The organism is Blautia sp. HCP3S3_C12 (assembly GCF_052064155.1).
Lineage (GTDB): Bacteria > Bacillota > Clostridia > Lachnospirales > Lachnospiraceae > Blautia_A.
Genome location: NZ_JBQHWC010000026.1, coordinates 1 through 46,900, shown reverse-complemented (window position 1 = coordinate 46,900; position 46,900 = coordinate 1). Strand labels below are relative to the sequence as shown.

The 46,900-nt window shown below is 42.5% G+C and carries 42 protein-coding genes, 8 tRNA genes, 1 rRNA gene and 2 pseudogenes; 48 read left to right on the top strand and 5 right to left on the bottom strand.

The features are described from left to right. The 12 genes from ACTNDS_RS15540 to ACTNDS_RS15485 all read left to right on the top strand — a co-directional run. Window positions 1-91: ribosomal RNA gene (locus ACTNDS_RS15540) — 23S ribosomal RNA — on the top strand; the annotation flags it as partial. Between the two features lie 69 nt (window positions 92-160). After that, window positions 161-234, top strand: a tRNA-Asp gene (locus ACTNDS_RS15535). Between the two features lie 39 nt (window positions 235-273). Then, a tRNA-Val gene (locus tag ACTNDS_RS15530) sits at window positions 274-346 on the top strand. A 7-nt stretch (window positions 347-353) separates the two neighbouring features. Then, window positions 354-435 (top strand) — tRNA-Tyr (locus ACTNDS_RS15525). A gap of 17 nt (window positions 436-452) precedes the next feature. Then, a tRNA-Thr gene (locus ACTNDS_RS15520) sits at window positions 453-525 on the top strand. A gap of 17 nt (window positions 526-542) precedes the next feature. Further along, window positions 543-616: transfer RNA gene (locus tag ACTNDS_RS15515), tRNA-Met, on the top strand. 4 nt (window positions 617-620) lie between these two features. Then, window positions 621-693, top strand: a tRNA-Phe gene (locus ACTNDS_RS15510). Window positions 694-722: 29 nt separating this feature from the next. Then, window positions 723-795, top strand: a tRNA-Lys gene (locus ACTNDS_RS15505). 291 nt (window positions 796-1,086) lie between these two features. Next, on the top strand, window positions 1,087-1,917 hold the full coding sequence (locus ACTNDS_RS15500) for a SpoIID/LytB domain-containing protein (RefSeq protein ID WP_202018835.1): 831 nt from the start codon (window positions 1,087-1,089) through the stop codon (window positions 1,915-1,917). A gap of 86 nt (window positions 1,918-2,003) precedes the next feature. After that, window positions 2,004-2,837 carry a peptidoglycan DD-metalloendopeptidase family protein gene (locus ACTNDS_RS15495; RefSeq protein ID WP_441036711.1) on the top strand — a complete coding sequence of 278 codons (834 nt, stop codon included), beginning with the start codon at window positions 2,004-2,006 and terminating at the stop codon, window positions 2,835-2,837. Window positions 2,838-3,276: 439 nt separating this feature from the next. Next, window positions 3,277-3,519: a GIY-YIG nuclease family protein gene (locus ACTNDS_RS15490; RefSeq protein WP_441036710.1), complete on the top strand. Its 243-nt coding sequence runs from the start codon at window positions 3,277-3,279 to the stop codon at window positions 3,517-3,519. Between the two features lie 14 nt (window positions 3,520-3,533). Further along, a complete protein-coding gene (locus ACTNDS_RS15485) occupies window positions 3,534-4,517 on the top strand; it encodes a transglutaminase domain-containing protein (RefSeq protein WP_441036709.1) in 984 nt (327 codons plus the stop codon). Between the two features lie 54 nt (window positions 4,518-4,571). Here the strand turns inward: ACTNDS_RS15485 and trhA are convergent, their stop codons facing one another. Next, window positions 4,572-5,234, bottom strand: coding sequence for a PAQR family membrane homeostasis protein TrhA (trhA, locus tag ACTNDS_RS15480; RefSeq protein ID WP_019160306.1), 663 nt, complete (start codon window positions 5,232-5,234; stop codon window positions 4,572-4,574). Window positions 5,235-5,492: 258 nt separating this feature from the next. On the opposite strand from trhA, the gene ACTNDS_RS15475 reads away from it, so the two are divergent. The 7 genes and pseudogenes from ACTNDS_RS15475 to ACTNDS_RS15445 all read left to right on the top strand — a co-directional run bounded on the left by ACTNDS_RS15475 (window position 5,493) and on the right by ACTNDS_RS15445 (window position 8,924). After that, window positions 5,493-6,281 carry a ParA family protein gene (locus tag ACTNDS_RS15475; protein ID WP_433844718.1) on the top strand — a complete coding sequence of 263 codons (789 nt, stop codon included), beginning with the start codon at window positions 5,493-5,495 and terminating at the stop codon, window positions 6,279-6,281. After that, a complete protein-coding gene (locus ACTNDS_RS15470) occupies window positions 6,272-6,457 on the top strand; it encodes a hypothetical protein (RefSeq protein ID WP_019160308.1) in 186 nt (61 codons plus the stop codon). The genes ACTNDS_RS15475 and ACTNDS_RS15470 overlap by 10 nt, the downstream gene beginning before the upstream one ends. A 3-nt stretch (window positions 6,458-6,460) precedes the next feature. Beyond that, window positions 6,461-6,604 (top strand): annotated as a pseudogene (locus tag ACTNDS_RS15465) (LacI family DNA-binding transcriptional regulator); the annotation flags it as partial. A 9-nt stretch (window positions 6,605-6,613) separates the two neighbouring features. Further along, a pseudogene (locus tag ACTNDS_RS15460) lies at window positions 6,614-6,694 on the top strand (hypothetical protein); the annotation flags it as partial. Further along, a complete protein-coding gene (locus tag ACTNDS_RS15455) occupies window positions 6,675-6,833 on the top strand; it encodes a hypothetical protein (protein WP_441036708.1) in 159 nt (52 codons plus the stop codon). The pseudogene ACTNDS_RS15460 and the gene ACTNDS_RS15455, both read left to right, overlap by 20 nt. A gap of 185 nt (window positions 6,834-7,018) precedes the next feature. Continuing rightward, window positions 7,019-7,567 (top strand): stage V sporulation protein T, encoded by a 549-nt coding sequence (spoVT, locus tag ACTNDS_RS15450; protein WP_441036707.1) that lies wholly within the window; start codon window positions 7,019-7,021, stop codon window positions 7,565-7,567. A 154-nt stretch (window positions 7,568-7,721) separates the two neighbouring features. After that, window positions 7,722-8,924, top strand: a complete 1,203-nt coding sequence (locus tag ACTNDS_RS15445) for a metallophosphoesterase (RefSeq protein ID WP_441036706.1) — start codon at window positions 7,722-7,724, stop codon at window positions 8,922-8,924. Window positions 8,925-9,016: 92 nt separating this feature from the next. On the opposite strand, the gene ACTNDS_RS15440 is transcribed toward ACTNDS_RS15445, so the two are convergent. Next, a complete protein-coding gene (locus tag ACTNDS_RS15440) occupies window positions 9,017-10,480 on the bottom strand; it encodes a nicotinate phosphoribosyltransferase (protein ID WP_441036705.1) in 1,464 nt (487 codons plus the stop codon). A 322-nt stretch (window positions 10,481-10,802) separates the two neighbouring features. Here ACTNDS_RS15440 and ACTNDS_RS15435 point away from each other — a divergent pair. From ACTNDS_RS15435 to ptsP, 7 genes are all read left to right on the top strand, one after another. After that, window positions 10,803-10,874, top strand: a tRNA-Gln gene (locus ACTNDS_RS15435). A gap of 128 nt (window positions 10,875-11,002) precedes the next feature. Next, complete coding sequence (proC, locus tag ACTNDS_RS15430) at window positions 11,003-11,797, top strand: pyrroline-5-carboxylate reductase (protein ID WP_441036704.1); 795 nt, start codon at window positions 11,003-11,005, stop codon at window positions 11,795-11,797. Between the two features lie 246 nt (window positions 11,798-12,043). After that, a complete protein-coding gene (locus tag ACTNDS_RS15425; protein WP_441036703.1) occupies window positions 12,044-14,212 on the top strand; it encodes a glucose PTS transporter subunit IIA in 2,169 nt (722 codons plus the stop codon). A gap of 11 nt (window positions 14,213-14,223) precedes the next feature. Continuing rightward, the gene (locus ACTNDS_RS15420; RefSeq protein WP_441036702.1) at window positions 14,224-14,547 is read left to right on the top strand and encodes a CAT RNA binding domain-containing protein; all 324 of its coding nucleotides are present in this window, start codon (window positions 14,224-14,226) and stop codon (window positions 14,545-14,547) included. After that, the gene (locus tag ACTNDS_RS15415; protein ID WP_441036713.1) at window positions 14,481-15,023 is read left to right on the top strand and encodes a BglG family transcription antiterminator; all 543 of its coding nucleotides are present in this window, start codon (window positions 14,481-14,483) and stop codon (window positions 15,021-15,023) included. The genes ACTNDS_RS15420 and ACTNDS_RS15415 overlap by 67 nt, the downstream gene beginning before the upstream one ends. A 21-nt stretch (window positions 15,024-15,044) precedes the next feature. Further along, window positions 15,045-15,302: an HPr family phosphocarrier protein gene (locus tag ACTNDS_RS15410; protein ID WP_019160322.1), complete on the top strand. Its 258-nt coding sequence runs from the start codon at window positions 15,045-15,047 to the stop codon at window positions 15,300-15,302. A gap of 57 nt (window positions 15,303-15,359) precedes the next feature. Continuing rightward, window positions 15,360-16,988 (top strand): phosphoenolpyruvate--protein phosphotransferase, encoded by a 1,629-nt coding sequence (ptsP, locus tag ACTNDS_RS15405; protein ID WP_441036701.1) that lies wholly within the window; start codon window positions 15,360-15,362, stop codon window positions 16,986-16,988. A 120-nt stretch (window positions 16,989-17,108) separates the two neighbouring features. Here the strand turns inward: ptsP and ACTNDS_RS15400 are convergent, their stop codons facing one another. The 3 genes from ACTNDS_RS15400 to ACTNDS_RS15390 all read right to left on the bottom strand — a co-directional run bounded on the left by ACTNDS_RS15400 (window position 17,109) and on the right by ACTNDS_RS15390 (window position 20,159). Further along, the gene (locus ACTNDS_RS15400) at window positions 17,109-17,558 is read right to left on the bottom strand and encodes a DUF5684 domain-containing protein (RefSeq protein ID WP_441036700.1); all 450 of its coding nucleotides are present in this window, start codon (window positions 17,556-17,558) and stop codon (window positions 17,109-17,111) included. 118 nt (window positions 17,559-17,676) lie between these two features. Next, window positions 17,677-18,636: a bile acid:sodium symporter family protein gene (locus ACTNDS_RS15395; protein ID WP_441036699.1), complete on the bottom strand. Its 960-nt coding sequence runs from the start codon at window positions 18,634-18,636 to the stop codon at window positions 17,677-17,679. A 134-nt stretch (window positions 18,637-18,770) separates the two neighbouring features. Beyond that, a complete protein-coding gene (locus ACTNDS_RS15390; RefSeq protein WP_441036698.1) occupies window positions 18,771-20,159 on the bottom strand; it encodes an alanine/glycine:cation symporter family protein in 1,389 nt (462 codons plus the stop codon). Between the two features lie 450 nt (window positions 20,160-20,609). Here ACTNDS_RS15390 and ACTNDS_RS15385 point away from each other — a divergent pair, with 450 nt between their 5' ends. The 22 genes from ACTNDS_RS15385 to ACTNDS_RS15280 all read left to right on the top strand — a co-directional run bounded on the left by ACTNDS_RS15385 (window position 20,610) and on the right by ACTNDS_RS15280 (window position 46,338). Beyond that, window positions 20,610-21,305, top strand: a complete 696-nt coding sequence (locus ACTNDS_RS15385; RefSeq protein WP_173699381.1) for a response regulator transcription factor — start codon at window positions 20,610-20,612, stop codon at window positions 21,303-21,305. Between the two features lie 198 nt (window positions 21,306-21,503). Beyond that, on the top strand, window positions 21,504-24,152 hold the full coding sequence (locus tag ACTNDS_RS15380; RefSeq protein WP_441036697.1) for a sensor histidine kinase: 2,649 nt from the start codon (window positions 21,504-21,506) through the stop codon (window positions 24,150-24,152). Between the two features lie 155 nt (window positions 24,153-24,307). Then, window positions 24,308-25,201 carry a ribokinase gene (locus ACTNDS_RS15375; protein WP_441036696.1) on the top strand — a complete coding sequence of 298 codons (894 nt, stop codon included), beginning with the start codon at window positions 24,308-24,310 and terminating at the stop codon, window positions 25,199-25,201. 61 nt (window positions 25,202-25,262) lie between these two features. After that, window positions 25,263-25,988, top strand: a complete 726-nt coding sequence (locus ACTNDS_RS15370; protein ID WP_441036695.1) for an acyl-[acyl-carrier-protein] thioesterase — start codon at window positions 25,263-25,265, stop codon at window positions 25,986-25,988. Window positions 25,989-26,145: 157 nt separating this feature from the next. After that, on the top strand, window positions 26,146-26,838 hold the full coding sequence (locus ACTNDS_RS15365) for an L-ribulose-5-phosphate 4-epimerase (protein WP_279325832.1): 693 nt from the start codon (window positions 26,146-26,148) through the stop codon (window positions 26,836-26,838). A gap of 113 nt (window positions 26,839-26,951) precedes the next feature. Further along, window positions 26,952-27,770 (top strand): alpha/beta hydrolase, encoded by an 819-nt coding sequence (locus ACTNDS_RS15360; protein ID WP_173683338.1) that lies wholly within the window; start codon window positions 26,952-26,954, stop codon window positions 27,768-27,770. A gap of 235 nt (window positions 27,771-28,005) precedes the next feature. After that, window positions 28,006-28,845, top strand: a complete 840-nt coding sequence (locus ACTNDS_RS15355; protein ID WP_441036694.1) for a CvfB family protein — start codon at window positions 28,006-28,008, stop codon at window positions 28,843-28,845. A gap of 80 nt (window positions 28,846-28,925) precedes the next feature. Beyond that, the gene (locus ACTNDS_RS15350) at window positions 28,926-32,393 is read left to right on the top strand and encodes a DNA polymerase III subunit alpha (RefSeq protein WP_441036693.1); all 3,468 of its coding nucleotides are present in this window, start codon (window positions 28,926-28,928) and stop codon (window positions 32,391-32,393) included. Window positions 32,394-32,468: 75 nt separating this feature from the next. Beyond that, a complete protein-coding gene (gene pfkA / locus ACTNDS_RS15345) occupies window positions 32,469-33,467 on the top strand; it encodes a 6-phosphofructokinase (RefSeq protein WP_186995094.1) in 999 nt (332 codons plus the stop codon). A gap of 81 nt (window positions 33,468-33,548) precedes the next feature. Continuing rightward, window positions 33,549-34,865 carry a TrkH family potassium uptake protein gene (locus tag ACTNDS_RS15340; RefSeq protein ID WP_441036712.1) on the top strand — a complete coding sequence of 439 codons (1,317 nt, stop codon included), beginning with the start codon at window positions 33,549-33,551 and terminating at the stop codon, window positions 34,863-34,865. A gap of 28 nt (window positions 34,866-34,893) precedes the next feature. After that, window positions 34,894-35,547: a potassium channel family protein gene (locus ACTNDS_RS15335; protein ID WP_441036692.1), complete on the top strand. Its 654-nt coding sequence runs from the start codon at window positions 34,894-34,896 to the stop codon at window positions 35,545-35,547. A gap of 9 nt (window positions 35,548-35,556) precedes the next feature. Beyond that, complete coding sequence (locus ACTNDS_RS15330; protein WP_441036691.1) at window positions 35,557-36,336, top strand: TrmH family RNA methyltransferase; 780 nt, start codon at window positions 35,557-35,559, stop codon at window positions 36,334-36,336. Between the two features lie 21 nt (window positions 36,337-36,357). Then, on the top strand, window positions 36,358-36,795 hold the full coding sequence (locus ACTNDS_RS15325) for an NfeD family protein (RefSeq protein WP_303242693.1): 438 nt from the start codon (window positions 36,358-36,360) through the stop codon (window positions 36,793-36,795). Window positions 36,796-36,818: 23 nt separating this feature from the next. Further along, window positions 36,819-37,754, top strand: a complete 936-nt coding sequence (locus tag ACTNDS_RS15320) for an SPFH domain-containing protein (RefSeq protein WP_173743355.1) — start codon at window positions 36,819-36,821, stop codon at window positions 37,752-37,754. A 46-nt stretch (window positions 37,755-37,800) separates the two neighbouring features. Then, window positions 37,801-38,802, top strand: coding sequence for an ornithine carbamoyltransferase (argF, locus tag ACTNDS_RS15315; protein ID WP_173743356.1), 1,002 nt, complete (start codon window positions 37,801-37,803; stop codon window positions 38,800-38,802). 2 nt (window positions 38,803-38,804) lie between these two features. After that, the gene (locus ACTNDS_RS15310; protein ID WP_441036690.1) at window positions 38,805-39,614 is read left to right on the top strand and encodes a biotin--[acetyl-CoA-carboxylase] ligase; all 810 of its coding nucleotides are present in this window, start codon (window positions 38,805-38,807) and stop codon (window positions 39,612-39,614) included. 104 nt (window positions 39,615-39,718) lie between these two features. Beyond that, window positions 39,719-40,084, top strand: coding sequence for a DUF6145 family protein (locus tag ACTNDS_RS15305; protein WP_441036689.1), 366 nt, complete (start codon window positions 39,719-39,721; stop codon window positions 40,082-40,084). Window positions 40,085-40,149: 65 nt separating this feature from the next. Then, window positions 40,150-41,106, top strand: coding sequence for a tRNA dihydrouridine synthase DusB (gene dusB, locus ACTNDS_RS15300; RefSeq protein ID WP_173743368.1), 957 nt, complete (start codon window positions 40,150-40,152; stop codon window positions 41,104-41,106). A 244-nt stretch (window positions 41,107-41,350) separates the two neighbouring features. Next, window positions 41,351-41,833 (top strand): transcription elongation factor GreA, encoded by a 483-nt coding sequence (gene greA, locus ACTNDS_RS15295; RefSeq protein ID WP_019160344.1) that lies wholly within the window; start codon window positions 41,351-41,353, stop codon window positions 41,831-41,833. Window positions 41,834-41,870: 37 nt separating this feature from the next. After that, window positions 41,871-43,898 (top strand): lysine--tRNA ligase, encoded by a 2,028-nt coding sequence (gene lysS, locus ACTNDS_RS15290; RefSeq protein ID WP_433844699.1) that lies wholly within the window; start codon window positions 41,871-41,873, stop codon window positions 43,896-43,898. Window positions 43,899-43,972: 74 nt separating this feature from the next. Beyond that, entirely contained in the window at window positions 43,973-45,364 is a 1,392-nt protein-coding gene (locus tag ACTNDS_RS15285) for a diguanylate cyclase domain-containing protein (protein WP_441036688.1), read from the top strand. A 377-nt stretch (window positions 45,365-45,741) separates the two neighbouring features. After that, window positions 45,742-46,338, top strand: a complete 597-nt coding sequence (locus tag ACTNDS_RS15280; protein ID WP_441036687.1) for a recombinase family protein — start codon at window positions 45,742-45,744, stop codon at window positions 46,336-46,338. The last annotated feature ends 562 nt before the right edge of the window (window positions 46,339-46,900 follow it).

Genomic DNA, 46,900 nt, shown 5'->3' with positions numbered 1-46,900 from the left:
CCCCTTGAAGACGACGAGGTAGATAGGGCAGAGGTGGAAGTGTGGCAACACATGGAGCTGACTGTTACTAATCGGGTGAGGGCTTGACCAAAACGCAGGAAGTTAATTCTCAAGGAAATGTCAACATGTATGTAGTTTTGAAGGTGCAAAACCTTTAAATGGCCCAGTGGCTCAGTTGGTTAGAGCGTCGCCCTGTCACGGCGAAGGTCGAGAGTTCGAGTCTCTTCTGGGTCGTTAGCAATTTGCTGACGAAGTTAATTGCATAAGGAATATGGAATCTTAGCTCAGCTGGGAGAGCATCTGCCTTACAAGCAGAGGGTCATAGGTTCGAGCCCTATAGGTTCCATATATTTGGATGGATTCCCGAGTGGCCAAAGGGGGCAGACTGTAAATCTGTTAGCAACGCTTTCGAAGGTTCGAATCCTTCTCCATCCACTTAGGTATTAACCTAAGCCGATGTGGCTCAATTGGCAGAGCAGCTGATTTGTAATCAGCAGGTTATCGGTTCGAGTCCGATCATCGGCTTTTAATTAAATTATTAACGCGGGGTGGAGCAGTCTGGAAGCTCGTCGGGCTCATAACCCGAAGGTCATAGGTTCAAATCCTGTCCCCGCTACTTTGCCCAGATAGCTCAGTTGGTAGAGCAGAGGACTGAAAATCCTCGTGTCGCTGGTTCGATTCCGGCTCTGGGCATTTTGCTTGGAGAATTAGGCAATAAATATGGAGCATTAGCTCAGTCGGTAGAGCACTTGACTTTTAATCAAGTTGTCCGGGGTTCGAATCCCCGATGCTTCACTTTTAACTTCTGTGAATTTTCGCAGAAGTTTTTTTATGTTATAGGAAATTACTCCGTAATGTTCCTATAACATAAAAAAGCCCTCCGGGCAGGATCGCACTGCAACGGAGAGAAACTATGTCGCTGAAGCGACCCGCCGCAGGCGGAGAATCCTGCAAGCAGGATTCTTTCTTGTTGTATAAATATTTTAATCTATTTAAGGGTATGAATTTGAGAAGATACATATACTTAAAAGAAGAAATGCTGTTTTAATATAGAATAGCAGCAATCGATCGAAAAGGATCCTGTCTATGAAGAATCATTTCATTTCCTGTACACTAGGAATTCTAAGTTTCTTTTTTATTCCCTATTTTTTTATTATCCCATTAAATGGAATAGATACGTTAACGATAAATCAGAAGTTTAATGTGGAAAGAATCTTGCCTGTAGTAACGGCAACCCAGATTGACAAAAATATGAAGCTGGAAACAATAAAAGCCCAGACAATTATTGCAAGATCTGATTATTACCGGCGCTTAGAAGAAAAGGAGAGTCTTTTAGATATATTGAAGGGACTGCGACGGGATTTGGAGAAAAAAAGCTTTTCAGAATGGATTCTAGACGAAAAATATGAAAGAGCAGCGGAAGAAACCAGGGGAGAGGTTCTTGTGCGGAATTATAAATTGGAGCTTTTGCCATATCATCAGCTCAGTGCGGGTAGAACAAGGAACGGAAAAGAAGTTCTACATAGTGACAAATATAAATATCTGAAATCAGTAAAATGTGACCGTGACAAAGAGGCAGATGATTATCTGAGCAGTTTTTATATAAGTCAGGTGGATCTTCCGAAAAACCTTATTGTGAAGAAAAGGGATAGTGTCGGATATGTGACGGAGATCCGGGCTGATGATATGGTACTGGAGGGAGAAACATTCAGCAGAGAACTGGGGCTGGCTTCTTCCAATTTTAGTATAAAAAGAAGCAAAAATAATATCTGTTTTCTTTGTAAAGGGAAAGGACATGGTTTGGGATTTTCTCAATATGGTGGAGATCAGCTGGCAAAAAATAAAAAAACGGCAGAGGAAATTTTAACAACATATTTTGCAGATATGCAGATTGTAAATGTCAGAGAGATAAAATGAATTTGAATTCAATGCAAAATATTGAATAACAGGAGAAATTCTGGACACCCTATAGATATGAAGATGAAAACAGAGGTGAAAGGAATATGATGAATAACAGAATTACCCGTATGATTGCAAATACTGTTGGCCTTGCTGCTGTGGCAGCTTTAGGAATTACAGTGTACCAGCTTGGAACTACTCCTGTGAAAGAGAAAGAACCGAAAAATCAGCCCCTGATTCAGGAGGACGGTACTGAGAACACAAATGAAGAGGTAAATATTGAAGAGGATAATCAGGAAGCTGCAGGAATGGCGGAAAGTGAGTTTCCAGAAGAAGAAACAAATGCTCAGATCAATGCTGTAAAAGAAGAAACAGGTAATGAGACAGGAGCAGAAAAAAGTGTTGTGAATGCAAATATGGAAGATGAAATGAGTGAAGATGATACAACACAGACAATGAGTGATATGTCAGAGGAAACCACAGATGTTTCTGCTTCAGCAGTCAATCTTCCGGAAATAAATTTTTCAGAGGATACAGTAATGGAATGGCCGGTAAATGGAAATGTTCTGCTGGATTACAGCATGGATCAGACCACTTATTATCCTACATTGGATCAGTACAGACTGAGTCCGGCTATTTCAGTAGGGGCAGTAGAAGGAGCCCCTGTAGTTTCGGCAGTAAACGGAACGGTTTATTCTGTTGAGAAAAATGCACAGACAGGAACTACATTGACAATGGAACTGGGAAATGGATATCAGGCGATTTATGGACAGCTGGAAGACTTGACTGTTTCTCAGGGTGATATTGTGAAAAAAGGAACTACGATTGGATATGTGGCAGAACCTACGAAATATTACAGTGCAGAGGGGGCAAATCTGTATTTTGCAATGAAAAAGGATGGAGAGCCTATAGACCCGATCACTTATCTTCGTAAATAAAGTTAAGAAAATAAGAAGATTTATTTGTTTCGTAAAGATAGAGCCAGAAAAAACTGGTTCTATTTTTTAGTTAAGCGAATATTCGCAATTGAAGCAGGGGACGTACTTGATCTGGTTAAATAAATTGAGGGGAAGTTATTCACATAATAGTGAAATTATCGTATAATAAAATAGATAAAGCTATTATGAAAAAACAGAACCGTTACTAGATGGGAAAATAAAATTGCAGTCGGTTTCCCGTCCTGCTTAGAAAATGCAGAGTCAGAAAGATTTTGTATTTAGATGCAGATAAGAAAAGTAAACGATGAATGTTTGTGCTGATTAAAATACAAGTATGATACCGGCTGTTTATCATAAAAAAGAGGATGACCATGATTTGAGGCTGAGATTGTTTTATGACAGATGGTTGTCCTTTACATAGATGAGGTACAGATGAAGCATGAATTATACATATATGGTAAAGTGTGCAGACGGGACTCTTTATACAGGATGGACAAACTGTCTGGAGAAACGCCTGAAGGCTCATAATGGTGGCAGAAACGGTGCCAAATATACAAAAACAAAGCGTCCAGTGTCTCTTGTGTATTATGAGGGTTTTTTTACGAAAGAAGAGGCTATGAAGAGGGAATATCAGATTAAGCAGCTTACCAGAGAAAGAAAACTGGAGCTTACAAATTTTTAAGGAGGACCAAGGAAATGAAAAAGATGACAAAATGGATTGTGGCATGTGCGGTATGTGTTTTGGGAAGTGTACCGACAGCTGGAGCAGATATGAATATCCCACCGGAAATCACTATGACTCCGCAGGAAATCATAACACCTGCTCCGGAACAGAATGAACCTGTAATAACCCCGGAGGTTACACCTACTCCCATTCCGGAAGTGAAAAATGGTTGGATAACTGTAGGGAAGAAAAAACAGTATTATAAAAATAATAAATTTCTTGTAGGAATGAAGAGAGTAGAAGGGAATGTTTATTATTTTGATGCAAAGGGATTTATGAAAACCGGATGGGTTACACATAATAAACATAAATTTTATTTTAATACAAACGGAAAACGATGCAGTGGTATTAAAAAGATAAAAGGAAAATATTACTATTTTGCTGAAAATGGTGTCATGAAAACAAAAACTGTGAAATCCGGAAACAATATTTATTATTGTACTGCCAAGGGAGTAATGGAAGCCTGGAAAAAGGGAAATGTATATTATAATTCCAAAGGTAAAAGAATGACTGCCGCGCAGGCTTATGATTATGAAACTCTGCAGAGAGCAAAACAGATAGTTTCTCAGATTACAACACCTCAAATGTCAAAAAACCAGAAATTTGAAACCTGCTATAAATGGGTGATCAGCCATTATTATGGTACCACAAGGAAATATGTGAATCAGACATCATGGCCGGCGCTGTATGCAAATGATTATTTTATTAATAATGGAAAAAGAGGAAATTGCTTCTCAGATGCATGCTCTTTTGCATATCTGGCAAAGGCATTAGGATACAAGAATGTATATGCCTGTGTAGATACATCACAGACAAATGGAAGTGGCCACTGTTGGGCAGAAGTCGATGGTCTGGTATATGATCCGTTATTTTCAGAAGCAAAAGGGTATTATAAATATTTTGGAGCTTCCTACCGGTCTTATGGATTATATCCAATGCGAAAAGTAGCAATATAAATAAAAAAGCAGTTATTCAGCTATATATTTATAATTGAATAACTGCTTTACTTTTTATACGGGAAGTGGTGCAACAAAGAAATACATAACTACAAAGTGGCAGGCGCTTCCAAGCATGATAAAGACATGAAAGATTTCATGTGAGCCAAAATTTTTGTGTCTGGCATCAAAGAGAGGAACTTTTAAAGCATAGATCACGCCGCCGATGGTGTAAATGATTCCGCCGGCCAGAAGCCAGTCAAAGCCAGCTCGTGGGAGAGCATGGAAAATAGGTACGAATGCCAGGACACACAGCCAGCCCATGGCGATGTACAGCACAGAAGAAAACCATTTGGGGCAGGTGATCCAACAGCATTTCAAAATCATTCCCAATATGGCAATTGTCCATACCAGTGCACACAGAATATATCCAATGCGATTATGAAGAACTATGAGACATACCGGAGTATAGCTGCCTGCAATCATAATGAAAATCATCATATGATCTATTTTGCGGAGACGCCGGTTTACTTTTTTAGTAGAATCTATGGAGTGATAGATGGTACTGGCTGCATAAAGCAGGATCATAGTCAGTATAAAAATGCTCAATGCAACAATGTGAATCACATCATAGGAACGAGCAGCTTTGATAATAAGGGGAATTGCCCCGGTTACAGCCAATAAAAGAGCAATTCCATGAGTGATGGCACTTCCGGGATCTTTCAGTTTAAATTTCATAATTATCGCCTCCAATTTCAAAACTATTTAATATAGTAATTAAAACTACATATCAAGTATATGAATACTATAACACAATTATTCTAAAATGCAAGACTTTTATTTTGAAAATCAAAAGTTTTATGGAACAGGAAAAGAACAGGAAATAGAAAAAATCTGATTAATAGCAGAATAGAGCTAATACTTACGAAAACAGTTGAAAACGAGGAATAAAACTCATATAATGAAGATAGTTGAAGAAAATTGAGGTGTGAAAACATGGGAAAAACCATAACCATATGTTTTACAAATAATAAAGGCGGAAGTGGAAAATCCACAACCTGTTCCAACCTGGGTGCAGCAATTGCGCAGACCGGAAAAAAGGTTCTTTTGGTTGATGGGGATATGCAGCTGAATTTGTCGTTGGCTTTTTTTTCAGAGGACTGGGTATTGGAGCATGCAGCAGGAGAAAAGAATCTGTATTATGGGATTAAAAAGCAGGAAGATCTGACAGATTATGTGGTACATACTCCTTATGAAAATCTGGATTTGATTCCATCCTCTACCTTAATGAGTTCCATAGAATATGAATTGTTTACAAAATGGCAGAGAGAGTTTATTCTGCGGAAATGTCTTCAGAAGATTAAAGAGTCAGGAATGTACGATTATATTCTGATCGATGCGCCGCCTACACTTGGAGGTTGGGTTATGAATATTTTGTGCGCTTCAGACAAAGTGATCATTCCTGTTGAGGCAAGCCCATGGGGGATGTTTGGACTTGCAAATATGTTTGAATTTCTTAACGAAGTCAGACAGATTTCTCCGGATCTGGAAATAGCCGGAATTGCAGTGACGAAGGTGGATACAAGAAAGAATTACTATAAGCAGACTATGGAAACTTTGCATGAACTGGAGGATATCCATGTATTTGAACAGATCATCAGAGTGGACAGTTCTGTAGAATGGTCCCAGGATAACAGTATTCCGGTTGTTGAATATAAAAGATCAAGCAGAAGTGCCAAAGAATATACAAAGTTAGCAGAGGAGGTAATGAAGCTATGCCAGTAGGAAAAGAAAGTATTAAGCGGGCTGCAAATGCAGGGGCAAAGAAAACCGTAAAAAGATCTGTGATTTCCACACAGGATGCGGAAAAACTGGAGGCGGTATTTGTTACAGAGGACAGGAAAGAATCAATAGATGGACCTGTTCATATTAAGGATGAACTTCCGGTATATCTTCTTTAAATTATGGAGACAGAAGAAAAGAAAATATATACAATTGATGATATTGCCCGGGAACTGGGAGTCAGTAAAACAACGGTATCCAGGGCAATTTCAGGAAAGGGACGAATCGGACAGGCAACCAGGGACAGGGTTCTTGCGTTTGTAGAAAACGGTGGTACATTGATCACAAGTTACTGGTCCGGAATTGCAGATGATTCCGGACGCACTGGAGATTACAGTGAGAGAGAAGGAAAATGAGAAATATTATATTTATCAGAATTTCGGAACAGAGGCTGTAAATATTCCTGTACCGGAAGGCCAGATCAGCTGGGTTTATGGTAATGGCAGTGACAAACTTGAGGTTTATGGTCTTGCAGTTGCCAGGGTTATCGTATAAAATAAATAGCAATGGATGAGGAAATCCCTTCACTTTAAGCAGAGAATGAGACTGCTTGGTGAAGGGATTCTTTTTTACTCGGATTTGGCTGAAAGCTAAAAAATTAAGCATAATTCCTCCATATATTCATATACTATCCATACACTGAAAAATATGGAAACCTATGAAAGTACAGGAGGAAAAAAATGAAGGCGACAGGAATCGTAAGAAGAATAGATGATCTGGGGCGTGTGGTCATTCCTAAGGAGATCAGAAAAACGCTGCGGATAAAAGAGGGAACACCACTGGAGATTTTTACTGACCGGGAGGGGGAGATCATTCTGAAAAAGTATTCCCCCATCGGAGAACTGAATGTTTTTGCAAAGGAATATGCAGAAGCGCTGGCACAGTCAAGCGGGATGGTGGCGTGTATCACGGATCACGATCAGGTAGTGGCTGCTGCAGGTCAAGGAAGCAGGGAATATGTGGGAAAACCTATCAGCAAAGCTCTGGAAGACGCAATTACGGAGAGAAGCTCTGTGTTTGCTAACGGAAATGACAGAAGCAGGATACCTGTGACTCAGGAACAGAGAGAACCTTTGTATTCCCAGATCATGCAGCCTATCATCAGTGCAGGAGATACAGTGGGTTCGGTGCTTTTACTGGGAAAGAGTGAAAGGGATGTGATGGGTGAATCAGAGAAGATGCTCATCAGAACAGCAAGCGGATTTCTGGGAAGACAGATGGAACAGTAAAATTCATAGAATCTTCAGCAGCTTATAGTAGCGGCTGAGGATTCTTTTTTGTATAATAAGAAGCAGTTATGATTTTCTGGAATTGTTATAGAAATAAAATTATTATAATAATGAAATTGTTACGGCAATGAGCGTTGGAAAGGAGACATATTATATGGTTGCAATATATCTGGCACCGTTTTATCTGTTGGTGTGTGTATATATCCTGCTTCGCAGCCTGCACTGGTTTCAGGTATTACATACGGTTTTTCAAAATGTGTGGGTGTGCAGAGGGATTGGACTTGTATATTTATTTGTAGTGTTTAGTATACTGATCGCATTTATGGCACCTGCGTCTGGATTTAGGAGGTTTATGAAGCTTCTGAGTAATTATTGGCTTGGTGTCTTAATGTATACACTTATGACTTTGGGAATCGCGGATGGACTGAGACTGTTACTGAAATATCCTCTTAGAAATCTTGGTTTTCCTGGAAGAGAGCTGCTTTTCAGCAATATGGGAACTGCTGTTGTGGGTGCTGTCTGTGCGGTGATTATTTCAACAGTCAGTATTTACGGAGTGATCCGTGCAGGAAATATACATACAACGAAATATCATATTTCTGTTGATAAAAAGGCAGGAAATATGAAGGAACTAAATGTGGTTCTGGTCGCAGATCTTCATCTGGGATATAATATTGGCTGCAAGCAGATGGCACAGATGACAGAGAAGATCAATGAGCAGGAACCGGATCTGGTAGTGGTGGCAGGAGATATTTTTGACAATGAATATGAGGCACTGGATGATCCGGAAAAACTGGCAGAGATATTGAGAGGGATTCGGTCGAAGTATGGTGTGTATGCATGTTACGGAAATCACGATATCCAGGAAAAGATCCTGGCAGGATTTACCTTTGGCAGTAAGGAAAAGAAAGAGAGTATTCCGGAGATGGATGAGTTTCTGGAGAAAGCGGGGATTACGCTTCTGAGAGATGAGTATGTGCTCATCGATGATTCCTTTTATCTGTATGGCAGACCGGATTATGAGCGTCCCGGACGGGGGATTGATAAACGAAAGACTCCACAGGAAATCACAGAGGGTATGGATCTGTCACTGCCTGTACTGGTTATCGATCATGAGCCGAGAGAGCTGCAGGAACTGGTGGAGGCGGGCGTGGATGTGGATCTTTGCGGGCATACTCATGACGGACAGGTATTTCCGGGAAATATTGTGATCCGGTTTTTCTGGGAAAATCCTTGTGGTTATCTGAAGAAAGGAAATATGCATAATATTGTTACATCTGGTGTAGGGCTTTTTGGACCCAATATGAGAGTTGGGACTAAAAGTGAAATCTGCGATGTCAGCATAGGTTTTTACTGAATCAAGTAAGTCCCCGGCTTCAACTGCAAAAATCAATAAGCAGTTGAAAACGGGGACTTGTCTTTTTTATTATGTCTGATTTAATTTTAGGATCAGTTGAGGGATTTCTCACTCATTTCTTCAAGAAGATTCTTTTTCAGATCCCAGAGCTTCTGAGAAAGGTCTACATATACTTTCTGAGGATTTACGAAACGTCTGGATTCATCCCAGAGAGTATTCTGTTCTTTCTGACAGTAATCGCGAAGCTCCATTACAGATGGAGAATTATAGACCCGCTTACCCTCTTTGATAACCGGAATGAGAAGCTCACGTACTTCATAGGTTCCGCCGAGAACTTTTGTCTTTTTCCATGTATCGATTGGATCAAAGAGAACCATATTCTGGTCTGCATCAAGCTTTTCATCAGCAAGACAGATAAGATCTGCTTTGATCTTGCCGGTAGATTTACCGTAGAGACGATATACGGTTTTATTTCCAGGGTTGGTTACTTTCTCTGTGTTTTCGGAAAGCTTGATTTTTGGAGTAAATTCAGTGCTGTCTGCGTCCTTTACAGCGGCAAGCTTATATACACCGCCGAAAGCAGGATTGTCATCAGCAGTGATCAGCTTGGTGCCTACACCCCAGGAATTGATCTTGGCATCCTGGGCTTTCAGGCTTTCAATGAGGTATTCATCCAGATCACTGGAAGCAGAGATCACAGCATCGTCAAAACCGGCAGCAGCCAGCATCTTATAAGCTTCTTTGGAAAGATAAGCCAGGTCACCACTGTCAATACGGATGCCGTATTTGGTAAGTGGAATACCTTCTTCGCGCATTTCTTCAAATACACGGATCGCATTCGGTACACCGGATTTCAATACATCATAGGTATCTACCAGAAGGGTGCATGCATTAGGATAAAGCTTTGCATAGGTTTTGAATGCTGTGTATTCGTCCGGGAAACTCATGATCCAGCTATGGGCATGGGTTCCCAGAACCGGTATATCAAACATTTTACCTGTAAGTACGCAGGAGGTTCCGGCGCATCCGGCGATCACTGCGGCACGGGCACCGAAAATACCCGCATCCGGACCCTGGGCACGGCGCAGACCGAATTCCATAATCGGATCACCCTTGGCTGCGTAGCATACACGTGCTGCTTTGGTTGCAATCAGACTCTGGTGATTGATAATGTTTAAAATCGCTGTCTCTACCAGCTGAGCTTCCATGATCGGAGCAACGACTTTTACCAGTGGTTCTCTTGGGAAAACAACAGTTCCTTCCGGAATCGCATAAATGTCACCTGTAAATTGGAAGTTGCTTAAATATTCCAGAAAATCTTCTTCAAAAATATTCAGGCTTCGCAGATAGGTGATGTCTTCTTCTGTAAAATGGAGATTTTCAATATATTCGATCATCTGCTCCAGTCCTGCTGTGATAGCAAAAGCACCGCCGCAAGGATTAGTGCGGTAGAACATATCGAAGATAACAGTCTGGTTAGTTGGATTTTTGAAATAGCCCTGCATCATGGTAAGCTCATAGAGGTCCGTAAGCAGGGTCAGATTATTTGCTCGCATTTTTTTCTCCTTTTTATATAATGTAGCTGTCAGTAGTCTTCTGGCAGGCAAAGCTGCTGAACAGTTATAAATTGGTTCAGATAATGTAAAATCTTTCCTATGATTATAGCATATTTTTAACCAATGTAAATCTAAAAAGTGTAATTTGACCAAAGTGGGAATATCCCTTTGACAGGAAGTCTGAAATGTGATTATTTTCTTAAAAATGTGATGAAATAAAGAAAATAAAAAAAATTAAAAAAATTTCAAAAAAGGGCTTGCATTTTTTGTTGACCTATAATATAATATCAATTGTCGCAAGCGAGTGACACAAATTAAATAAAGGGCTATCGCCAAACGGTAAGGCAACGGACTCTGACTCCGTCAGTTCAAGGTTCGAATCCTTGTAGCCCTGCTGTAGAAACCACTTCTGAGGAAGTGGTTTTTTTATGCCCGGATAAAAAGATAGTATTTTACTTTTGGCATGGAAACAGGTATGATAGAAATCAGAACAGTAATATTTTCGCAAAGGAGTGGATTATTATGAAAATTGGTTTTATCGGTTGTGGAAATATGGCAACAGCCATGTTAAAAGGAATTCTGAAAAGTGGAGAAGTAAAGGCAGCAGATATGATCGCTTCTGCAAAATCAGACAAAACCCGTGAAAAAATCGAAAAGGAACTTGGTATCTGCAAGGCAGACACCAATGCTCAGGTAGTGGATTTTGCTGATATTGTTTTTCTGGCTGTGAAACCTCAGTTTCTTGAAGGAGTTCTGGATGAGATTAAGGATAGCGTAAAGGAAAAGCAGGTTTTTATCTCTATTGCACCTGGTAAAACTTTGCAGTGGATTGGGGAACATCTGGGAGAAAAAACAAAAGTTATCCGTACTATGCCAAATACACCTGCTATGGTAGGTGAAGGCATGACCGCACTCTGCGTAAACAATCTGGTAACAGAGGAAGAAACACAGATGGCAGTGGAGCTGTGCAATACCTTTGGAAAGACAGAAGTGGTTCCGGAGCATCTTATGGATGTAGTGGTAGGAGTTTCCGGAAGTTCACCGGCATATGTATTTATGTTTCTTGAGGCAATGGCAGATGCAGCAGTTGCAGACGGAATGCCAAGGGCACAGGCTTATAAATTTGCTGCACAGTCTGTACTTGGAAGTGCAAAGCTGATGCTTGAGACAGGCAAACATCCGGGAGAACTGAAAGATATGGTCTGCTCCCCGGCAGGAACCACCATTCAGGCAGTCCGTGTTCTGGAAGAAAAAGGTTTGCGCAGTGCAGTGATTGAAGCACAGACAGCATGTGTAAAAAAAGCTAAGGGTATCTAAGCGGCAGCCTGCAAGCATTTTTGGGTTGACAAAGAGAATTTTGCATGATATATTTTCAATAGTTGTAGTGTGTAACTCGATTTTTGGAGGCATTAACTATACATAACGGAGAGAGTTTATGTATATTAATGCCTTTTTTTGTACAAAAACCGGTTGAAAAGGGTCTTTTATGCAGAAGCTATTTCCGTAAATAGATATGTCTGCTTACGCAGAAACTATTAAATAGGAAAGGTAGATAAGAGTCACATGAAAGACAAGATTTTCAGCGTTTTGCAGCGAGTGGGACGAAGCTTTATGCTTCCCATCGCAATTCTGCCGGTAGCGGGACTGCTTCTCGGTATCGGAAGTTCTTTTACAAATGCAACCACAATTGAAACCTATGGTCTGACAAAGATTCTTGGTGAAGGGACTTTACTTCACTCCCTGCTGGTAATCATGAACAGTGTGGGAAGTGCGGTATTTGATAACCTGCCATTGATTTTTGCCGTAGGTGTAGCCATCGGTATGGCAAAGAAGGAAAAAGAGGTTGCAGCTTTATCAGCAGTTATTGCATTTTTTGTAATGAATACAGCAATCAATGCCATGCTTACTGTTACAGGACAGATTCTTGACAACGGACAGGTGGCAGAGACTGTCCTAGAGGGAACCATTACCTCTGTATGCGGTATCCAGTCACTTCAGATGGGTGTGTTTGGCGGTATTATTGTAGGACTGGGAGTAGCTGCCCTGCATAACAGATTCTACAGGATACAGCTTCCAAATGCTCTTTCCTTTTTTGGAGGAACCCGTTTTGTACCGATCATTTCCACGATTGTATATATGTTTGTGGGAATCCTTCTGTATTTTGTATGGCCGGTAGTCCAGAATGGTATTTATGCACTGGGCGGACTGGTAACAGGAACCGGTTATGTGGGAACACTGATCTTCGGTCTGATCAAGCGTGCACTGATTCCTTTTGGTCTGCATCATGTATTTTATATGCCTTTCTGGCAGACTGCTGTGGGTGGTACCATGGAGGTTGCCGGAAAAATGGTTCAGGGTGGACAGAATATTTTCTTTGCCCAGCTTGCTGACTCTGCTAATATTGCACATTTCAGCGCAGACGCAACCAGATATTTCTCAGGAGAATTTATTTTCATGATCTTTGGTCTTCCGGGTGCGGCACTGGCAATGTATCAGTGTGCAAAGCCTGAGAAGAAAAAAGCAGCAGGCGGTCTTTTGCTGTCTGCAGCACTGGCATGTATGGCAACCGGTATCACAGAACCTCTGGAATTTTCATTCCTGTTTGTTGCTCCGGCACTGTTTGCAGTTCAGGTAGTGCTGGCAGGAAGTGCATATATGATCGCGCATATGCTGAATATTGCAGTAGGACTTACCTTCTCCGGTGGTTTCCTGGATTTCTTCCTGTTTGGTATTCTCCAGGGAAATGAGAAAACAAGCTGGATGAGGGTTGTCCCGGTAGGTATTATTTATTTCTTCTTATATTACTTTATTTTCAAATTTATGATTAAAAAGTTTGATTTCAAGACACCTGGCCGTGAGGATGATGATACAGAAACTAAGCTTTATACAAAGGCTGATGTAAATGCCCGTAAAGAAGCACAGAAGGGTGAGAATACAGAGGCCGGAGCAGATCCTGTCAGTGAAGCAATCACCAGAGGTCTGGGTGGCAAGAAAAACATCAGCGATGTGGATTGCTGTGCCACAAGACTTCGTTGTACAGTAAAGGATGCAGCTCTGGTAAATGACGGAGTTCTGAAAGCAACAGGTGCATCCGGAGTGATACACAAGGGACAAGGTGTACAGGTTATTTACGGTCCCAACGTTACTGTGATCAAGTCTAATCTGGAAGATTATCTGGAAACAGCACCGGATATACTGGAAACACCTGCAGCAGAACCACAGGTACAGGAAAAAGAAACTCCAAAAGAGGAAGCAGGACAGAAGGTTGTGGACAGAATTGTGATTTCCAGTCCGATCAGTGGTACAGCGGCAGAGCTTGTCACTGCACCGGATGAGGCTTTTGCCCAGAAAATGATGGGAGACGGTGCGGTAGTCACACCGGAAGATCCTTATGTATATGCACCGGAAGACGGCGAGGTAGCCTTTGTTTTTGATACAAAGCATGCCATTGGATTTATCACAGAGTCAGGAATCAGTCTGCTGATCCATGTGGGAATTGATACAGTAAAATTAAATGGAAAAGGATTTGAGGCGCTGGTAGAAAGCGGCCAGGAGGTAAAGAAGGGAGATCCTATGCTGAAACTGGATCTGGATTATCTGAGCCAGAATGCGCCCTCTATCGTATCCCCTGTTCTCTGTACAGAACTGGAGGATAACCAGAGGATCCATCTTTTGAAGGAGGGTCAGATAAAGGCAGGGGAACCTCTTTTTGAGGTAGAGGTTCTTCAGTAATATCTGCCCGGATGGGGAAAATACGGATGTCATACAGGATAACGAAAATATTAAATCATAATTCCTTTATGGGAATTGAGAGTAAAAATGATCAGGAATGTCTGATTATGGGAAAGGGAGTTGCTTTTGGCAAAAAAGTGGGACAGACCGTGGAGAGGCAAAGGAAATTATCAAGTCTGTTTCGCCACTGTGTCTGGAGCTTGCCAATGAGGTGCTGGATCAGGCAGAAGAGGAATTTGGAAAGGTTGACCGTTCCATTCTTTTTACCATGGCAGACCATCTTGATTTCGCTGTCCGCCGTATACAGAACGGTGAACAGATCAGTAATCCACTGACAGATGACATCCGTATTATGTTTTATAAAGAATATAAGGTTGCGGGATGTATCCGTGACCTTCTGAAAGAAAAACTGGGAATCAGGATTGATGAACATGAGATCGGATATATTGCCCTCCATGTTCATGCTGCCATTGTGGATGAGAATGTTTCTCAGGCAATGGAAATCGCCAGAACAGTCAGGGAATGTATCTGTATGGTTGAGGAAGAGACCGGAAAATCTATTGATGTAATGTCTCTGAGCTATAACCGTCTGATGAACCATGTACGATATATGGTTGCCAGAGCCATTCATGGGGAAAAACTGAAAATGAGTCTGAATGACTATATGTCTGTGAAATTTCCCGTTCCCTATATGACAGCTGAGAAAATCTGTCGTAAAATGGAGAAAAGCCTAAAGCTTCCCATACCGGATATAGAGATCGGTTATCTGGCAATGCATCTGGAGAGAATGATGGACAGGGAAGAAGAATAAAAATCAGAGGAGAATAAAAGGATGAAATCATTTGAATATACTGTTAAAGACGAACTTGGAATCCATGCAAGACCGGCAGGACTTCTGGTAAAAGAGGCAAAGAAGTTCCAGTCCGAATGTACGATCACAAAGGGTGACAAAACAAAAAAACTGACACAGCTTATGATGCTTATGTCTTTGGGCGTAAAGCAGGGCGATACAGTTACCGTAAGTGCAGAAGGGGCTGATGAGGATACCGCAATTGCTGAGTTAAAGGCATTTTTTGAGAATAACTTATAATTTCAGCCAGGGATATACATATTAAAATTCATCATAAATAAGAAGGAGGAAAAAACAATGCAGAGTTATCAGGGAAAATCTGTGTATAAGGGAATTGCAATGGGACCGGTTGTGGTTCTGAAGAAAAATGATTATCAGGTAAAACGTACACGGATTGAGGATCCGGAGGCGGAAATCAAACGAGTAGATGAAGCCCTGGAAAAATCCAAGGAGCAGCTCCAGAAGCTTTATGATAAAGCTGTTCAAGAGGTTGGAGAAGCAAGTGCTGCTATTTTTGAAGTACATCAGATGATGCTGGAGGATGATGATTATCTGGAAGCAATCCAGAATACGATCCGTACAGAGCAGATTAATGCAGAGTATGCAGTAGCTGCTACAGGCGATAATTTTGCTGAAATGTTTGCCTCCATGGATGATGATTATATGAAAGCACGTTCTGCAGATATCAAGGATATTTCAGAGCGTCTGGTCCGTAATCTCAGCGGACAGGATGATGCAGATTTAAGTTCAATTGAACCATCAATCATCGTGGCAGATGATCTGAGCCCAAGTGAAACGGTACAGATGGACAAAGACAAGATCCTGGCATTTGTGACAGTTCACGGTTCCACAAATTCTCATACAGCAATTCTTGCACGTATGATGAATATTCCGGCGCTGATCGGTGTAGATATGAATCTGGGAGAAATTCACACAGGAATGGAGGCAGTTGTAGATGGATTCCAGGGTACTGTGATCTTTGAGCCGGATGAGACTGTGAAAGCACAGACAACAGAGAAAATGGCTGAAGAAGCAGAGAAGCTCAGACTGCTCCAGGAACTTAAGGGTAAGGAAAACGTAACTCTGGATGGCCATAAGATCAATATCTATGCCAATATCGGAAGTGTTGGAGATATCGGCTATGTTATGGAAAATGATGCAGGAGGAATCGGTCTTTTCAGAAGTGAATTCCTGTATCTGGGCAGAAATGATTTCCCTACAGAGGAGGAACAGTTCCAGGCCTATAAGCAGGCGGTACAGATGATGGCAGGCAAGAAGGTGATCATCCGTACACTGGATATCGGAGCAGACAAGCAGGTAGATTACTTTAATCTGGGAAATGAAGATAATCCGGCTATGGGTTATCGTGCAATCCGTATCTGCCTGAAGCAGCCGGAAATCTTCAAGACACAGCTTCGTGCTCTCCTGAGAGCAGCAGTATATGGAAATCTGTCTATTATGTATCCTATGATCACTTCCACTGAGGAAGTAAAGAAAATCTATGAGATCGTGGCAGAGGTTGAAGAGGAGCTGAAAGCACAGGAGATTCAGTACAAGATTCCTGAGCAGGGAATTATGATTGAAACTCCGGCAGCAGCGATCATCAGTGACAGACTTGCGGAAATGGTAGATTTCTTCAGTATCGGTACCAACGACCTGACACAGTATACATTGGCTATTGACCGTCAGAATGAGAAACTGGATGAGTTCTATAATCCACACCATGAAGCACTGCTTCGCATGATCCAGATGGTAGTGGACAATGCACATAAATGTGGAAAATGGGCCGGCATCTGTGGAGAACTGGGTGCAGATACTACCCTGACTGAGGAGTTTGTACGCATGGGACTGGATGAACTGTCTGTGGCACCGTCTATGGTATTGAAGCTGCGTAAGATTGTTCGGGAGATGAAGGTAGAAGGATAATTGTAAAAAAAATTGCAACTGTAAAATGTAAAATATATGCAGGGGGCTGACCGGGAGTACGGTCAGCCCCCTGAAATGTTTTTACCAGAATCAATGAGGATTTTTTTATTTAGCGGATGTCTATTTATCTGCCCCATAATATCTGTCATCGCCGAAGCCAAGGATCAGCATGAAGATTGGCGGTAAGAAGATAAGGCCAATGGCGAATCCTGTGCCTCTGCCGAAGGCTCTTGCAAGCTTAATGCTGTACATAATACTGATGATGACAAGTATGATTTTGATCAGTATGACGAGCATGTAGACTGTTAAGCTTTCCCTTGTTTCCAGGGTTCCCTGCAGGTAAGAGGATACGATTCCCAGGATGAGAGTCAGCCAGAAATATGCAGGCTGCCATGCGATTTTATAAGAAATATAATCGCCATATATTGGAATAATACTTTTCCATCCGGCTTCCCCTGCTTTGGTAAAGATTCTCCAGTTGGCAATGATCTGCAGAAGCCACCATGTGAATGCGACCATCAGATACATACCGCCCAAGAGCATCAGACTGCTGATTGCTATAAGTCCCATTTGAGTTTCCTCCTGTTCTTCTTAAGAATATGATGCATGTGAAAAAATATAGTATTGACATAGTCAAGTAGTTAAATTAATTAAAGCACATTCGTATTTTTTCGTCAATTATTATGGATCAAATATCCTCTTTTTTACATTGTGACATTTGTACCCGGCGCACAAGGCTTCCGTAAAATGCAGCCAGAATCTGCTGGAACAGGGTTCCAATCATAACCGGAAACAGACATTCTGCAGGAAAATATGCACCGGCGATCACTGCACCGGCGCTGATGTTACGCATGCCGGAGCCATAGATCATAGAAACGGTAGATTCCTTATTCTGTTTTGTGACTATGGCAATCAGCCAGCCAATGGCATATCCGCTGGCAGACAGTACCAGAATTATAGCTGTTACAGCCAGACGTTCTCCATTCAGATGCTTTATATAGGGAGAAACCTTGGAGGAATTGGAAGTCACCACAAAAATCAGACACATTTTTGAAAAAGGTGCAAGTTTTTTTGGCCAGGTTTCCATTACTTTTCCATGACTGAATTCATTAAGGCACATGGCGATCACTGCCGGAAGAGCAATCATAAATACCAGTTCTTTCATCATTCCAGCAGTATCCATTTTAATATTGGATCCAACCAGGATTTTCAATGTGGCAGGAATCAGAAAGGGAGAAAGGATGGTATCCAAAATGACCAGTGAAAGGGAAAGGGGATTGTTTCCATTATAAATGGATACCCACATCAGGCTGATCACTGCAACAGGAACCGAAAACTCCAGTACAATTCCGGTAATATAATTAATATTTTCCGGAAAAAACAGAAGTCCCACACCATAGGCGGTCACCGGAATCAGAATATGTAAAACCAGAAACATCAGGATCAGAGGAAGTGGACGTTTAAATACATTTGCTATATCCCGGAACCTGGATTTCAGTGCTCCGATAAAGGTCATAAAAGCAAAAACATAGGTGACATAAGGTACACCATGCCTTGCAATATCCGGAAAAAGTACGCCCACCATAAGGCAGACCGGCGTTACAAAGGGCATACATTTTTCCATAAAGCTGTTAAATTTATTGAGCATATTACACCTCGGCTTTTACGTATGATTTTTTTACAGTTTACCACAAAAAAGTGTAAGAGCAATGGTGAAATGAAAAAAATTGCAGTAAAAAGAGAGACCATCTTGTGCGGATTGGTCTCTCTTTTGCGTAGGTATTATTTTTTAATCTCCGGCTGGAATTCTTTTACATCTTTGGCAATCTCGCCGCTTAACAGGAGCATGCAGATCAGGTTCGGGATAGCCATCAGTGCGTTGGCGATATCGGAGAAGTTCCATACCAGGCTGAGAGTCTGGGTACATCCGATATAGACTACCAGTGAAAATATGATTCTGTAGACCATATTATATTTGTGCGTTCCAAACAGGTACTCGAAAGCTTTTTCACCATGATACTCCCAGCCAAGGATGGTGGAAAAAGCGAATAATGTGATGCCGATGGTTACCAGCCAGCCGCCTGCAGAACCCAGAATAGTTTCGAAAGCTGCGATAGTAACGTCGGAGCCTGTGAGAAGTTCTCCGGCTGCATTTGTTGTTCCAAGTACTCCGGAGGAGGCAATTGCCAGTCCGGTGATGGTACATACAACGATAGTATCCCAGAAGGTTCCGGTCATGTTTATGTAGCCCTGACGTACAGGATTATCAGTGGTTGCTGCGGCTGCTGTGATTGCAGCGGAACCCATACCAGCTTCATTGGAGAAGACACCACGTGCAACACCGAATCTCATGGCATTCATCATGGAAGCAACGATGGAACCGCAAAGTCCGCCGCCCACTGCTTTTACGGAGAAAGCCATTTTGAAGATCATGGCCAGACCGGAAGGCAGGTTGGAAATATTTCCAATGATTACGATCAGACCGCAGATAACGTAAAAGATTGCCATGGTAGGAACAACAACAGCGGAAACTTTGGAGATGGATTTGATTCCGCCTACAATGATGACCAGGGATAAAACAGTGATCACAACTCCGGAAATCTGTGTCGGCACATTAAATGTGGAGTGAAGTGCGCTGGCAATGGAGTTGCCCTGTGTCATGTTTCCGATACCAAAGGAAGCGATAACAGCAAAAAGTGCAAACAGCCATGCAAGAATGGCACCAAAGGTTTTGTTTTTCAGTCCTTTTTTCATGGTGTACATAGGACCGCCGCTCATTTCGCCTTTTGCATTGACTTCACGATATTTGATGGCCAGCATACATTCACTGAATTTGGAAGTCAGACCGAAGGCTGCGGAAATCCACATCCATACCAGAGCTCCGGGACCGCCGGAAACCATAGCTGTGGCAACACCGACGATATTTCCGGTACCGATGGTGGCTGCAAGTGCAGTTGTCAGTGCGGAAAAAGGTGATACATCTCCCTGTCCGCGGTTCTTGGTGCGGGCTTCCTTGCTGAGTGTGCTTTTCAGCGCATAACCAAGATTACGCCATGTGAGAAATCTGGTGCGCACAGTCAGGAAGATACCGGTTCCGACCAACAGGATCAGCATCACCGGTCCCCAGACAAAGTCATCAATTTTGGTAACAATTTCGTTTAAAGAATCCATAAATCGTTCCCTCCCTCATAATTTTTATACTTTACCTTTCTTTCAGAACATATGAAGACATTACTTATTCCGGTCAGGGAAGCTATTTTCCCTCTGAAAAGCAAAAAGAGCCATGTTGTGAACAACATCGCTCTTCTTAGGTAAGTATTAATTTACTGTATTATAAGCTTGTTTTATAGGGATTGTCAATACAATTTCTCTGGAAAATAGTATGTGTGAAATGATATAATAAAAAGGCATTATTTTTATGTGGGTGGAAGACAAGGGGAAAAAGGTGAGATAAAAAATGTATACAGAATAATCATAAGAAAATCTTAAGAATTTGTCCCTTTCATATTAAGATGCTTTGATTATTCTAATATTATAGCAATTCCATAAAATAAGAAGCCGGGATGTCTGTACATGAGAGATTTCAGACAGGCATTTCGGATGATGAGGGAGGTGTGTAAAGTGGCGAATATTCTGGTCTGTGATGATGATAAAGACATTGTAGAGGCAATCAGTATTTATCTGGAGCAGGAAGGTTATACGGTCCTGAAGGCATACGACGGTGTGGAGGCGATTAACGCATTGCGCAGTCAGTCGGTGGATCTGCTGATCATAGATATTATGATGCCGAAGTTAGATGGCATCCGGGCTACTTTGAAGATAAGGGAAGAGAATCCTCTTCCGATCATTATTCTTTCTGCGAAATCAGAGGATGCAGATAAGATCCTTGGATTAAATGTAGGGGCAGATGATTATGTAACCAAGCCCTTTAATCCCCTGGAACTGGTGGCAAGGGTGAAATCACAGCTTCGAAGATATACAAGGCTGGGAGCAGCAATACCTGTGGAGAATGCTCATATCTACGAGACAGGAGGTCTGAGCATAAACGATGACCTGAAGGAAGTCAGGGTGGACGGTGATGTGGTGAAGCTGACACCCATTGAGTACAATATCCTGCTTCTGCTGATGAAGAATCAGGGAAGGGTATTTTCCATTAATCAGATTTACGAAAACATCTGGAATGAGGAAGCAGTTGCTGCAGATAATACGGTGGCAGTGCATATCCGGCATATCAGAGAAAAAATTGAGATTAATCCAAGGGAGCCAAGATACCTGAAGGTTGTGTGGGGACTTGGATATAAGGTGGAAAAAATTTAACCAAATCAAGTAAGTCCCCTGCTTCAATTGCGAAAAGCAATAAGCAGTGGGTGGGGACTTGCTTGTATCAGGAGGCGTGCAAGCGCATTCTGATAAACTGCGAAGCAGTTATTTGGTTATGAGCAAGTAGCAAAGCGGATTGCGAATATCCGCTTGATAAAGCAATAAATTAAATAAAAAAGGAAAGGGACAAACATTATGAAGGGAAAAGGATACAGAAGCAGTTCTGTCAAGGCAATCTGGATCGTGATCGCGCATCTGGCAGTAGTTGCAGCAGCAGTCTGTGTAGCTATGTTTGTGATGATCTATCAGACTGGAATCCGCCTGGATGACAGAGGCAAAAGTTACACAGAATCAGAAGCATTTGAGAAACAGGTCAGCAACAGAGGATCAGATATTTTGGTCAGTCTGGCAGCGCAGGATGACATTAACTATCTGAAAAATGCTGGTTCATCGGCAGTAATCGATCTGGCAGAATTTGAGGAAAAAGGAAACACCCGTGATTCCATCAGAGACCTTTCTCTGAAAAATACTTCCGGGCTTGCGTACTCTGTAAGTGATCTTCTGGAGTGGGGAAAAGACTGGGAGGCAAACTATTATGAAGGTGTTTATGACGAAGATTCACAGGTCATAAGATGTGAATCTTCTGACGGAACCAGCCACTATTTTTATCGGACTGACTTTAAAAAGATGGTGGCAGATGGAACACTGAAAATTAATTACAATACAGATTTTCTTGAAGAAGATGATTTCGAATCAAAGACCGAGTCCGAGAAACTGGATACCGTAGCAGATGAACTTTATTACAGATATACCTCACAATCAGAGAATATCGGCAACGTTACGGATACCAGAACAAACACAGAATATCCGGGATGTTTTTTCGTAGAACTGAGTCAGCTGGACGAGAAATTTGCACCACAGGGAGCTGAGAATATCCTGGATGCGGTAAACAAAAGCACGGAATGGAATGGGAGACTGGAGGATGCATATAAGGAGTTATTCACACTTCTGGACTGCATCCGTGCCATACAGTCAGATGAACAGTTCAATGATTATGAAACATCACTGGCATCCGTCTTTCACAGCGTGGGAGACTATACCGAAGGGAGTACCAACCTCACATATCTTTTCGCAGATAAAGAAACACAGACAATCTATACAAATAAAAAAGCGTACAGCAGTTACGCACAGCTGGAGCAGAACCTTGAGAAAATATTTAAGGAAAAAGCATATGCAGTTGTTTACCCGGAATTAAGTGAGTGTGTTACAAATATTCCGGGTGCAGATCTGCAGGTGTGGAATCATACCATTGATCAGAGCTTTGACACAAAGGATTTTGTATTTGCAGTTTCGGTTGATACAAAATTTTCTGTGGCAGATTCCATGGCTGATGAGGCAGAGAACTATGAGACATATTCAAAGCTTATGTTTCCGATGCTGGCAGGAGCAATCTTCGGAAGTGTGCTCTGGCTGATCGGTATGGTGTGGCTGACTGTGACAGCAGGAAGGAGACCAGAGGATGAAGAAATACATCTGAATGGATTTGACAGATGGTATACAGAAATTGCGGCAGGAACAGTAATCGGTATATGGCTGGCAGGAACGATCATATCGGGAACCTTGATCGCCAACTCATCATTGGGTTACAGTCATGTAGTAGTGACAGTGATTGTTATCTGTCTCATATGTGGGACTTATACAATGGCATGGTTTCTGATCGGATATCTCAGCCTGGTAAGAAGAATAAAGGCAGGAACCTTATGGAAAAACAGTCTGATTAGAAAAGTTCTGAAATGGATTGGAAAATGCAGTGGGAAGCTTGCTGATTTTGCCAGAGCTTTTTCCAGAAATACAGCAGAAAAAATAAAAGTTCTACTTGTGGGAGGTGCATTTTTATTTTTGCAGTTCCTGATCATCGGCTGCGTATTCAGTGGTGCAGGAGTATTTCTGCTGGCATTGATGGCTGTAGATGTGGCTGTTATGATTTTCGCCATCAGAAAAGCGGACGGACTGGATCTTATTATGGATGGTCTGAAGAAAATAAGCGATGGAGAACTGCAGTATAAGATCAAAACAGATACACTTACCGGAAAACAGAAGGTGATGGCAGAATATATCAACAATATTGGTGGTGGTCTGGATGCAGCTGTGGAGAACAGCCTGAAAAAAGAAAGAATGCAGACAGAGCTGATCACAAATGTTTCTCATGATCTGAAAACACCTCTGACTTCCATTATCAATTATGTGGATCTGATGAAACGTGAGAATCCGACAGATCCGAAAATACAGGAATATCTTCGCATCCTGGATGAGAAATCCCAGAGACTGAAGGTGCTCACAGAGGATGTGGTAGAGGCATCCAAGGCAAGCACAGGAAACATCAAACTGGAGATGAATGATATTGATTTTGTGGAAATGGTGCAGCAGGTGATCGGAGAATTTGAAGAGAAATTCCAGGAAAAGAATCTGACTATGATGGTACATTTCACAGATGAACCCTCCATTATTTACGCAGATGGTCAGAGAATGTGGCGTGTTCTGGAAAACGTATTCGGTAATGTTGTGAAGTACGCAATGGAGGGCACCAGAGTTTACGCAGAGATCAGCAACAGAAATAAAAAAGTAACCTTTTCCCTGAAAAATATTTCAGCACAGCCTTTGAATATCTCTGCGGATGAACTGACAGAACGGTTTATCAGAGGAGATGTGGCGAGAAATACAGAAGGAAGCGGACTGGGATTATCTATTGCAAAGAGCCTGACAGAGCTGCAGGGCGGTGAGTTTAAGCTGTATCTGGATGGGGATCTGTTTAAGGTAATGATCACATTTGTGGCGAAAAAATAAACGTAAGGGAAATAGATTGGAAAAATTCTCTGGTAAGTATGGGATATGTCTGATAAAATAAATATAATAGCAGATTTAAAGTGTGGGCAAAGATACAGAATAGTTTGTAGATGTAGGTTATAGTATCGGCATATTTATAACAAGGAGGTTTTTACATGAAGGTATTAAATTATGGTTCATTGAACGTGGATTATGTATATTCTGTGGATCACATTATTGTAGGAGGAGAAACACAGCATTCTTCCAAGCTGGAGGTTTTCAGTGGGGGAAAGGGACTGAATCAGTCCATAGCTCTGGCGAAGGCAGGTGTGCCGGTTTATCATGCGGGAATTGTAGGATCAGATGGGGATATTCTTCTGGATGCATGTAAGGAAGCGGGAGTAAATACCAAATATATCCGCAGGCTGCCGGTTAAGGGTGGACATACTATGATCCAGGTGGATAAGAATGCACAGAACTGCATTATTCTCTATGGCGGAACAAATCAGATGCAGACCAGAGAATTTGTAGACGAGGTGCTTGCAGATTTTGGTGAGGGAGATTATCTGCTTCTCCAAAATGAAATTAATATGCTGGATTATATTATTGACCAGGCGTATGAGAAAAAAATGAAGATTGTTATGAATCCATCTCCATTTGATGATAAGCTGAATACCTGTGATCTGGGCAAGATTTATCTGTTTTTATTGAATGAAATTGAGGGTGAACAGATTACAGGATACAGGGATAAGGATCAGATCCTGGATGCCATGGCAGAGAAATTTCCGAATGCCCGTTTTGTATTGACACTGGGCAGCGATGGAGCTGTTTATTATGATGGAAAGGAAAAAGTATTCCAGGATATTTTCAAGGTAAAAGCTGTGGATACTACAGCAGCAGGTGATACGTTTACCGGATATTTCATTGCTGCAGTTATTGAGGGCAGAAGTGTTCAGGAGGCTCTGAGGATGGCAGCCAAGGCTTCTTCCATTGCAGTTTCCAGACCTGGGGCAACTCCTTCCATTCCGGCAATGGATGAAGTGAAGAGAGAACTGGGGATGGTTGAATAACTGTGCATCACAAGTTTGTTATTTTCAAAGGTGTTGATGAAAAGTAGAAAGGACACAGAAGATGGACTACAGTTTTAACAGCAGAGTCAGATACAGTGAAACAGGTGAGGATGGCAGGTTGACATTGCCGGGAGTTTTGAATTATTTTCAGGATTGCAGTACATTTCATGCGGAGTCGATCGGGCTTGGCGGCAATGTACTGAAAAACAGAGACAGGGCATGGGTTCTTTCTTCCTGGCAGGTGGTTGTTGAGGAATATCCGGTACTGGGAACTGAAATCAGGATCAGGACTGCGCCATATGCATTTAAGGGATTTATGGGTATGCGTAATTTTGTCATGGAAACAACTGATGGGAAAAAGCTTGCCTGGGCAAACACCAACTGGACATATCTGACGATCAGCACAGGAATTCCCACAAGGCTGACTCCGGCAGATACAGATAGCTATGTGCTCAGTGAAAAGCTGGAAATGGATTATGCTCCGAGAAAAATCAAATTGCCGGAAGACATGATATCGCAGGAAGCTTTTGTTGTGCAGAAACATCATCTGGATACGAACCATCATGTGAATAACTGTCAGTACATTTGTATGGCAGAAGATTTTTTGCCCACAGATTTTGAAATATATCAGATGCGTGCAGAATATAAAATGCAGGCAAAGATGGGAGATGCTATCTGTCCGAAAGTGAAAACAGAAGCTGAAAAGATAGTTGTATCACTGGATGACAGAGAAGGAAATCCATATGCGATTGTAGAATTTCAGCATAAGAAGCAGGAGCTATTGTAATTTTCTAAAATAATAAACATACAAGTTGGTACATGTACCATACAAGTGCTATAATACAGATACCAGGAGATTTTCCGGGCGGGATATGCAGAAAAACCGGAACATCTGAAAGCTATTGTAAAAGAATATCTGAAAAGCAAAAGGAGAGGTACGAATCATGCTGGAGAAATTAAAAGAGGAAGTTTACAAAGCAAATATGGATCTTCCCAAATACGGACTTGTTACATTTACATGGGGAAATGTAAGCGGAATTGACAGAGAATCAGGACTTTTTGTTATCAAACCAAGTGGAGTTGACTATGACCTGCTGACACCGGATGATATGGTTGTTGTAGACCTGAACGGAAACAAAATAGAAGGAAAATACAATCCATCTTCTGATACAGCAACTCATGTAGAACTGTATAAAGCATTCCCGAACATTGGAGGAGTTGTACATACACATTCTTCATGGGCAACAAGCTGGGCACAGGCCGGAAGAGCAATCCCATGTTATGGAACCACACATGCAGATTACATTTATGGTGAAGTTCCATGTGCACGCTGTCTGGAAGGCAAAGAATTTGAAGAATACGAGAAAAACACAGGACTTCTGATCGTTGACCTGTTCAAGGATAAAGATTATGAAGCAGTGCCTGCAGTACTTTGCAAAAACCATGGACCATTTGCATGGGGTAAGGATGCTCATGAAGCAGTACATAACGCAGTTGTTCTTGAAGAAGTTGCCAAGATGGCATCCCGCTGTGAGCTGATCAATCCACAGGTAAAACCTGCTCCACAGGATCTGCAGGATAAGCACTACTTTAGAAAACATGGTGCAAATGCATATTATGGACAGGGAAATAAATAATTGCTGATCTGAAAATAAAAGATATGAACCTGTAATAGGTATAAAAAATCTCCCGGATAAGAGTGTGCTTTTTTGAACAGCCGGGAGATTTTTGGTATATACGGGAGGAACTTATGATTTATAAAAAGATTGAAATTAAAGTAGACGGATATAAAGAAACCGCAGATTTATATACTTATTTCCTGGATAATTCAATTGAAATGAACATTAACAGAAAGCGTCCGGTAGTTGTAATCTGTCCGGGTGGCGGTTATACAATGACTTCTGACAGAGAGGCAGAACCGATTGCAATGCAGTATCTGGCAAAAGGATATCATGCGGTGATTCTGCGCTACAGTGTAGAACCTGCCAGATATCCGCTGGCACTCTTGCAGCTTGCGAAATCCGTAGCTTTCTTAAGAGAGAATGCAGCAGAATTTCATATTGATACGAATAAGATTGTAATTCAGGGTTTCTCAGCAGGAGGACACCTGGCAGCAAGTCTGGGTGTTTTCTGGAAGAAAAATTTCATTGCAGAAACACTTGGAATAGATTCAGAAATGGTGAAGCCAAACGGTATGATCTTAAGTTATCCGGTAATTACTTCCGGTGAATTTGCACATACAGGATCTTTTGAATGTCTGCTTGGAGAGGATTATAATGATCTGGATAAACGAAAAGAACAGTCCCTGGAATTCCAGGTATCCAGAGATACACCGCCAACATTCCTGTGGCATACAGTGACGGATGACTGTGTTCCTGTAGAGAATTCTCTGTTGTTTTTTAACGCACTGCGTAAATTGGAAATACCTGTAGAGATGCATCTTTATCCGGTTGGCGGACATGGACTGAGTCTTGCAAATGAAGAGACAAGCTATGAAGACGGAGGCTGCGTGCAGAAAGAGTGCCAGTCCTGGATGGAACTGGCGTGCAAGTGGATGCAGAATATATAATACACGATAAAGAATCTGTCTGAGTGTATGTGAAATCGAGTTGGAATAAAATACATCCTGATCTATAGTGAACAGTAACGTAAAATAAGATAATAAAAAATAATAAGGCGGCATTGTGCCGCCTTTATTATTTATGTTATACTGAAATATAAAGCTAATGTCAGAGGATGATGAAAGTATAGTATATTTTTAATTTTCTTTAAAAAGATACTATCACAGCAGAAATGGAGATTATATGATAGAGTTAGGAAAAAAACAGAAATTAACAGTAGTAAAGTCCGTAGATTTCGGTGTATATCTGGGTGAGGATATGCAGGCAGATGCAAAGAATCGTGTCCTTCTTCCGTCCAGACAGGTTCCGGAAGGAACAAAGGAAGGCGACAGCATTGAAGCATTTATCTACAAGGATTCTCAGGACCGCCTTATTGCAACAACAAAAGAAGCAAAGCTTCAGGTAGGTCAGACAGCAGTTCTGAAAGTCTCTCAGGTAACAAGGATTGGTGCATTCCTTGACTGGGGACTGGAGAAAGACCTTCTGCTTCCATATCATGAGCAGACTCTGAAGGTAAGAGAGGGAGAAGATGTACTGGTAGCACTCTATATTGACAAGAGCAGCCGTCTCTGTGCAACTATGAAGGTTTATCATTATCTTTCCACCAGAACTCCTTATGTAGTGGGAGATATGGTGAAGGGTCGTGTCTATGAGATCAGCGACAGATTCGGTGTATTTGTGGCAGTTGATGATAAATATTCTGCACTGATCCCTGCAAGAGAAGCCAAGGGAAAATACCGTCCGGGCAAGATCCTTGAGCTGCGTGTCAGCGAAGTAAAAGAAGACGGAAAAATGAATGTTACAGACCGCCAGAAAGCATATCTTCAGATCAATGAGGATGCAGAAAATGTTCTTGAAGTGATCAATGAGTTTGCAGGTGTTCTTCCATTTGATGACAAGGCATCACCGGAAGTAATCCAGAGAGAATTTGGTTTGAGCAAGGGAGCATTTAAACGTGCCATTGGTCATTTGATGAAGGAAGGCAAAGTAGAGATTAAAGATAAGAGGATCTACGCAAAATAATAACAGAACTCTAAGAGAGTTAAATTTATAAAAATATGCTGCCATAAAATTGCAGATATCAGAACAGGAGAGAAATAGAGTTGGAGTTTACACATCTTCATGTCCATACAGAATACAGTCTGCTGGATGGTTCCAATAAAATAAAAGAATATGTAGCCCGTGTCAAGGAGCTTGGCATGGACAGTGCGGCGATCACAGATCATGGAGTTATGTACGGTGTGATTGATTTTTATCGCGCAGCAAGGGCTGAGGGAATCAATCCGATTCTGGGATGTGAGGTTTATGTAGCTCCCGGATCCAGATTTGACCGTGAAGCAGGAAGCGGCGAGGACAGATACTACCACCTGGTTCTTCTGGCAGAAAATAATCAGGGGTATGCAAACCTGATGAAGATAGTATCAAAGGGTTTCACAGAAGGTTTTTATTATAAACCTCGAGTAGACCTTGCGGTATTAAAAGAATACCATGAGGGGATTATCGCATTAAGTGCCTGCCTGGCAGGTGAAGTGGCCAGATATCTTCAGAGAGGAATGTACGAAGATGCAAAGGCAGCAGCTCTTCGTTATCAGGATATTTTTGGCAAAGGCAATTTCTTCCTGGAATTACAGGATCATGGAATCCCTGCGCAGAGACTGGTAAATCAGGAACTTCTCCGTATGCACGAAGAAACAGGGATTGACCTTGTGGCAACTAATGATGTGCATTATACAAGGGCGGAGGATGCTGATCCTCATGATATTCTTCTCTGCCTGCAGACAAACAAGAAACTGGCAGACGAGGACAGAATGCGTTATGAGGGTGGTCAGTATTATGTGAAATCTCCTGAGGAAATGGCAGAACTTTTCCCATATGCTCTGGAAGCATTGGAGAATACCCATAAGATTGCACAGAGATGTCATGTTGAGATTGAATTTGGCGTGACCAAGCTTCCAAGATTCGATGTGCCGGATGGTCTTACATCCTGGGAATATCTTAATAAATTATGCTTCGAGGGACTGGAGGAACGCTATCAGCCGGTTACAGAGGAATTAAAAGCTCGTCTGAATTACGAATTATCTACTATAAAAAATATGGGCTACGTGGATTACTTCCTTATAGTATGGGATTTTATTAAATATGCCCGCGATCATGACATTATGGTAGGACCGGGACGTGGCTCTGCAGCGGGAAGTCTGGTTGCTTATACCTTGGGCATCACACAGCTTGATCCTATTCGCTATGATCTGCTCTTTGAGCGATTTCTGAATCCGGAACGAGTATCTATGCCTGATATTGACGTTGACTTCTGCTTCGAAAGAAGGCAGGAGGTTATTGAATATGTCCGCCGTAAATATGGGGATGACTGTGTGGTTCAGATCGTTACCTTTGGTACTCTGGCAGCCCGTGGGGTGATCCGGGATGTGGGCCGTGTGTTGGATATGCCTTATGCACAGGTGGATTCCATTGCGAAAATGATCCCGCAGGAATTAAATATCACGATAGATAAGGCCCTTACTATGAACCCTGAGCTGAAAAAAGCATACCAGGAGCAGGATGAAATTCATTATCTGATCGATATGGCAAGACGTCTGGAGGGACTTCCGCGTCATACCTCCATGCATGCGGCAGGTGTGGTCATCAGCCAGAAGGATGTATCAGAATATGTACCGCTTTCCAGAGCATCAGACGGTTCTATTGTCACTCAGTTTACCATGACAACACTGGAAGAACTGGGACTTCTGAAAATGGACTTCCTGGGACTTCGTACCCTGACTGTGATCCAGAATGCAGTAAAGCTGATCCAGAAGGATGCAGGTGTCACTCTGGACATGCAGAAGATCGATTATGATGATAAAAAGGTTCTGGATTCCCTTGGTACCGGCCGTTCTGACGGTGTATTTCAGCTTGAAAGTGCGGGAATGAAGAACTTCATGAAGGAACTGAAGCCTCAGAGCCTGGAAGATGTGATCGCGGGAATTTCTCTTTACCGTCCGGGTCCTATGGATTTCATCCCTCAGTACATCCGTGGTAAAAACCGTCCGGATACCATCCGCTACGACTGCCCTCAGCTGGAGTCAATCCTGAAGCCTACGTATGGGTGTATTGTCTATCAGGAGCAGGTTATGCAGATCGTCCGTAATCTGGCAGGTTATACTCTGGGCCGAAGCGACCTGGTGCGCCGTGCAATGTCCAAAAAGAAGGCCTCTGTCATGGAAAAGGAGCGCCAGAACTTTGTTTATGGAAATGAAGCAGAGGGAGTTCCCGGATGTATTGCAAATGGAATTGATGAGAAAACTGCAAATAAGATCTATGATGATATGATTGATTTTGCAAAGTATGCCTTTAATAAGTCCCATGCAGCAGCCTATGCAGTTGTTTCCTACCAGACAGCATATCTGAAGTACTATTATCCTGTAGAATTTATGGCTGCACTTATGACATCGGTTATTGATTTCCCAAATAAGGTTGCTGAATATATTCTGGTCTGCAGACAGATGGGGATTAAGATCCTGCCGCCGGATGTGAACTGTGGAATGTATGGATTCTCTGTAGATAACGGTGCGATCCGATATGGCCTGTCCGCGATCAAAAGTGTGGGACGACCGGTGATCGAAGCTCTGGTAAAGGAGAGGGAAGATAATGGTCAGTATCAATCCCTGAAGGATTTTATGGAGCGTAATTCTTCACAGATAAATAAGAGAGCAATAGAGAATTTTATCAAAGCGGGAGCGCTGGATTGTCTGGAGGGTAACCGTCGTCAGAAAATGATGGTCTACCAGCAGATTTCTGACAGTATCAGTCTGGAAAAAAAGAACTCCCTGGCAGGTCAGATGAGTTTGTTTGATCTGGTGAGCGATGAAGAAAAAAAAGTATTTGAAATTAGGATGCCCAATGTAGAGGAATATAATAAAGAAGAAATTCTTGCTTTTGAAAAAGATGTGCTGGGCATTTATCTGAGCGGACATCCTCTGGAGAGCTGCAGAGGAATAATGGAGAAAACCATCACAGCCAGAACCTCGGATTTTCAGCCAGATGAGGAAACAAACCTACCAAAGGTAATGGACAGTCAGAAGGTTATTATTGGTGGAATGATTACCGATAAAACTATAAAGTATACAAAAAATAATAAAGTGATGGCATTCCTGACAGTGGAGGATCTGGTGGGAACAGTAGAGGTTGTAGTGTTTCCCAGAGATTATGAGAAAAGCCAGAGTCTTTTGAATGAAGACGGTAAAGTTTTTATCCAGGGAAGAGTCTCTGCTGAAGATGACAAGGCCAGTAAGCTGATTCTGGAGAAAATCAGATCTTTTGATGATGTTCCGAGAGAGCTATGGATACAGTTCGACAGCCGCAGTGACTATGGCGAAAAGGAAACACAGCTGCTCCGGGATCTGCAGCTGTCTCCGGGAAATTCCGGTGTGGTGATCTATCTGAAGGATGTAAAAGCCATGAAAAAGCTTCCTATGAACTGGCAGGTACAGATACAGGAGCCCTGGCTGAGTCAGATGAGCAAAAAATATGGTAAAACCAATGTTAAAGTTGTAGAAAGAGGATTGAAAAAATTTTAGAAATGCGCTAAACTAATACGCGAATATGTGTATAGTAAATTGAGATAATAGATTCAGAAGATGGAGGAAGAAAAGATGGCAGAAAAAAAGATTAAAACCATTGGTGTCCTCACCAGCGGTGGTGACGCACCTGGAATGAACGCTGCAATCCGTGCGGTAGTCAGAAGAGGTTTAAGCAATGGACTTAATGTAAAGGGTATTCTTAAAGGATACAATGGTCTGCTGAACGAAGAGATTATCGACATGAGCGCCAAGGACGTTTCAGATACGATTGAACGTGGAGGTACAGTCCTTTATACAGCACGTTGTGCAGAGTTCCGTACAGAAGAGGGACAGAAACGAGGTGCTGAGATCTGTAAGAAGCATGGTATTGACGGACTTGTAGTTATCGGTGGTGACGGATCCTTTGCAGGTGCACAGAAGCTTGCAAACCTGGGTGTAAATACCATTGGATTACCGGGAACCATTGACCTTGATATTGCATGTACGGAATATACAATAGGTTTCGATACAGCTGTTAATACAGCAATGGAAGCAATTGATAAGGTTCGTGATACTTCTACTTCTCATGAGAGATGCAGTATTATCGAGGTTATGGGCCGTGGAGCAGGTTATCTGGCTCTGTGGTGTGGTATTGCAAATGGTGCTGAGGATGTTTTGATTCCTGAAAAATATGACTATGATGAGCAGAAGCTGATCAACAATATTATTGAAAGCCGTAAGAAAGGCAAGAAGCACCATATTATCATCAACGCAGAGGGTATCGGACATTCTGAGGCTATGGCAAAGCGTATTGAAGCTGCTACAGGTATTGAGACTCGTGCTACTATCCTGGGACACATGCAGCGTGGTGGAAGCCCTACATGTAAAGACCGTGTATATGCGTCGATGATGGGAGCTCTGGCTGTAGATCTTCTGATTGCAGGCAAGACATGCCGAGTTGTTGGATATCGTCATGGCGAGTTCGTAGACTTTGACATCAATGAAGCACTGGCTATGCAGAAGGGTATTTCTGATTACCAGTGGGAAGTATGCCAGTCACTTTCTCATAATTATGATAAAAATAATAAATAACAAATGAATAATAAAATGCAGTTAAATGACAGACTGCATAAATTAAATACTGCTCAGATAATTACTTTTGGTTTTGCAGGAGTGATTATCTTGGGGGGATTGCTCCTGTGGCTGCCGTTTTGTGCGGTGCCCGGGAATCATACTTCTTTTTCTGATGCAATGTTCACAGCGACTACCTGTGTCTGTGTGACCGGACTGGTCACAGTGGTAACAGCATCACACTGGTCCATGGCAGGCAGAGTGATCATTCTGCTACTGATCCAGATTGGAGGTGTGGGACTGATCTCCCTGGGCAGTATTATTTTTATAAGTCTGCGGAAAAAAATATCATTAAGAAACCGCCGTATTATACAGGAATCCTATAACCTGGACAGAATGAGCGGGATGGTGGTTGTGGTGAAGAGAGTACTGCTCTGTGTTATTGGAGCAGAGGGAATCGGGACAGTATGCTATGCTTTTCGGTTTGTACCGCAGTTTGGTGTGGTAAGAGGAGTTGGACAGTCTGTTTTTACAGCAGTATCAGCCTTCTGTAATGCAGGAATTGATCTGTTGGGTGAGGAGAGTCTGGCACCTTATGTGTCCGACCCTGTTGTAAATTTTACAACTATGGGACTGATCATTATGTCTGGACTTGGATTTGTGGTCTGGTGGGATCTTTGGGATAAGATAAAAAAAGTATTTCGCAGAAAGCTTTCTGTTGGCAGGATATATCGTTCTCTGCGGCTTCACAGCAAAATCGTTGTCACAATGACAGCGATTCTGGTTATAGGTGGTACGGTGCTGATCTTTCTGTTTGATTTTCATAATCCGGACAGTATGGGCGGGTATTCCACAGGAACAAAGCTTATGGCATCCATGTTCCAGGCTGTGACAACCAGGACAGCAGGATTTTTTACCATAAGTCAGGAGCGGTTTTCTAATGCAACCTATTTACTGTGTCTGCTGCTGATGATTATAGGTGGTTCGCCTATGGGTACTGCCGGTGGAATCAAAACGACTACTATTGCAGTCCTTGCAATGAGCCTTCTTGCAAATCTGCGGGGAAAAAACGATGTGGAAGCCCATAACAGGAGAATCAGGGAGAGCTATCTGCGCTCTGCGATTGTAGTGGCAGGTATGGGGCTTTTTACAGTAATTGTAATGAGTATCCTGCTCTGTGCTGCTATGCCTGAAGCGCCTGTGGCAGATGTGATTTATGAAATTACTTCTGCAGCAGCTACCGTTGGTCTGAGCCGGGGACTGACTCCCCAGTTGAGTACAGCAGGTAAATGGATTGTGATCATTACCATGTATCTGGGAAGGATTGGTCCTCTGACACTGGGAACAGCGGTGACAGTACGTGCTCAGAAGAGATCTCCCAATGCACATCTGGCTGAGGAAGATATTATGATCGGTTAGGTTATGAATATAAGGAGGACGGCAGGATATGAATAGTAGATCCTATGCGGTGATCGGGCTGGGGCAGTTCGGGATGACGGTAGCACTTACATTGGCGGATGCCGGCTGTGATGTATTAGCTATTGATGACAGAGAGGAAAATGTACAGGACATTGCGGAGAAGGTTTCCTATGCTGTGAAAGCAGATGTGAAGGAGCCGGGAATCCTTCAGTCTGTGGGAGTCCAGAATGTGGATGTGGCCGTGATCGCAGTGGCAGAGAATATGGAAGCCAGTATTATAGCCGCCATGCAGGTGAAGGAGCTGGGAGTACCTTTTGTAATGGCGAAAGCCATGAATGCACTTCACGGCAGAATCCTGGAGAAGATCGGTGCAGATAAGGTGATATATCCGGAGCAGTCCATGGGAGTCCGGGTTGCCAGAAACCTTCTGTCCAGTGGATTTTTGGATACCTTTGAATTGTCACCGGAGTTTAGTATGGCGGAATTTAAAATTCCTGACAGTTGGGTTGGTAAAACTTTACGTGACCTGAAAATCAGAGAGAAAAATAAAATCAATTTGGTAGGGCTGAAGCAGGGAAATGATGTAGATATTAATCCCAATCCTGCTGAACCGCTGCCGGCAGACTGCACAGTGATGGCAATAGGAAAAAACGAGGACCTGAATAAGGTTTCCGGAAATTGAGGATAAAATATGATTACCAGTGTAAATAACGGACAGGTAAAAAATATTATACAGTTAAACCAGAAGACAAAAGCCCGGAGAGAACAAGGGCTTTTTGTTGCAGAGGGACGAAAGATGTTTGGAGAAGCTCCGGCAGACTGGATCGAGAAGGTGTACGTGTCAGAGACACTGACTTCTGATCCGGTATTGATGGAGCAGGTAGAGAAGCTTCCCTATGATATTGCGGCAGACTCTGTTTTTCGGCAGATGAGTGATACCCAGACACCCCAGGGAATCCTTACCGTGTTAAGAAGACCTTCCTATACTCTGGAAGACATTCTGGGAGGTAAGAATCCTTTGGTTATGGTTTTGGAGGATCTGCAGGATCCTGGAAATGCAGGGACTATTCTCAGAACAGGGGAAGGCGCCGGGGTAAGCGGGGTTCTTCTTACCAGAACCTGCGTGGATATTACAAATCCCAAAGTAATAAGATCTACCATGGGATCTGTCTACAGAATACCTTTTCTATATGTAGAAAGTGTGGTATCATTGACTCAGGAACTGAAAAAACATAATATCCGTACCTTTGCCGCACATTTGAAAGGGCGCAATTCCTATGACCAGGAATCTTATACAGGAGGAACGGCCTTTCTCATTGGTAATGAAGGAAAAGGACTGACAGAGGAAGCAGCAAACAGTGCAGACTGTCTGATCCGTATTCCTATGTGTGGAAAAGTGGAATCTTTGAATGCTGCTATGGCTTCGGGGATTCTGATGTACGAGGCTGCGCGTCAGAGACGGCAGCAGTAAGCCTTGGAAAGGGGGAGTTTCATGCAACCTTTGATCTGGCTGGGTATTCTGGCGGCATTGCTTTTTATAGAAGCGATTACCGCAGGACTCACCACCATCTGGTTTGCCGGAGGGGCATTGATCGCAGCGATTGCGTCTTATGCCGGGGCAAATCTGACAATACAGATTTTACTTTTTCTCTGTGTTTCTGTGGTACTTCTGATTTTTACCAGACCGGTAGCTATGAGGTATTTTAATAAAGAAACCGTACAGACAAATGCAAACAGTCTGATAGGGAAAAAAGCAGTCGTGATCCAGGAGATTGACAATCTGGCACAAACCGGTCAGGTGCGGATCAATGACATTGAATGGACTGCCCGGTCTGTGGATGACGAAGCAAAAATTGAAAAAGATACCATAGTAGAGATCCGGGAGATCCAGGGTGTGAAGCTTATCGTAAAAAAGACAGACCAACCGTAATTGAGAATAAGGAGGATAAAGTTATGGGAGGAGCAATATTTCTGATTGTAATTATTGTGATTGTAGCATGGGTGCTTGCATCCTGTATTCGCATTGTGCCGCAGGCATATGCGGTGATCCTGGAGAGACTGGGAGCTTATCAGGCTACCTGGAGTACAGGTATTCATTTCAAGGTACCTTTTATTGAGCGCGTGGCAAGAAAGGTGAATCTGAAAGAGCAGGTTGTAGATTTTCCACCGCAGCCGGTTATTACCAAAGATAATGTAACTATGCAGATTGATACCGTTGTGTTTTTCCAGATTACAGATCCCAAGCTTTATACTTACGGTGTAGAGAATCCAATTATGGCTATTGAGAATCTGTCTGCTACAACATTGAGAAATATTATTGGTGACATGGAACTGGATGAGACCCTCACTTCCCGTGAAACTATCAATACCAAAATGAGAGCTTCTCTGGATGAGGCTACTGATCCATGGGGAATTAAGGTAAATCGTGTGGAGCTGAAAAACATTATTCCGCCGGCTGCCATTCAGGATGCTATGGAGAAGCAGATGAAAGCAGAGCGTGAGCGTCGAGAAGCTATTCTGATCGCAGAAGGCCAGAAGAAATCAACAATCCTTGTGGCAGAGGGTAAGAAACAGTCTGCGATTCTGGATGCAGAGGCTGAAAAACAGGCAGCTATCCTTCGGGCAGAGGCTCAGAAAGAACGTATGATCAAAGAGGCTGAAGGTCAGGCAGAGGCAGTACTGAAAGTACAGAATGCCAATGCGGAAGGTATCCGCATGATCCGTGAGGCAGGCGCTGACCAGGCAGTGCTTACACTGAAGAGTCTGGAAGCCTTTGCCAAGGCTGCAGACGGAAAATCAACCAAGATCATTATCCCTTCAGATATTCAGGGAATCGCCGGTCTGGCAAGCTCTCTGAAGGAGATCATCACTGAGCCGGAGAATAAATAATATTAACGAACAGTAGTAAGCAATTGACATCGAGGAGAAGATTATTATGAACTTAAAAGGAAGAAATTTTCTGACATTAAAAGATTTTACACCGGAAGAAATTACCTATCTGATTGATCTGGCCGCAGAGCTGAAGGCAAAGAAAAAAGCCGGAGAGCTTCATGAATATTACAGAGGAAAAAATATTGCACTTATTTTTGAAAAAACAAGTACAAGAACCCGTTGCTCCTTTGAGGTAGCTGCCCATGATCTGGGAATGGGAAGTACCTATCTGGATCCTTCAGGATCTCAGATAGGAAAGAAAGAGAGCATTGCAGATACAGCCAGAGTTCTGGGAAGAATGTATGATGGTATTGAATATCGCGGTTATGGACAGGATATTGTAGAGGAACTTGCAAAATATGCCGGAATTCCTGTATGGAATGGTCTGACAAATGAATATCATCCTACACAGATGCTGGCAGATATGCTTACGATCCGTGAGCATTTTGGAGATCTGAAGGGACGTAAGCTGGTATATATGGGAGATGCCCGATACAATATGGGAAATTCCCTGATGATTGCCTGCACAAAACTGGGCATGCATTTTGTAGCCTGCACTACAGAGAGATATTTTCCAAATGCAGAGCTGGTAGCACTGTGTGAAAAATATGCCCAGGCTTCCGGCGGAAGTGTTACTCTGACAGAAGATGTGGAGGTAGGAACAAAGGATGCAGATGTGATCTATACAGATGTATGGGTTTCTATGGGAGAGCCGGATGAAATCTGGGAAGAGAGAATCCGTGACCTTACACCTTATAAGGTAACAGCACAGGTTATGAAAAATGCCGGTGAGAAAGCAATCTTCCTTCATTGTCTTCCTGCTTTTCACGATCTGAAGACAAAGATCGGCAAAGAGATGGGTGAAAGATTCAATCTGACAGATATGGAAGTGACAGACGAAGTATTTGAATCTGCACAGTCCAAGGTATTTGATGAAGCTGAGAACCGTATGCATACTATCAAAGCTGTGATGGTTGCTACTTTGGGAGAACCGGAGAAGGAATAATCGTGTTAAAATCAGCAGAATATAATGAGAAAACAATATTACAGGCAATCAAGACAAAATGGGCGGGCAAAACCGTCTATTTTGCTGAAAAGGTGGATTCTACCAATTCCTGGATCAAGAGACTGTCAAAGGAAGGGGCAGAGCACGGAACTCTGGCAGTAGCAGAGTTCCAGTCTGCAGGCCGGGGACGTTTTGACAGAAAATGGGAAGCGCCGGAGGGCAGTTCTGTTATGATGACGATTCTCCTCCGTCCGGAATTTGAACCTCAGTATGCATCTATGCTGACCCTGGTCATGGGACTTGCTGTTGCGCAGGCAGTGGATGAGTTAGGATTTAAAGTAAGTATTAAGTGGCCCAATGATGTGGTGCTTTCCAGAAAGAAAATCAGTGGGATTCTGACTGAGATGGGAACTAACGGTACAAAGATCGGTTATGTACTTATCGGAGTGGGAATTAATGTGAATCTTTGGGAATTTCCGGAGGAAATGCAGGATAAAGCAACTTCTCTTGCTATGGAAAGTGGACAGGAGTACGACCGTAATCAGATCATCGGGCTTGTGATGAAACATTTTGAAGAGGATTATGAGCGCTTCATTCAGACCTGTGATTTTGAAAATCTTCTGGAAGAATACCACAGGATCCTGGCTAATCTTAACCAGCCGGTAAGAGTTCTTAACGGTGCAGACAGTTTTGAAGGAGTTTCCAGAGGAATTGATACAAAGGGGAATCTTCTGGTAGAAAAAGCGGATGGAACAGTGACAAAGATCAGCGCAGGGGAGGTATCTGTGCGGGGATTATACAGTTATGTATGATTGAGAAATGTATTATGCAGAATATATTGATTTTCGTATAATCAGAAAGCGATATTGTGATTAAGAAGGTTAATAGTATCACACATACAGGAGGAAATATTTTTATGTATCAGGATAATATTGTGCTCTGTGGTGCAAGCGCTTATGAACAGAAATTTTATTTTAACCAGGATTTTAATGCCCTTCCGGATCATGTGAAAAAGGAATTGCAGATTATGTGCGTCCTTTTTACAGAGGATGTGGGAGGAATTCTTACATTGGAGTTTGCTCAGGATGGAACTCTGGAATTCAAAACAGAGGCATTAGAGGCAGACGCCCGTTATGATGAGATTGGCAGTGCTCTGAAAATCAAGCAGATCCAGACTGAGAAAAAAGAATTGCTGGAATCTCTGGAAATGTATTATAGAGTATTTTTCCTGGGAGATATTACAGAGGATGATCTGAAAAAAGTTCCGCATAGCGAGGAATAAATATGGAAGCAGGATTAAAAAAGGCACAGTGTAACCACAGACAGAATGAGATCCGGGGAAGGGATATGAGCTGGAAAATTGGCAATGTACGAATTGAGAATCCGTTTGTACTGGCACCTATGGCAGGAGTGACGGATATGCCATTCCGTACACTGTGTAAGGAACAGGGAGCGGGATTAATCTGTATGGAAATGATCAGTGCCAAAGCCATTTCTTTCCATAATAAAAACACCATTGCCTTGATGAAAATTGATCCCTGTGAACATCCGGTATCCATGCAGCTTTTTGGCAGTGAACCGGAATTGATGGCAGAGGTTGCGAAATCCATTGAGGATAAGGATTTTGATATTTTGGATATTAATATGGGCTGCCCGGTACCCAAGGTGGTAAACAATGGAGAGGGCTCAGCATTACTGAAGAATCCGGAGTTGATTGTGCAGATTATAAAAAGTGTGTCTTCTGCCATTCAAAAGCCTGTGACTGTAAAAGTGCGTATTGGTTTCGAAAATGCACCGGTGGACATTGTGGAAATTGCCAGGCGGGCAGAGGATGCCGGGGCAGCAGCCATTGCTGTTCACGGCAGGACCAGACAGCAGTACTATTCCGGCACAGCAGACTGGGATATAATTCGTCAGGTCAAAGAGGCAGTTTCTATTCCTGTGATTGGAAATGGAGATGTAGATTCACCGTTGAAAGCGGAAGCACTGCTGAAGCAGACTGGCTGTGATGGAGTAATGATTGGAAGGGCTGTCAGGGGAAATCCCTGGATTTTCCGGGAGATGAACCATTATTTCCAAACCGGAGAGCTTTTACCCAGACCTTCCTCAGAGGAGATCAGGGAAATGATCCTGCGCCATGCCAGAGCGCAGATTGCGTTAAAGGGAGAGTTTACAGGAATCCGGGAAATGCGTAAGCATGTAGCCTGGTATACAGCCGGTATGAGACACAGCGCAGGATTGAGAAGAGCATCCAATACAATAGAAAGTTATGAAGCACTACAGGAATTGCTGATGAAATTATAATGTCAGCATTTATGTATTGTTGATTTTGGATACGTTACTGTGAACGGAGTGAACAGTAACGAAAAGTGCCCGGAATGCTTGACAATCCGGGGGCTTTTTTGTATAATACAGAAATTGTGAATATCCTAGAATAAGTCTGCCCTTTTTTAGGTATGATGTATCGGGGAACACATAAATCCATGTAATGATCCGGTTGCCATAAGTGCATGAGAGAATCCGGATATTGAAAGGGAGTAAGGTTATAATGGAAGAAAAGAAGAACTTACTGACTTATGCAGGACTTAAAAAACTGGAAGAAGAGCTGCATGATTTAAAGGTAGTAAAGAGAAAAGAAGTAGCAGAAAAGATTAAGGAAGCCAGAGAACAGGGCGATTTATCTGAGAATGCTGAGTATGATGCAGCAAAAGACGAACAGAGAGACATTGAAGCACGTATTGAAGAGATTGAGAAAATCTTAAAAAATGCAGAAGTTGTAGTAGAAGATGAGGTTGATCTTGACAGAATCAACGTTGGCTGCAAGGTAAAAGTACACGATTATGAATTTGAAGAAGATATTGAGCTGAAGATTGTAGGTTCCACAGAGGCAAACAGCCTGGAAGGCAAGATCTCTAATGAATCTCCTGTTGGAAAAGCACTGATGGGTGCACATACAGGTGATGTAGTAGAGGTAGAGATGCCGTCCGGAATCATGAAATACAAAGTTCTGGAGATTCAGAGAAATATATAAGACACTGAGAGACACAAATATATAAGGAGGAACCAAGGTGGCACAGCAGAAGCAGCAGGAACAGGATTTAAACCAGTTACTGAAGGTTCGCCGGGATAAACTGGCAGAGCTTCAGGCCAACGGCAAGGATCCGTTTCAGATCACAAAATTTGACCAGACACATCATTCACTGGAAGTAAAAGAGCTTTATGAAGCACATGAGAAAGAACTGTTAAAGGATCGTACAGAGCCGGACGTAGCAGATCTTGACGAAGAGCAGGCAAAGGAAGCCCTGAAAAAAGATTACGAAGAAAGAAGAAGCATTATGGATGCCAGCCCAATCCATGTATCTATTGCTGGCCGTATGATGTTTAAACGTGTTATGGGAAAAGCTTCTTTCTGCAATATCCAGGATTTACAGGGAAATATTCAGGTATATGTAGCAAGAGATGCCATTGGGGCAGACTCCTATGCAGATTTCAAGAAATCTGATATCGGTGATATTTTTGGTCTGGAAGGCTTTGCATTCAGAACCAGAACCGGTGAAATTTCTATTCATGCAGAGAAGATGACTCTTCTTTCCAAGAGCTTACAGATTCTTCCGGAGAAATTCCACGGACTGACAGATACGGACACCCGTTATCGCCAGAGATATGTAGACCTTATCATGAATCAGGACAGCAAGAAGGTATTTATCAAACGTTCCCAGATTCTGAAAGAAATCCGTAACTTCCTTGCAGACCGTGACTTCATGGAAGTGGAAACTCCGATGCTGGTTGCAAATGCAGGCGGTGCTGCAGCAAGACCGTTTGAAACTCATTATAATGCACTGAACGAAGATGTTAAGCTTCGTATTTCTCTTGAACTTTATCTGAAGAGACTGATCGTTGGTGGTCTTGAGAGAGTTTATGAGATCGGACGTGTATTTCGTAATGAAGGTGTAGATACCCGTCATAATCCGGAGTTTACTCTGATGGAGCTTTATCAGGCATATACAGATTATGAAGGCATGATGGAACTGACTGAGTCTATGTTCCGTTATCTGGCAGAGAAGGTTTGTGGTTCTGCGAAGATTTCCTACAATGGTATCGAGATCGACCTTAGCAAACCTTTTGAACGTCTGACCATGAATGATGCGATCAAGAAATATGCAGGAATTGACTTTGATGAAGTTGCAGATGATGAAGCAGCTAAGAAGCTTGCAGATGAGCATCATATTGAATATGAAGAACGTCATAAGAAGGGTGATATCATCAACCTGTTCTTCGAGGAATACTGTGAAAAAGAACTGATCCAGCCAACCTTTATCATGGATCATCCAATCGAGATTTCTCCGCTGACAAAGAAGAAACCTTCTGATCCGAATAAAGTAGAGCGTTTCGAGCTGTTCATTAATACATGGGAAATGTGTAACGCATATTCCGAGCTCAATGACCCGATTGACCAGAGAGAGCGTTTCAAAGCACAGGATGCTCTTGCTGACGCAGGAGATGAGGAAGCAAACCACACAGATGAAGACTTCCTGAATGCACTGGAGATCGGTATGCCGCCTACAGGTGGTATCGGATACGGAATCGACCGTCTGGTTATGCTGCTTACAGACAGCCAGGCAATCCGTGACGTACTGCTGTTCCCGACAATGAAGTCACAGGGGGCAGCAAAGAACGAAGCAAACAATGCTGCACAGGAAACAAAGCCAGTTGAGAAGATTGATTTTTCCAAAGTAAAAGTTGAGCCATTATTCGAAGAAATGGTTGATTTCGATACTTTCAGCAAGTCAGATTTCAGAGCTGTAAAGGTAAAAGCATGTGAAGCAGTTAAGAAATCCAAGAAGCTGTTACAGTTCACTCTGGACGATGGAACAGGCATAGATCGTACCATTTTAAGCGGTATTCACGCTTATTATGAGCCAGAAGAACTGGTTGGAAAAACACTGATTGCTATCACAAACCTGCCGCCAAGAGCTATGATGGGAATTGATTCCTGTGGAATGTTACTTAGTGCAATCCATGAGGAAGAGGGCGAAGAAAAACTTCATCTTCTGATGGTTGATGACCATATTCCAGCAGGTGCAAAGTTATACTAAGAGCAAAAAATAATAATAAATAATCATGTAGTTTGTACCAATTTTCGAGGTTTTGTACCAATACGTTCCTTTCTTTGGTCTATTTTTGCATTTCTCGTTGTCAACTTAGAAGCTTTTTTGGGAAAAAACTGGTTGTATACAGCTTTTTTGCCGCGCTGCTGCTGTTCGGCATTATTACGGGAACGCTGATTACACCGGAGGAGCTCACTGTCAACTACATTGTGTTCATGGTGGCAGCGCTGCTGCTGTTTACCGCCAGAACGGCGGTCATGAACGGGCTGATTCTGAGCAGTATGCTGCTCTATATCGGACTTGCTTTCTTTGCGCAGCACAACCCAATTCTATCCAAAAACCTAGTGAATGTTATTCTGTACGGGGTGCTGAGTATGCTTCTGACTGCCACGATGATGCGAAGCAAGCTCCAGAGAATCCTGTACCATAAGGAAAAGGAAACGTTGGAAGTCAGCAAGCGCGAATCGCAGGAACGAATCCTGAATTACGAGAGATTCCTCACGGACATGGTTCGGTATGCCGCTTCAGAAGAAAATCCGGACAAAGTACTGAATCAACTGGTGGAGTATATCGGACAGCGTGTGACCGCCGATCGAGCGTACATCTTTGAACAGAATGACCGCGGAACGTTTGACAACACCTACGAGTGGTGCAAAGCGGGCGTATCGAAAGAAAAAGATAACTTGCAGGATGTGCCGTATGAAGGCATCATTGAAACATGGTTTGCACAATATCAAGAATCCAACAATGTCATCATCCATGACATTGAAGAATGCAAAATAACAAGCGAAGCCATCTATGAACGGCTGAAACCTCAGGGTGTCAATACCCTTGTGACAGGGCCAATCAAAATCAACGGCAAGATGGTCGGATTCTACGGTGTGGACAATCCTCCCGAAGAGAAACTGCATGAGATCTCGAATCTGATAGATATGATCGAGTTTATGATTTCTTTTATGATAAGACTGCGCGATAATGCAGATGCACTGGAGTACAGTGCATTATATGACCAGCTCACAGATTGTAAAAACAGAAAAGCACTGGATTGGGCGTACACAGAAAAGCTGGAGAAGTACTTTCCCCTGGCGGTTGTCATGTGCGACATAAATGGCCTAAAGGAAATAAATGACCAAAAGGGACATGATGCCGGTGATAAATTCATTGTGCAGACCGCACAGACGCTGAAATCTGTGTTCGGAAAGCGTCATGTGTATCGGTTTGGCGGAGATGAGTTCATTGCGGTTCTGCCAAACATCACACATCCGGCGTTTCAGAAACTACTGGAAACGGCAAAAAGCCAACTGGGTGCTACCGCGTCCCTCGGTACGACGATAAGCGGCACAAAGGATACGGATTTTCAGACGCTTCTGAAAGCCGCAGATGCGGAAATGTATGAAAACAAGAAGCAATACTACATCGTGACAGGAAAAGATCGGAGAAAGCACAGCTTGTGAGAGGGAAAGACCGTGAACCTGATAATTGAATTAAAAAAAAAGGAAGAGATATTGACCCTGGCGCGTTGATATCTCTTTTTTCGTGAAAGAAAAGACTACTCTGCAATTGTCCATAAAATGAAGAGTAGCCTGATCCAATGCCCGGATGGAGGGTGATGCATCTCCTGTATTTAGGGGGTGCAATTGTTTCCTTGTATCAAAATGGTGGTTGCAATGAATGCAAAGTAGGCTGTTATCTGTACTCCCGAAATCCTTTATTTTCAATGATTTTTGCATTTTTATATACAGTTAGCCTAATCTGAGTTATAATGAGAACAGCCTATACGGGTGTACTCTATAACGATAACGCAGGAGGGCATTATGGCTATCGTTAAAAAATGAAACAGCATCCGCCATTACCGCCGTCAAGGTATGAGGTTGGCATCTATTGCCGGGTCAGCACTGCAAGTAAAACACAAGTCGTGAGCGCTGGTCATCAGCTTTCCGGCCTTATTGCGGATGTGGCTAATAGCCAGCAGGAGCGGCTGTATGACGTCTATTTGGATATTCAGTCCGGCAGGACATCAGATAACCGTAAGAATTTAATGCGGCTCCTGGACGATTGCAGAGCCGGGAGAGGGACTCTTGTGTACACCAAGTCCATCAGCCGATTTGCCAGAAACACGGTGGATGTTCTGACTATTGTTCGGGAACTGAAAAAGGTGAATGTCCCGGTCTACTTTGAGAATGAGCAGCTGTATTCCTTTGACAAGGAAGCGGAACTTGCAATCAGCCTTCATGGAGCCATTGCCCAGGGCGAGTCTGAGAACAAGAGTGAGAATATCAAGTGGAGTCTGGATAAGGCTGCCCAGAACCCGGATGCACAAATATATAACCGAAAATGCTACGGATACAGCAATGCCGAAGATGGCAGCCTGGTAATCAACGAGTCGGAGGCAGAAGTAACATTGAGCGCCATGCAGATGGTACGGTAACCAGAAAGGTCAAGAGGTACACTGGGAAGAAAGAGTGAATATTGGTTTAAAGAGTATTTTGACTCGTTGTTTAGCGATTTGGTTAAATCCCAATAAATTAATTTTATAGGGAACAGAAAATTTGAAGTTGCAGAATTGATAAATTTACCTTTCGAAGAAAAAACAGTAATCTTGTATAAGAATAAAAAAACAAGCATTATCCATCAATTCAAATATAAGGTAAAAAAGAGTATCAACCGACGAGGAGAAAAATAGATGAATATTACAAGTCTTGAAATTGCACAGGCAACAATGGATATGTTCTTTTGTTTGTTCTGTCTAATAATATTTGTTTCAATTAAAGCAAATAATCCAAAACAGAAGAGTATGAGGATGTTCGTTCGATTATTTCTTATTGCTACAGTTCTGTTTTTTGGAGAGACTTTGGCATATATTTTTAGAGGTAACCTTGGTCTTTTTAATATTTTAGTAACTAGTACATCGACCATTTAATAAGTACCATATTAAACAGATGCAGACTCAGTCTCTTCAATATCATCCATTTTGTATTTCCAGTGGTAAA

Excerpts from the sequence above, each read along its gene's own strand:
- ACTNDS_RS15335 (WP_441036692.1), top strand. The coding sequence starts at position 34,894 with ATGAATAGTAGATCCTATGCGGTGATCGGGCTGGGGCAGTTCGGGATG.
- spoVT (WP_441036707.1), top strand. The coding sequence starts at position 7,019 with ATGAAGGCGACAGGAATCGTAAGAAGAATAGATGATCTGGGGCGTGTG.
- ACTNDS_RS15470 (WP_019160308.1), top strand. The coding sequence starts at position 6,272 with ATGCCAGTAGGAAAAGAAAGTATTAAGCGGGCTGCAAATGCAGGGGCA.
- ACTNDS_RS15425 (WP_441036703.1), top strand. The coding sequence starts at position 12,044 with ATGAAAGACAAGATTTTCAGCGTTTTGCAGCGAGTGGGACGAAGCTTT.
- ACTNDS_RS15305 (WP_441036689.1), top strand. The coding sequence starts at position 39,719 with ATGTATCAGGATAATATTGTGCTCTGTGGTGCAAGCGCTTATGAACAG.
- ACTNDS_RS15420 (WP_441036702.1), top strand. The coding sequence starts at position 14,224 with ATGGGGAAAATACGGATGTCATACAGGATAACGAAAATATTAAATCAT.
- ACTNDS_RS15490 (WP_441036710.1), top strand. The coding sequence starts at position 3,277 with ATGAATTATACATATATGGTAAAGTGTGCAGACGGGACTCTTTATACA.
- ACTNDS_RS15320 (WP_173743355.1), top strand. The coding sequence starts at position 36,819 with ATGGGAGGAGCAATATTTCTGATTGTAATTATTGTGATTGTAGCATGG.
- ACTNDS_RS15355 (WP_441036694.1), top strand. The coding sequence starts at position 28,006 with ATGATAGAGTTAGGAAAAAAACAGAAATTAACAGTAGTAAAGTCCGTA.
- ACTNDS_RS15485 (WP_441036709.1), top strand. The coding sequence starts at position 3,534 with ATGAAAAAGATGACAAAATGGATTGTGGCATGTGCGGTATGTGTTTTG.
- ACTNDS_RS15410 (WP_019160322.1), top strand. The coding sequence starts at position 15,045 with ATGAAATCATTTGAATATACTGTTAAAGACGAACTTGGAATCCATGCA.
- ACTNDS_RS15495 (WP_441036711.1), top strand. The coding sequence starts at position 2,004 with ATGATGAATAACAGAATTACCCGTATGATTGCAAATACTGTTGGCCTT.
- pfkA (WP_186995094.1), top strand. The coding sequence starts at position 32,469 with ATGGCAGAAAAAAAGATTAAAACCATTGGTGTCCTCACCAGCGGTGGT.
- ACTNDS_RS15440 (WP_441036705.1), bottom strand. The coding sequence starts at position 10,480 with ATGCGAGCAAATAATCTGACCCTGCTTACGGACCTCTATGAGCTTACC.
- greA (WP_019160344.1), top strand. The coding sequence starts at position 41,351 with ATGGAAGAAAAGAAGAACTTACTGACTTATGCAGGACTTAAAAAACTG.
- ACTNDS_RS15360 (WP_173683338.1), top strand. The coding sequence starts at position 26,952 with ATGATTTATAAAAAGATTGAAATTAAAGTAGACGGATATAAAGAAACC.
- ACTNDS_RS15500 (WP_202018835.1), top strand. The coding sequence starts at position 1,087 with ATGAAGAATCATTTCATTTCCTGTACACTAGGAATTCTAAGTTTCTTT.
- ptsP (WP_441036701.1), top strand. The coding sequence starts at position 15,360 with ATGCAGAGTTATCAGGGAAAATCTGTGTATAAGGGAATTGCAATGGGA.
- ACTNDS_RS15475 (WP_433844718.1), top strand. The coding sequence starts at position 5,493 with ATGGGAAAAACCATAACCATATGTTTTACAAATAATAAAGGCGGAAGT.
- ACTNDS_RS15375 (WP_441036696.1), top strand. The coding sequence starts at position 24,308 with ATGAAGGTATTAAATTATGGTTCATTGAACGTGGATTATGTATATTCT.
- ACTNDS_RS15280 (WP_441036687.1), top strand. The coding sequence starts at position 45,742 with ATGAAACAGCATCCGCCATTACCGCCGTCAAGGTATGAGGTTGGCATC.
- ACTNDS_RS15390 (WP_441036698.1), bottom strand. The coding sequence starts at position 20,159 with ATGGATTCTTTAAACGAAATTGTTACCAAAATTGATGACTTTGTCTGG.
- ACTNDS_RS15365 (WP_279325832.1), top strand. The coding sequence starts at position 26,146 with ATGCTGGAGAAATTAAAAGAGGAAGTTTACAAAGCAAATATGGATCTT.
- ACTNDS_RS15395 (WP_441036699.1), bottom strand. The coding sequence starts at position 18,636 with ATGCTCAATAAATTTAACAGCTTTATGGAAAAATGTATGCCCTTTGTA.
- ACTNDS_RS15445 (WP_441036706.1), top strand. The coding sequence starts at position 7,722 with ATGGTTGCAATATATCTGGCACCGTTTTATCTGTTGGTGTGTGTATAT.
- ACTNDS_RS15380 (WP_441036697.1), top strand. The coding sequence starts at position 21,504 with ATGAAGGGAAAAGGATACAGAAGCAGTTCTGTCAAGGCAATCTGGATC.
- ACTNDS_RS15400 (WP_441036700.1), bottom strand. The coding sequence starts at position 17,558 with ATGGGACTTATAGCAATCAGCAGTCTGATGCTCTTGGGCGGTATGTAT.
- ACTNDS_RS15370 (WP_441036695.1), top strand. The coding sequence starts at position 25,263 with ATGGACTACAGTTTTAACAGCAGAGTCAGATACAGTGAAACAGGTGAG.
- proC (WP_441036704.1), top strand. The coding sequence starts at position 11,003 with ATGAAAATTGGTTTTATCGGTTGTGGAAATATGGCAACAGCCATGTTA.
- dusB (WP_173743368.1), top strand. The coding sequence starts at position 40,150 with ATGAGCTGGAAAATTGGCAATGTACGAATTGAGAATCCGTTTGTACTG.
- argF (WP_173743356.1), top strand. The coding sequence starts at position 37,801 with ATGAACTTAAAAGGAAGAAATTTTCTGACATTAAAAGATTTTACACCG.
- ACTNDS_RS15325 (WP_303242693.1), top strand. The coding sequence starts at position 36,358 with ATGCAACCTTTGATCTGGCTGGGTATTCTGGCGGCATTGCTTTTTATA.
- ACTNDS_RS15415 (WP_441036713.1), top strand. The coding sequence starts at position 14,481 with ATGGCAGACCATCTTGATTTCGCTGTCCGCCGTATACAGAACGGTGAA.
- trhA (WP_019160306.1), bottom strand. The coding sequence starts at position 5,234 with ATGAAATTTAAACTGAAAGATCCCGGAAGTGCCATCACTCATGGAATT.
- ACTNDS_RS15330 (WP_441036691.1), top strand. The coding sequence starts at position 35,557 with ATGATTACCAGTGTAAATAACGGACAGGTAAAAAATATTATACAGTTA.